The following is a 55638-nucleotide window of genomic DNA, read 5'->3' as shown; positions in this document are numbered from 1 at the left end:
AATTCCACTATGCGCAGATGACCTCTGCCGGCAATGACGAGCCGCTGGCCGACCTTGCCGACGGCCAGGGCAATCCGATCGGCGCCTCGGGCTACCGGCGCGGCCATGTCAGCGGCACCTTCTTCCATGCGATTGCGAGGGGCTAGAGCATGAAGTTCAAGAACCTGGCCCTTTCACCGCGGCAGGTCGTCGACGACATCGCGCTTTGCCTGGTCTTCTTCACCAGGCTGCCGCTACCCGTCTTCGACTTTCGCGGCCGCAGCCTTGCCGCCGCGATCTGGGCCGCCCCTGTCGCCGGGCTCGTCGTCGGCCTGATCGGCGCGATCGTCTTTGCCACGGCGGAACGGTTTGGCCTTGCCATGGGGCCGGCGGCAGCTCTTGCGCTTGTGGCAACCCTCACCACCACCGGCTGCCTGCATGAGGACGGGTTGTCCGACGTCGCCGACGGCTTTGGCGGCGGCAAATCGCGCGGCCGCAAACTCGAGATCATGCGCGACAGCCGCATCGGCGCCTATGGCGCAGCGACGCTGGCTCTGTCGCTGCTGATCCGCTGGAGCGCGCTGTCGGAATTCGTCGACCCCACACAGGCGCTGTTCGCCCTCCTGGCCGCCCACGCGGCCTCGCGCGGCCTGCTCGGCGCTTTCATGCATCTCTTGCCCCCGGCGCGGGTCGACGGCCTCTCGGTCTGTGCCGGCACCGTCTCTGCCGAAACGGCAACAGCCGGCGCCGTGCTCGGCGCGATTCCGCTCCTGCTGCTCGGGCTGGGCGGCGCCGTTTTCGCGCTGATCTTGCTTGGCCTGCTGTTTGCCGCCTTCCGCGCGCTTTGCCTCAACCAGATCGAGGGCCAGACCGGCGACACGATCGGCGCCTTGCAGCAGGCGAGCGAAATAGCGGTGCTGCTCGTCGCTTCCGTAGCCCTTTCCTGATTCCCTTTGGCCTGATTCCCTTTTGGAGATTTTGCCCCCATGCCCTTCAAATCACTCGAAGAACTGCGCGCCGCCTGCCTCGACCTGCCGGCCGGCAGCGATGCCGCGGCCAATGCGGTCGCCCGCCGCCAGGACACATTGACCAAGCCGCAAGGCAGCCTTGGTCGGCTGGAGACGATCGCCGCCTGGCTGGCGCGCTGGCAGGGCCGCGACATGCCAAAACTCGACCGTGTCAAAGTCTTCGTCTTCGCCGGTAACCACGGCGTCACCGCGCAAGGCGTGTCGGCCTATCCTTCTGAGGTCACTGTGCAGATGGTGGCCAATTTCGCCGGCGGCGGTGCCGCCATCAACCAGCTTGCCCGCATGGCCGGCGCCGAACTCGACGTCATCCCGCTCGACCTCGATCATCCCACGGGCGATTTCACGCAAGTGCCAGCAATGGACGACAAGGCGTTTCTCGCCGCAGTATCCACCGGCTATGACGCGGTGACGAAAGACCTCGACCTGATCTGCTTCGGCGAGATGGGCATCGGCAACACCACGCCGGCAGCCGCCATTTCAGCCGCCCTGTTCGGCGGTGGCGCGGAAAAATGGACGGGACGCGGCACCGGTGTCGACGACGCCGGTCTCAAGCGCAAGGTGGTCGCCATCGAAGCCGGCCTGAAGCGCCACGCCGCCGCCCTTGCTGACCCGCTAGGCATCGCCGCAGCACTCGGCGGTCGCGAACTGGCCGCCATCTTAGGCGCCACGCTCGCCGCCCGCCATCTGGGCATGCCAGTGCTGCTCGACGGCTTCGTCTGCACCGCCGCCGCCGCCCCACTGGCAAAGCTGCACCCGACCGGCCTCGCCCACACGATCGCCGCGCACGTTTCGGCCGAATCCGGCCATCGCGGCCTGCTCGAAGCCCTCGGGCTGCCGCCGCTGCTCGATCTCGGCATGCGGCTCGGCGAAGGCTCCGGTGCCTGCCTCGCGGTCAACATCGTCCGTTCGGCGCTGGAGTGCCATGCCCGCATGGCGAGTTTTGCCGAGGCGGGTGTGTCGGAGAAGTAGTTATCCATTCCCCGCATCGACCGTCGTCGTCACGACAAAGGAAGCATCTTCCGGCAACGGCGATTCTCAAATAGCTTTTGCGGATGAAAAAACTTCATCCCGTCGCAGCTGCAGCGTCTATCGCCGTGGCGGTTGCTGTTGTGCTCCGTCACAGCAGCTATTCAAGTCATGGCCCGATCGATACCGGCATCTTCGTTGTCTTCCTGGTATTCTTCTGGTGGCTCATCAGCGATTTCTCCAGAGGAAAAGATGGAATCGGCGCCAGCGATGCTGCAGCCGGGGAAAAGGGCATTGCTTTTCGATTCGGCCGGTTTCTGAGCCCCATTTTCCAACGCGGCTGAATCGCCACGAGATTCGGATAGCGCGACTAAAGAATCACAGTCAGACAGCCTGCCCGAGACGCGCCAAACGCGTCTCGCCTTCAGGGTCTTTCCACCAATTTTTCGAAAAAATGGTGGGTGCGCACAGGATTGAACTGTGGACCCGCTGATTAAGAGTCAGCTGCTCTACCAACTGAGCTACGCACCCACTCGGCCGGCAAAAACCGGCGTTGGCGGGCATATAGCCGCCACCATCGGTCCTGTCCAGCCCTGCCGGAATCATTTCCCGACAAATCGCTTAAGTGCCGCGGATGGTCAGACGAACAGCCTGCCTTCCGCAACCTTGATCGCATTGCCCCCGATGCGCGCCGAGGCCAGTTTTCCGCCTTGCACGGTCAGTTCGAGGCGGATGCGCGATGGCCGGCCCATCTCCAGCCCCTGCTCGATCCACAGCTGCGAAATGCCGTCGGTCGGCGCGTCGAAATGCATGATGGCGCCGGCAAAGGCGGCAGCCGCCGAGCCGGTCGCCGGATCCTCATAGGAAGGCGTGCCGGGCACGATCATGCGCACATGGAAGGCGCTTTCGTGGTTCACCGTCTCGCGGCAATAGACATAGGGGCTGGCGAAGGCCCATTCGCTCTTGCGCGGCGCCAGTTCCGACCAGGCCTGGTTGTCCAGCCGGATGCGGCCCGCCGCCTCGAGATTGGCAACCGGGATGGTCACGTAGGGCACCCCGGCCGACCAGAACGCGACGCGATGATTCTCGAAGCCGATCTCGTGCGGCGTCAACCCAAGGGCGGCGCCGATCGCCTCCGGATCGGCCTCGAGCGTCAGCGGCTCCGGCAGCTTCGCCAGGTCGAACTCGGCAAAGGTGTTGCCGTCGTGCTTGCTGACGGCGCAACGCACCGGGCCGATGTTTTCCTCAAGCACGAAGATGCCCGCGCCGCCCTCTTCCGCCAGTTCCGCCAATGCGATTGCCGAGCCTACGGTTGGGTGGCCGGCGAACGGCATTTCATAGTCGGGCGTGAAGATGCGAATGCGGTTTTTATGCTTTGGATTGTCCGGCGGCAGCACGAAAACCGATTCGGACAGGTTGAATTCGCGCGCGATGGCCTGCATCGCGGCCGTGTCCAATCCCTTGCTGTCCAGCACGATGGCCAAGGGATTGCCGGCCAGTCGCTCGGTCGTAAACACATCGTAAAGCAAGTAATTCCGGGTTTTCATTCCTGCCTCAATCCCAACATGGGCGAAATTTAATTTGATATTTGAACCAGTAATCCTGATCTGTGCACAGATAGGGACATTGCGCATTATAGGGGTCCAGCGTGGACCAGATTGTCAATCTGCCAAAGACGGAATCGGATTCCGCCATCGAGACGGCGCTTGGGCTCGACAAGACGGGTCGGCGCAAGTCGCGCCGGCGTGGCTGGCTCTATGCGCTGCTGGCGTTGATCGTGCTCGCCGCCGGGGTTGGCGCCTATCAATGGTATGCCGGCTCGCCGGCCAAGATTGACTACACCACAGTGCCTGCCGCCAAGGCCGACCTCACCGTCGCGGTGTCGGCGACCGGTACGCTGCAGCCGCTCACCCAGGTCGATATCTCTAGCCAGCTCTCCGGCGTCATCCGTTCGGTGTCGGTGGAGGAGAACCAGCAGGTCAAGAAGGGCGACGTGCTGGCTGCCCTCGACACCACCAAGCTGCAGGTGCAGATCGAACGGGCGGAGGCCTCCGCCAAGGGCGCCGCCGCCAATGTCGAGGACGCCACGGTAACGCTGACCGAGAATGAAAAGGCGCTTGTCCGCGCGGCGGCACTGACCAAGCGCGGCATGGCGACCGACCAGTCGCTCGAGGCGGCGACGGCGACGCGCGATCGCTCCAAGGCGGCGCTCGACAGCGCCACCGCCAATCTCGCCATCGCCAATGCCGATCTAAAATCGCAGCAGACCGACCTTGCCAACAGCACCATCTATGCGCCGATCGACGGCATCGTGCTGACGCGCTCGGTCGATCCCGGGCAGACGGTCGCCTCCTCCTTGCAGGCGCCCGTGCTGTTCATCATCGCCGCCGATCTCAGAAACATGGAACTGGTGGCGGCGGTCGACGAGGCCGATATCGGCGCGGTCAAATCCGGCCAGCATGCCCGCTTCACCGTCGATGCCTTCCCGGAGCGGCCGTTCGACGCCGAGATCCGCGACATCTCCTATGCCTCGGTGACCACCGACGGCGTCGTCACCTATAATGCGCGGCTTGAGGTCGACAACAACGAGCTGTTGCTGCGGCCTGGCATGACCGCCACCGTCTCGGTCGTCACAAAGCAGGCCAAGGGTGTGCTTACCGTGCCGGCCACGGCCTTCCGCTATCGCCCGGCGCAGCAGGCCGCCGCACGCGGCTGGAGCCTGAGCGACCTGTTCACCGGCCGCATGGGGCGCCCCGGCGGCAACCGCCAGCGACAGGCCGCCACAGTGCCCACCGACGGCTCGCGCACGCTCTATGTGCTGGAGAACGGGCGTCCGCATCCGGTCAGCGTCAAGATCGGCTCCACCGATGGCGAACTGACCGAGATCACTTCGGGCCTGGACGAAGGCGCTCAGGTCATCACCGCGTCGCAGCAGCGGAGCTGATGCCGTGGCCGCGGGCGCGACCCTCATCACCTTCGACAAGGTCTGGAAGAGCTACGGCCAGGGCGAGGCCCGGATCCACGCGCTGGCCGGCGTCGACCTTGCCATAAAGCGTGGCGAATTCGTCGCCATCATGGGCCCGTCCGGCGCCGGCAAGTCGACAGCAATGAACATCATCGGCTGCCTCGACACGCCGACGGCCGGAACCTATTCCTTCATGGGCATCGATGCCGGCCGGCTAGACCGCAACCGCCGCGCCATGCTGCGCAACCTCTATGTCGGTTTCGTCTTCCAGGGCTACAATCTGCTGGCCCGCACCACCGCTGCGGAGAATGTCGAGCTGCCGCTGATCTATCGCGGCGTTGCCGCCCGCGAGCGCCGCGACCTCGCCATGCAGGCGCTGGCGGAGGTCGGCCTTGTCGGCCGCGAGCACCACACACCGGCCGAGTTGTCCGGCGGCCAGCAGCAGCGCGTGGCGATCGCACGCGCCATCGTCACAAGGCCGACGCTGCTCGTCGCCGACGAGCCGACCGGGAATCTCGACACCGCCCGGACGCATGAAATCATGGAACTGCTAAGGAAGCTGAACGAGGAGGTTGGCCTGACCATCACCATGGTCACCCACGAGGCAGACGTTGCCGAATATGCCAAGCGCACCATCCGCTTCGTCGACGGCCGCGTCGCCTCGGACACCGCGAAGCTGGAAGTGGCTCAGCCATGATCCCGAAAAGTGGAATCCGGTTTTCGGAGAAGATCATGTTCAAACAAAGAGATGATAGAGCCCCATCCCGGCTCTGTCGGGAGGGATCAGGCTCTATATCATGATCTGGGAAACCGTCCGCCTCTCGCTCCGCTCGATCCGCCGCAACGTGCTGCGCTCGTTCCTGACCTTGCTCGGCATTGTCATCGGCGTCGCCGCCGTCATTGCGATGCTCACCATTGGCTCCGGCACCACGCAAAAGGTCAAAGCCGACATCTCCAAGCTCGGCAGCAACCTGCTGGTCGTCCGTTCCGGACGCCCGGCCGGTCCCGGTGGTCCGGGCGGGCTCGACCAGGTGGTGCGTCCGCTGGCCGAAAAGGACCTGGCGGCGCTGGTCGCGCACCTGACCGGCGCGCGCGCCATTTCGCCGGCATCGCAAAAGCAGGTCCGCGTCATCTTCGGCACCGAGAGCCTGACTTCGGGCGTCACCGGCACCGACAGCGCCTATCTCGATGCGCGCGACTGGAAGCTGGTGTCCGGTCGTCCGTTCAGCGATTCCGAAACCCGCTCGGGCACCGGCGTGTGCCTGATCGGCGAGACGGTGCGCCAGCAGTTCTTCGGCGCCGGCGACCCCGAGGGCGAGATCATCCGCGTCAACCGCACCTCCTGCAAGATCATCGGCCTGCTCGAGCCGAAGGGCTATACCGGCTTCGGCCAGGACCAGGACAATGTCGTCCTGATGCCGCTGCATGCCTATCAGCGCCGCATTGCCGGCAACCGTGACATCGACAGCATCTACATCGCCGCCGACGACCGCACGCCGACCAGCGAACTGCAGCCGCGCGTCGAGGACATCTTGCGCGATATCAGGCGCATCACGCCCGAGCGCGAGAGCGATTTCGCCATCCGCGACATGACCCAGATCGCCGACGCCATGGCCAGCGCCACAACCACCATGACCGGGATGCTGGGCGCGGTCGCCGGCGTGAGCCTGCTGGTCGGGGGCATTGGCATCATGAACATCATGCTGGTGTCGGTCACCGAGCGCACCCGCGAGATCGGCATCAGGCTGGCCATCGGCGCGCATGAAAAGCACATCCTCATCCAGTTCCTGGTCGAGGCAACGGTGCTATCGCTGCTCGGCGGCATCGTCGGCATCCTGATCGGCCTGGCGCTGGCCGGCCTCGCCTCGGTGATGCTGACCATCCCCTTCGCACCGAGCCCGGCGGTCATCCTGCTCGCCGTCGGTTTTTCCGCGCTGATCGGCATGGTGTTCGGCTTCTTCCCGGCGCTGCGCGGCGCCCGGCTCGACCCGATCGACGCGCTCAGGCACGAATAGGGCAACCCGGCCGGAACGCGGCCAGCGCTCCGACCGGTTTTGCACAGCCTTCGACGGTTCCGCTCGGCCACCACTGTCCCCGCACCGTTCGCGATGCTAGGGCAATTGGGTGGAGGAATAGCCAATGAGCAAGAAGGCGCGACTGATCCTGGCGATGGTCATCATCGAGGCCTTCCTTGCAGGCATCTGGTGGTATCTCGCCCGCTATGGCCTCGCCAATCCCGATCGCGTCACATCAGATTTTCAGGCAGTCGTCGGCCGGACCATGGGAATGGCGATGGGCGGCTTGCTGGGCATCGGCCTTATCATGTTTATCGTCGCCGCCAGCAACGACCGCAAGGCGGCGCAGAGCAAGACGCTTCGTTAATCGACGCCCGAAAAATGCCACTCGATCAGCGGCTTCATGTGCGCTGACAGCCCGGCCGGCAGGTCGGCGGCATGGCGGATGATCACCGGCCCTTCGATCTCCGGCTCGGTCTCGGCGGCAACGAAGGCGCTGATGCGACGGGCGATCTCGTCGGCGGACGCTGTCTCGTGGTAGCGGCGGAAGATCACCGTGCCGCTGTTGGTCGACATGGCATAGTAGCGTTTACCGCGCGCCGCACCGGTTAGATCGATGCCTGTTTCCTCACGCACTTCGCGAATCGCGTTGAAATCGACATCGACGAGGCCGTTGCGGAAATCGACCGGCTCGAACGAGCCGGCGGCGAAATAGACGCTGCCGGCGTTGACCGTGTGCGGTCCCATGCGGATCGCCACCAGCGCGTTGTCGCCGGCCACCAGCATGGCATGCGCATAGGCGTGCTCTGCGCCCGAATTCTCGCGCCGTTTTCGCCATAGCATGAACGTCGAATAGGTGACCGCATGACAGCGGCCTACGAGACGGTTGTCGCGGTACGCAAGTTGCGACAGCAGCACCACCGTACCGTCGAACAGCGCCGGATTGGCCGCGATCTCGCGCTGCCAGTTCTCGGCGATCGCCTCCGCATTGTCCAAGGCGAAGGGATGCGGGCCGGGATCGAGCCGGACGTCGACGGCGTCGACCGGCAGGATGACATTGCGCGGCAGGTCGAAACTCATGTTGCTCCAACGCTGCTTAGGTCATGTCCAGGGTAATGGCCACCGGACAATGGTCCGACGCCTTCGGCCGGTCCCAGCCGGCGCGCGGAAAGCGCTCGACTTCCTGCCCAGGCGGAAAAATGGTCCGCCAGGGCTGGCCGTTGCGGATGATGTCGGGAACGGCCGTGGCGTTGCTGGCGGCAAGCCCCTTCGACAGCAGGATATAGTCGAGCTGGCACAGATGCCGCTCTTCCGGTCCGCGCGTGTGGTACAGACTCCAGCGGTTCATCTCGGGGCGCCGCTCGACGACGTTTTCGCAGAAGCCGCCTTCTGTCAGCACATTGATGCAGGACACGGCCTCGTCGACCACCTCGAAGCGGTAGCCGTCGATCGCGTCGCCGGCGATCTTCACGCGCTGGCGGTAATCGTTCATGTCGCCGCAGATCGCCCACCGCTTTTCGGCGGCGTGCTCCCCACCGAAACGCTCCTCGATGATCCGTCGCACGGCTTGCGCCTCCGCGATGCGCACCGGCATCGTCGCCGCGCGCCCGTCGAGCCCGTTGCGTGGCGAGCCCATCGACTTGAAATGCACGAGGTAAAGCGTCAGCGGCACGCCGCCCACTGTAATGTCGACTTCCAGGCAGTCACGCCGGAAGATGCGTTCATTGGCCTGGTTGCCGAGTGCCGCAAGCTCCGGCGTATGCAGCCCGAACTGCTCGTAGGTGACATAGGCGTGGCTGGTCATGCGCACGAATTCGATCGGCTGGCCCTGCGCGGTTTCGTTGCGCATCATCACGGCAACGTCGATGCCGCGCGAATCATTGCCCGAGGTGGTGTATTTCTGCCGGTAGCCTTGCCCCACCATCTTGAATAGATAGCCGTATTCGAAGGCCTTCAGCGCCTCGATGTTGTCGACTTCCTGCATGCAGATGATGTCGGCGCGGGTGGCCGCGATCGCCAGCGCCGTCAGTTGGCGCGTGTCGTCGGACTGGGCGATGGCGCGGGCCTGCTCCAGCATCTTGTATTCGGCTTCGCTCTGGATATCGAACAGCGCCAGCGTGCGATCCTCATTGAGCTGATTGCGATAGCCGGAATAATCGAACCTGTTCATCAGGTTCTCGACATTGAAGGTGGCAAGGCGCAGCGACATGCCATGACCTTTGCCCGCAAGCGCTAGAGAAAACAAGCTCGCAGGACCACCAGCGGGGATCGACTGGTCCTGGGGCATTCGCGCCATGGTTGACGGAACCTTTCCGTTCATCCGCCGTTCAGATGCAAACATCCATTGTTGCCCCATTCCTCGGGTGGGCGTGGGGCCTGTAACTCTTGGAGAGTGCAATGAATTCGCTCTTTTCTTCCACGGTCAAATCCGGGCTGATAGCGCTCGGTATCCTTTCCGGCGTCACGGCGCCGTCCGCAGCCGGACCGATCCTGCAGCCGAACATGTCAATTCCCACCAGCACGGCGGCGCCGACGGTGACGCCAGTGCGCGACGAATGGGCGGGCGGCAACAACCGCCAATTCAACAACGAATGGAGATGGCGCCGTCATGACGGGCGCCGCAATTGGAACGGCAACCACGGAAACTGGAACGGTGGAGACAATTGGCGTTGGCGCCGTCACCACTATCGCGGCGGCCGTTACCACGATGATGGAGCGGCCGCACTCCTGGGCCTTGGGCTGGGGCTTGGCATCGGCAGCATGTACAACAACTACGACTACTACAATGCACCGCCGCCGCGCCGCTACTACCGTGCCGGCCGGCTTTCGAGCGCCCATGTCCAATGGTGCTACAACCGCTACCGGTCGTACCGGGCCTACGACAACACGTTCCAGCCCTACAACGGCCCGCGCCAGCAATGCTGGTCGCCCTATAGCTGAGTTAGCCTCAGAAATTAAAAACGGCGCCACGTGGCGCCGTTTTTTTGATCTTGACGGTTCGAAGCTGCCGTCTTCCGGCGATAGACCTTCGCTCAGTTCTTGGCCTTGTCGACCAGCTTGTTCTTGGAAATCCACGGCATCATCGCGCGCAGCTTGGCGCCGACTTCCTCGATCTGGTGGCTGTCGTTCATGCGACGGATGCCCTTGAAGCGCGACATGCCGGCACGGTATTCCTGCATCCACTCCGAGGTGAACTTGCCGGTCTGGATGTCCTTCAGCACGCGTTTCATCTCGGCCTTGGTCTCGGCGGTGATGATGCGCGGGCCCGAGACATATTCGCCCCACTCAGCGGTGTTCGAGATCGAGTAGTTCATGTTGGCGATGCCGCCTTCATAGATCAGGTCGACGATCAGCTTGACCTCGTGCAGGCACTCGAAATAGGCCATCTCCGGCGCGTAGCCGGCTTCTACCAGCGTCTCGAAGCCGGCACGGATCAACTCGACCAGACCGCCGCACAGCACGACCTGTTCGCCGAACAGATCGGTCTCGCATTCCTCGCGGAAATTGGTCTCGATGATACCCGAACGGCCGCCGCCGACGCCGCAAGCGTAGGACAGCGCCAGGTCGAGCGCGTTGCCCGAAGCGTCCTGATTGACGGCGACCAGGCACGGCACGCCGCCGCCCTTCTGGTATTCGCCGCGCACCGTGTGACCGGGGCCCTTCGGTGCGATCATGACGACGTCCACAGTCGACTTCGGCTCGATCAGGCCGAAATGCACGTTGAGACCGTGCGCGAAGGCGATTGCGGCACCATCGCGGATGTTCGGCGCGATCTCGTTCTTGTAGATGTCGGCCTGCAATTCGTCGGGCGTTGCCATCATCATCAGGTCGGCCCATTTGGCGGCGTCCGCCACGCTCATCACCTTGAGCCCGTCGGCTTCGACCTTCTTGGCGGTCGCCGAGCCGGCCTTGAGGCCAATGGCGATCTCCTTGGCCCCGGAATCCTTGAGGTTGAGCGCGTGCGCCCTGCCCTGGCTGCCGTAGCCGATGATGGCGACCTTCTTGCCCTTGATCAGATTGAGATCGGCATCACGATCGTAATAGACGCGCATTTTGTCTTCCTTCCCGTTTTTACAAATCAGAGGCCTTGCGGCCCGGTTTTTGCTCCATGAAGAGCGAGAAACTGCTGCGTCGCCCGCGCGGCATCGCCGCCGATCGCCGCCTCAGTCAATTCCAGCCGGTCGCCGAGCAGCAGACGGATCTGCACATCGCGGGCGACCAGCCCGAAAAAGGTGCGGAACGCCGTTTCGGCATCCGCAAAGTCGAGTAGCCCGGCCTGCCGGCCGGCCTCAAGCACCGGCTTCAGGCGCCTGGCCAGTGCAAAGCGGCCGTTCTCCAGCACCACGGCGCCGAGATTGTCCTTGCCGGAACCAGCATGGCCGACCGCAACCCGGTTGAGCGCGATCGAGGTATCACTGGAGATCACCTGGAGCCAGTCCGAGGCGAAACGTTCGAGGCTTGCCGTCAGCGAGGCAAGGTCCAGGCCCTTGCCGTCGACCTGCGCCACCCGCACTTTCGAAGCCTGCCATTGCACCGTCGCCGTCAGCAGCCCGTCGCGATCGCCGAACCACTTGTAGAGCGTTTCCTTGGAGCAGCTGGCGCGGCGCGCCACGGCGGTCATGGTCAGTTGGTCGCCCTCCTCGACCAGCAGCCGCAACGCTGCGTCGAGCACGGCCTTCTGCCGCTCCGTCAGCGCTTCGCTGGTGTCGATGTCAGGCACGATGTGCAACACGCTTTTCTCTCGAAAGGCAGGGCCATCGGTCGTTCCGACGCGCCGTACCGTACGTTACGGTTCGGCATATTGCGCAATACGAGGCCGCGCGCAAGAGCACGAGCGCAAAATATCTGCAAGTGGATGGGCGTTGCCGTGCGACAAGCCTCGCTAATCGCTGGCTGGCGGCTGACGCAGCCGGCCAAGCAGTGCCGAGACCATGGTCAACTCATCCGCCGACAGTTTGGCGCCGACCAGTTCGGTGATCGACCGTCCGTAGACAGCCCACATCTGGCGGCGTGTCTCTCGCCCGTTGGCGTTGATGCGGATGGTCTGGCCACGGCCGTCATCGGCCACCGGCAGTTTCTCGACGAGCCCATCGGCCTCGAGCCGGGCCAGCAGGCGCGAAATGTTGTATTGCGCGAACAGGGTGCGCTCGATGAGCTGGAACGGCCGCAGCCCGCCCTCACCCGCCTCGGCAAGCTCATGCAGCACGTCGTACCAGGCAAGCGGCGGCAGGCCTGAGGCCTTCAACGCCTCTTCAGCGCTTTCCATCAGCTGGCGCGAAACCCGCATCAGGCGGGCCCAGGCCTTGATGGCTTCGGGCGAAGGCGTGGCTTTCTCGGTCATGGCCGCATGCTTAGACGATAGATGCAGTTGCATCAAGCTTGACGATCGATGCGCATGCATCTACATAGATGCAATTGCATTAACTTGGAAACCACCATGAAACACAAGCTCATTCTCGTCAGCCATCATCTCTGCCCCTATGTGCAGCGCGCCGCGATTTCACTGGCCGAAAAAGGCGTGCCGTTCGAGCGCGTCGATATCGACCTCGCCAACAAGCCGGGCTGGTTCAAGGCGATCTCGCCGCTCGGCAAGGTGCCGCTGCTGCGCGTGCAGCGAAATGGCGAGGAAACGGTGATCTTTGAATCGGCCGTCATCCTCGAATTCCTCGAAGAGACGCAGGCCAACCCCCTCCACCCTGCCGACCCCTATGCCCGCGCCCGGCATCGCGCCTGGATCGAGTTCGGCTCGGCCACCCTCAACACCATCGGCCGGTTCTATTCAGCATCGACCGAAGCCGGATTCCTGGCCGAATCCAGCGCGCTGTCCGCCATGTTCGATCGTCTCGAAGCCGAGCTAGCGGACGAGACTGGCGGACCCTGGTTTGCCGGCGAGCGCTTTTCACTCGTCGACGCCGTCTACGGTCCGGTCTTCCGCTATCTAGACGCCTTCGACCGGGTCGGCGATTTCGACATTCTGGATGGCAAACCGCTCGTCCAGGGCTGGCGCAAGGCGTTGAGTGAACGCCCGTCGATCAAGCACGCCGTGGCGCCGGACTACCCGCTGGGCCTGCATGCCTTCCTGCGAGCGAAGGGATCGTACCTTTCGGGCCTCATTGGACGAAGCGATCCGGCCACCGCGCTTCAGTCAGCCCGATCCGCTTGAACGGATCGAATACGGTTCCCGCGACCATCGAGGCGAGGAACTGCGGCGCCGGCGGGATCTTCGCCACCGTCGCCACCAGCCTGTCGCGGATGAAGGGCAGCGCTACGGAATCCGACTGGTAAAACGGCGTGAATGCGAGCGACAGCGCCTGGAAGACGCGGACATGCCAGCGCCGCGCCTTCGCATAGGCTTCCAGTGCTGCCTCGACGTTTGGCGTCCGCGCCAGCGCATGGCTGAGGGCGGCGGCGTCGAGCAGCGCCATGTTTGCCCCTTGCCCGAGTTGCGGGCTGGTCGAGTGCGCCGCGTCGCCGATAATGGCCAGCCGCCGCCCAACCGGCCGCTTCATCGTGTGGTGGCGATAGCGGGCCAGCGAGAGCTGGTCGAAACTGTCGATCTGGCTGGTGTACGCCTCGCTCTCGGGCCACAGCCGGACCACCCTCTCCTTCCAGGCGTCCAGACCCCGGGCGCGCACCTCATCGGCATCCGACGGCTTCAGGCTCCAGAAGAATGCCGCCATCTTTTCAGCGCCCGGCTCCGGTCGCCCGATCGGCAGCACGCCGATCATCACGCTCGCTCTGTCGTAGCGCTGCAGCAGCGCGTGCTCGTCAAAACCTTCGCCGCGCCAGCCGAGCGAGGCCCAGAACGCACCATAGGTGAGTGGTTGTGGCTCGCCTGGAGCACTTGCGCTGCGTCGCAGTTTCGAGCGCGAACCGCTGGCGTCGACGACCAGGTCGAACGGCCCCGCCTTTCGTCCGTTGCCACAGATCAACGTCGCTCGTTCGCCGGTCTCCAGAGCCTCGATCTCAACGCCGGTCTCGATGGCGATCGCCTCGCGCTGCGCGGCGCGGAAAAGCACGCCGAACAAGGCCGCCCGGTGCACCGCCAGCCCGAAGCGGCCACCGCGTTGCGCATCATAGCGGACGTCGAGCACGGTACGGCCGCTGTTGGCATCGGCGCCGTGCAGGCGATCAATGCGGCTGCCCAGCGCCAGTATGTCGTCGAGCAGGCCAAGATCGGCCAGGACCGTCAGCCCGGTCGGCTGCAGGATCAATCCGGAACCGACCGGCTTCGGTTCGTCGAAGCGCTCGAAGACGGTGGCCCGATGCCCGGCGCGCTTGAGATAGAGCGCCATGGCCAGTCCCGCCGGCCCGGCGCCTGCAATTGCGATGTCGTAGGAAATGCCAATGCCCCCAAAGCCGTATGGCCGGGACAATCCTTCAGCGGCCGGACGAAATCAAGCCGCCAACGGCCTTGTCCCGCTCACGCCTGGGTGGCATCAAAGCCGGCACGCGCGTTGCGCACGGCGTCATGATTGAGCTCGGCCCACAGGATCAGCTGATGCAAGGCGCTGAACATCGAGTGTCCGAGATCGGTCAGGCTGTATTCGACGCTCGGCGGCTTGGTTGGGAACACTTCGCGATGCACATAGCCGTCGCGCTGCAGATCGTAGAGCGTCTGCGTCAGCATGCGCTGTGAAATGTCGGGCACCAGCCGCCGCAACTCGCCGAAGCGGTACGGATGCTCGGCCAGCGCCATCATCAGCAGCGAACTCCATTTGCCGCTCACCCCCTGGATGACATCGCGGACCGGACAATCGGCAAAATTGCCGCCGCCGGAAATCGCGTTGTAGACCTCCATCTTCGATCTCAGATTGACGATCTTGCTGTCCACCGTTGGTTCCCTGCGCGTGCCTACCTCCCAAAAAACTGCCTTCTTTACGGCAACAGGTCAATTCCTATTTTAGTGCTGGTCTCTTTTTGAGACCGACACTCGAACCGCGCTTCCGGCGCAACGTCAGGATCCTCCATGACCGAAACCCTTCTCGTCACCGGCGCTTCCGGCCAACTCGGCCGCAGCGTCATCAACCACTTGCTGGACTCACTCGAGGTTCCGCCTCGGCGGATCATCGCCACCACCCGCAATCCGGAAAACCTCGCCGACCTGGCGGCGCGCGGCGTCACCGTCAGGGCCGCCGACTTCGACGACACCGCATCACTGGAGGCTGCATTCAAAGGCGCCGACAAGGTGCTCATCATCTCGACCGGCGAGATCGACCTAGCTAACGGCAAGCGCCTGAGGCAGCATGAGAACGCGGTTGCTGCCGCGAAGAAGGCCGGCGTTTCGCACCTGCTCTACACCTCGATGCCGAATCCGGAACCGGTTTCGCCGGTACTGTTTGCCAATGATCACTACGGCACCGAGCAGGCGATCAAGGCCAGCGGCATCGCCTACACCATCTTCCGCAATGGCTGGTACCAGGAGAACATGTTCATGGCACTGCCGCAGGCCATCGCTTCGGGACTCTGGTACACGTCCGCCGGCGACGGCCGCATCGCCCACGGCGCTCGCGATGACATGGCAGCAGCGATCGCCGCCGGCCTCGCTGCCGTTGCAAACGAAAGCAAGACCTACACGTTGACCGGCCCGCAGGCCTACACCACGGCCGAGATTGCCTCGCTGGTAAGCGAGGTCACCGGCAAGCCGCTCCACGTCGTGCCGGTTTCGGATGAAGCTTTGACCGAAGGTGTGAAGGCGGCTGGCGTTCCCGAGGACTTCGCCCGCATCATCGTGTCGTTTGACGCCAACACGCGCGCCGGCCGCATCGCCATGGTGACGGACGCGGTCGAGACGCTTTCCGGCCGCAAGTCGAAAACGCTGAAGCAGTTCCTCGAGGCGAACAAGGCCGCCCTGGCCGGTTGAAGCGGAGTGACATGGACTGTGCCGTGAGGCACAGTCCATTCGCCGATCCGCCAGGACATGCCTAGATCGCCACCTGCGTGCCGATCTCCACCACGCGTCCGGTCGGGATCTGGAAATACTCCGTCGCGTCGGCCGCCGTGCGCGCCAGGCCGATGAACAACCGGTCCTGCCACACCGGCATGCCGGAATTGGGCGAGGCCTTGAGCGAACGCCGCGACAGGAAGAACGAGGTCGTCATGATGTCGAACTTCCAGCCCTGCTTGCGGCAGATCGCCAGCGCGCGCGGGATGTTGGGCTGCTCCATGTAGCCGAAGGTCAGCGTCACCCGCATGAACAGCTCGTTGACCGTCTCCATCTTGACCCGTTCGCTGTCGGGCACCACCGGCTGCGGTGAACACGGCGGTGCCGGACACAAGCTGCGGCTTTTTCTTCAACAGATTGCCTGCGAGGAAATCGAGCGGGATCTCGTTGCGGCGGGTCTTGTCGAACAGGTAGCGGCTGCCGCGCACCCAGGTCCACATGGCCGTCACGATGGTGAAGGCCACGGCCAGCGAGGCCCAACCGCCCTCGAACACCTTGACGATGTTGGACGCAAAGAAACCGACGTCGATGAAACCGAACAGCACCGTCATCGCGACGGCCACCCACAGCCGCCATTTCCAGATCCGCGTCATGACCACAAACAAAAGCACCGTGGTCACCAGCATGTTGCCGGTCACCGAGATACCGTAGGCGGAGGCCAGTTTGCTGGACTCGCCGAAGCCGACGACCAGCATCATCACCACCAGCGCCAGCAGCAGATTGATACGCGGCATGTAGATCTGGCCGGACTGCCTCTCCGACGTGTGCGAGATCTGGAGGCGCGGCAGCATGTTGAGCTGTACCGCCTGCCTGGCCAGCGAGAAGGCCCCCGAGATCACCGCCTGGCTGGCGATGACGGTGGCGGCCGTTGCCAGCACCACCATCGGGATCAGCGTCCAACCCTCGTTCATCTCGAAGAACGGATGACCGACCACGCCATTCTTCGCCAGCACGAAGGCGCCCTGCCCGGCATAGTTGAGCAGCAGGCAGGGAAACACGATCGCCAGCCACGCGAGCACGATCGGCTTGCGGCCGAAATGGCCGAGATCGGCATAGAGTGCTTCGGCCCCGGTGACGGCGAGAAAGATGGCGCCGATGGTAACGAAAGCGACATCGGGCGAATTGATCAGGAAGGCGACGATGTAGTGCGGGCTGATCGCCAACAGGATTTCGGGGTCGGCGATGATGTGATTGAGACCGGACAGGCCGATGGCCAGGAACCACACGGCCGTGATCGGGCCGAAGATCAGCGCCACGCCACCGGTGCCGAAACGCTGCACCGAAAACAGGATCGCCAGGATAACCAGCGTCAGCGGCACGACATAGGGCTGGAAGGTCGGCGTGACGACATTCATGCCCTCGACCGCCGACAGCACCGAAATCGCCGGCGTGATGACCGCGTCGCCGAAGAAAAGCGATGCCCCGACAATGCCGATGCCGAGCATCAGGGCCGAGCGCTTGGGGAAACTACCGCGTGCCAGAGCCATCAGCGACAGCACGCCGCCCTCGCCGCGGTTGTCGGCGCGGAGCACGAACATGATGTATTTGATGGTGACGATGATCGTCAGCGACCATATGATCAGCGACAAAACGCCGAGAATATCGCCGCGCTGGGCGACATTGCCGCCCGATGACGCCACCAGCGCCTCGCGAAAGGCGTAGATCGGGCTGGTGCCGATATCCCCATAGACGACGCCGAGCGCGCCCAGCATCAGAACCTTGGTGCTGTGCTGTTCGACTTCCGAATGGCTCGATTGTTCGACGGGTTCTGCCTCACTACCAGTATTGGTAAGGGCCATGGACGACACTCCGATAAGCGCGCGGTGCTCTACGCTTGCTGCGATGCAATATCAAGTGCCGCTGCGTAATGGCTGCCATGCCTGCCACGCGAGGCTTGTCGGTGGATCTTCGACCATTGGACATTCGCAGGTTCGATCCACGCTACCGGAGGCGCCCCACGACAGTCCGCACGCGCATCGATCAGATCGCCACCTGCGTGCCGATCTCCACCACGCGTCCGGTCGGGATCTGGAAATACTCCGTCGCGTCGGCCGCCGTGCGCGCCAGGCCGATGAACAACNAGATCGCCACCTGCGTGCCGATCTCCACCACGCGTCCGGTCGGGATCTGGAAATACTCCGTCGCGTCGGCCGCCGTGCGCGCCAGGCCGATGAACAACCGRTCCTGCCACACCGGCATGCCGGAATTGGGCGAGGCCTTGAGCGAACGCCGCGACAGGAAGAACGAGGTCGTCATGATGTCGAACTTCCAGCCCTGCTTGCGGCAGATCGCCAGCGCGCGCGGGATATTGGGCTGCTCCATGTAGCCGAAGGTCAGCGTCACCCGCATGAACAGCTCGTTGACCGTCTCCATCTTGACCCGTTCGCTGTCGGGCACCACCGGCTGCGGYGCCGTCACCACCGAAAGGATGACGTTCTGCTCATGCAGCACCTTGTAGTGCTTCAGGCTGTGCATCAGCGCGGTTGGCGCGCTGAGCGGATCGCTGGTCAGGAACACGGCGGTGCCGGACACAAGCTGCGGCTTTTTCTTCAACAGATTGCCTGCGAGGAAATCGAGCGGGATCTCGTTGCGGCGGGTCTTGTCGAACAGNAACACGGCGGTGCCGGACACAAGCTGCGGCTTTTTCTTCAACAGATTGCCTGCGAGGAAATCGAGCGGGATCTCGTTGCGGCGGGTCTTGTCGAACAGATAGCGGCTGCCGCGTATCCACGTCGACATGACTAACCCCATGACGCAGGCAACGGTAATCGACACCCAGCCGCCTTCGAAGATCTTCACGACATTTGCCAGGAAGAAGCCGCTATCGATAATGCCGAACAACAGTGCCAGCGCCAGCGCCAGTGCCAGCTTCCATTTCCATAACTTGCGCATGACCACGAACAGCAGGATCGTCGTCATCAGCATTTCACCAGTCACCGAGATACCATAAGCGGAGGCCAGCGAACTCGAACTGCCGAAACCGACGACCAGCAACATCACCCCCAACGCGATGAGCAGGTTGACGCGCGGCATATAGATTTGCCCGAGTTGCATTTCGGACGTGTGCTGCACCTCGATGCGCGGCAGGAGATTCAGTTGAACTGCTTGGCGAGTCAGCGAAAAAGCGCCAGAAATCACCGCTTGGCTGGCGATGACGGTCGCGGCGGTGGCCAGACCGACCATCGGCATCAGCACCCAGTCCGGCAGCATCTGGAAGAACGGGTTGGTGGGCCTGCCACCATTTGCGAGGACAAAGGCGCCTTGCCCGAAATAGTTGAGCAGCAGGCAGGGAAACACGATCGCCAGCCAGGCGAGCACGATCGGCTTGCGTCCGAAATGGCCGAGATCGACATAAAGCGCCTCCGCCCCGGTCACCGCCAGGAACACCGCGCCAACCGTGACGAAGGCGGCAGTCGGTGTGCCGACCAGATAGGCAGCCGCATAGTAGGGATTGATCGCCAGCAGGACCGACGGGTCGTCCATCAGATGATAGACACCGGCGACGCCGATGGCCAGGAACCACAACGCAGTCACCGGACCGAACACAGCTGCGACCTTTCCGGTGCCGAACCGTTGCACCGAGAACAGGACGGCTAGGATAACCAAGGTGATGGGCACAACATAGGCATCCAATGTCGGAGTCACGACCTCCAGGCCTTCAACCGCCGACAGCACGGAGATGGCCGGCGTGATGATCGCGTCACCGAAAAACAGCGCCGCGCCGCAGAGCCCGATCCCGAGAATGAGTCGCGCGCCTTTTGGATAGGCGCTGCGTGCGAGCGACATCAACGACAGTGTACCGCCCTCGCCCTTGTTGTCGGCGCGCAGCACGAAGGCGACATATTTTATGGTCACGATGATGGTCAACGCCCAGACGATCAGCGACAGAACACCCAAGACGTCACCGCGCGTATCCGTGCCCGGAGAAGCATGAAGCGCCTCGCGGAAGGCGTAGATCGGGCTGGTGCCGATATCCCCATACACGACACCCAATGCGCCCAGCATCAGAACCTTGGTGCTATGCTGCTCGACCTCGGGATGGCCCGATGCGACGGCTTCGGCGTCGCTATCGCTACTGGCAAGTGCCATGAACCACTCTCCGGTAGGCGTGCGGTGCATTACGCACGCTGCGGTACGATATCAATTGCACACGATGGCTGCCATGCTTTGCTGTGCCAAGCTCAACCCCTACCAGCCGCAGGCCTTGAGGAACCGACCCACCGTGCCGGCCATGCCATACTCCAACGCGTCGGCTGTCAACCCATGTCCGATCGACACTTCGGCCAATGCAGGAATGCGCTTGGCAAGTGCCGGCAGGTTGCTGACCACCAGATCGTGCCCGGCATTGACCTGAAGCCCGGCAGCAAGAGCGGCGTCGGCGGTTTTTCCCAGTCTTTCCAGCTCCTTGGCCGCCTTGGCGGAGTCGGAATAGTAGCTGCCGTAGGGACCCGTATAGAGCTCGATACGGTCGGCGCCGGTGTCGCGTGCGGCCGCCACGCAATCGGGGTCCGGATCGGAAAACAGCGACACGCGAAAGCCCCCCTTCTTCAGACGCTTGACGATCGGAGTGAGGAACGCGGCCTGGGTCGCGAAGTTCCAGCCATGGTCCGATGTCGCCTGGGCCGGATCGTCCGGCACCAGGGTCACCTGTTCAGGCTGGTGCTTTTCCACAAGCCCCAGGAAATCCTCGCTCGGATAGCCCTCGATGTTGAATTCCGCGCGCGGAAACTCGTCGTCGATCAGCGACCGGATCTCTGGCAGATCGGAGTGTCTTGTGTGCCGCTCGTCGGGGCGCGGATGCACCGTCAGCCCATGCGCTCCGGCCGCGAGCGCAATGCGGCCGAGACCGATGACGCTAGGCCACGGCAGGTCGCGTCGGTTGCGCAGCATGGCGATGGCATTGAGATTGACGGAGAGCTTTGCGGGCATGTGGGCGGCCTCGTAAAATCATTTGACGCGCCACCTATAATGCCTTTGGCGGGAACAGACAGGGGGTTTCGGGTGTTCCAAGCCTGATGAACGAACCTGGGAAAGGAACCCCCCGTGAATTTTCTCGATACCGTACCGGCGATCCGCCGTCTCGAAACCAGCCGTGACGACCTTTTCGCCATCGACGTCGTCGGGCACGTCTCTGCTGCCGATGGCGAAAACCTTTTTGGGCTGATGGAGGCTGCCTACGCTCTTCACCCACGCATCGATGTGCTGGTGCGCCTCGTCGAGCATGAGGGCGTCGACTGGGCTCATATCGCGGACGAGACCCTGAAGCAGGGCGCCATCCACGCATTGGAACATGTCGGCCGTTGCGCGACGATCGGCGAACCGGACTGGATAGCGGACGCGCAGCGCTTCCTGCCATCCTCACCGCCCATCGAATTCAGACATTTCAAGGCGGACGAGGAAGCCGCGGCGTGGCAATGGCTTGGTGCTCAGCCAACCGAAGAGCGATAGCTACCTGACGATCGTCAGCCGCTCGGCCGCCCGCGTGATGGCGGTGTAGAGCCAGCGCTGGCGGGTTTCCTTGAAGGCCCAGCTCTCATCGAACAACACGATCTCGTTCCATTGCGAGCCCTGTGCCTTGTGCACGGTCAGCGCGTAGCCATAGTCGAAATCGTCGAAGCGCTTCTTCTGCTGCCAGGGGATATCGGCGTCCGGATCCTCGAAGGCCGCCTTGAGCAGCTTGATCTTGGCGACGCCGCGATCCGGATCGTCCTCTTCCGGCGACACCAACAGGTTGATGCCGGGCTTCACCGTTTCGCGCGACGAGGTCATCACCTTCCACAGCGAGCCGTTGAGCAGGCCCTTGGCCGGGTCGTTGCGCAGGCAGACCAGCTTGTCGCCGGCCTGCGGATAGTCGGCATTGAAGCCTTTGAGCTCGCGCAGCCGCTGATTGTAGCGGCGGCGCGTGCGGTTGGTGCCGACCAGCACCTGGTCCGCCCTGAGCACCAGCTCCTGGGTGACGTCTTCCTTGCCGATCACCTGCGCCGTGCCATAGTCGCCACGCATGAACTCGCGGCCCTCGCGCACATCGAGCGCCAGCCGCAGGATCGGGTTGTCGCGCGCCTGCCGATGGATTTCGGTGAGCAGGAAGTCCGGCTCGTGGTCGGTGAAGAAGCCGCCACCCGAGATCGGCGGCAACTGGCCGGGGTCGCCGAGCACCAGAATCGGCGTGCCGAAACTCATCAGGTCGCGGCCGAGCTGCTCGTCGACCATCGAACATTCGTCGATGACGACCAGTTTGGCCCGCGAGATCGGGCTCTGCCGGTTGAGCGAAAAGGTCGGCGACATCGAGGTCTTGCCGGTGACCTCATCCGATACCGATTCCTCGCCCTTCGGGCGATAGATCAGCGAATGGATGGTGCGCGCATTGACCGCGCCCTTAGAGCGCAGCACCTGTGCGGCCTTACCGGTGAAAGCCGCGAACTGCACCTGGCCATCGACATGCTCGGCGAAATAGCGCGCCAGCGTCGTCTTGCCGGTGCCGGCATAGCCGAACAGCCGGAACAGCTGCGGCTTGCCGGTCTTGAGCCAGCGGGCTACCGCTTGCAGCGCCTCGTCCTGTTGGGGAGAGAATTCCATCAGCGCGAGAGACCGGATTCGCAAGGGAAAGACAAGACAGCCGCCATCACGATCGACACGTCGGGACGCCTCAGCGCCACCGAGAGGTCAGGCTATCAGGGGCGAACCGGAACGTAAAGAGAACAAAGTGAGGTAGTGTCTCAGTTTGAATTTGATGGACCCGCTGCCACGAAAGGCGTAAAATATTTCGCTAGCCCGAAAGCCCTCCACGAAAGGAGCGCGCGATGCCAGGCAGATACGATGAGTTCGTGCACCTCGAAAACATCAGGAATTTCGAAAAGAAACTAGAAACGGAATCAGATCCCATAAAGCGCGATCTGCTTGTTAAGTTGTTGGCCGAGGAGAAGGTGGGAAAACTCTCGCCCACTGTTACTGAGCCGGAGGCTCGCTTTTTGTAAGGACCGCGTGCCCGGTCGAATTTCAAACTGAGGCACTACCCACTACCAAGCTTTGAGTTGCCGCGACCTATTCGGTCTGGCCGCTACGACCTGCGGTCGAGCTGGGGATCATTCTCCAGCAGGATCGGCTTGCCGTGCGGGGTGGCGTGCGCGGCGCGCTCCCAGGCCTCAGCCATTGCGTCGACATCGGACTTGGCGGCCAGCCCTTTGGAGGCAAGCAGGCTTTCCAGTGCCGCCAACCAATGTTCGTAATAGTCATGGCCGTCAGACGCGGCGCCGGGCTTCTTCACCTCGCTCGACAGCGCCTGCGCCCATTCACTCCACGAAAACAGGCCCTTGTCGTGCAGCGCCACCGTCATGGCGAAGGCTTCCGCCTGCCATGGCTCCGCAAACATCGGCGCATCGACGCCCGGTGGCAAATCGGCCATATCCGTGTCACGCCGGCTCAAGGTAGCTCTCCCAGGCATCGATCGAGACGCTCAGCGTCGGGTCGGCGCCCCCGCCCCAGATTTCCGCCCCTTTGAACACCACCGTGTAGACCCATTGCGGGTTCTCGCCGTGCCCATGCGCGTTGCTGTCGGGGAACACAAACCCATCGCGCACGGCCTCGACGACGCCATACTTGCCGCGTGCGTAGCGTGGCAGCCGCGTGTGGCCGGTCGGGTTGAAGTTCTTGGTCCGCACGGGGTCGCCGGCCTTGAACCGCGCTGCCGTCGCTACCGGCCGGTCGCAAGGCCCGCCCTTGGCCAGCACTGCCGGCACGTTTTCGGCCTTCAGCACCCTTTTGGGTGTCGCTGCCGGATCGACCGCCCGACCCGCCTCGAGATCGCGCTCCGTGACGAAGCCATGGCGCTTGAGAAGTGTCTCCAGCGCCTTGATCCAGATCTCGTAGTAGCTGGAGGCATAATAATCGGCGGGATGCAGCGATTCCCGCGCGTGCCGGCTCTCGTCGATGTTCCACGCGCCCATGGCGCCGGCAGTCAGCGTCACGCCGAGCGCGCGCCTTTCCCATGCGGCATGAAAATACGGCTCGTCCTTTTCGGGCGCGACCGGGCCGAAGCCCATCTGTCCGCCGAGATCCTGCGGCCCGTTCATGCCGGCTGCCCCTCTATTCCAGGTCTTTGGGCCAGTCCGGTGCCGATCATCGCGTCGCGGCTCACCAACTCCGCCAGCTGTTCCTTGCTCCAGCCCTCAGTGCCCTCGGGTCGCATCGGCACGACGAGATAGCGCAGCTCCGCGGTCGAATCCCAGACGCGGATCTTCTTGTCCGCCGGCAGCGTCAGCCCGAATTCTTCCAGCACCCCGCGCGGATCGATGACGGCGCGTGAGCGATAGGGCGGCGCCTTGTACCAGACCGGCGGCAGACCGAGCACCGACCACGGATAGCAGGAGCACAGCGTGCAGACGACGAGATTGTGCGTGTCCTCGGTGTTGAACACCGCCTGCATGTGCTCACCTTGCCTACCGGTGTAGCCCAGCGATTCGATCGCCGCCGTCGCGTCGCGCTTCAGCCATGCGGCAAAGTCCGCGTCGACCCATGCCTTGGCCACCACCCTGGCGCCATTGCGCGGGCCGATTTTCGTCTCGTAGGTATCGACGATGACGTCGATCGCGGCCGGATCGATCAACCCCTTCTGGGTGAGGATGGTTTCCAGCGCACGCACGCGGGCGGCAAACGGATCGAGTTCGTTGTCGTGATCATGATCGTGTGACATGGCCGCAAATTACGATTCCGCTGACGCCGCCGCAAGCACGACGCCTTGGGCCAGCGGACCATGGCGCTGGCCCTGTCTCTATTCGGCGGCCGCCCGCTGCGGTTCGGACAGCGCTTCTTCCCTGGCCTTGAACAGCGAAGGCTGGTCGACATCTTCGACCGGGCTCGGTTCGCCCTTGCGCTTTGACCAAAGCCCGACCAGCCAGCCCGAGAAATTCTCCATGTAGACATAGATCACCGGCGTCACGAACAGGGTCAGCGCTTGCGAGGCAAGCAGACCGCCGACAACGGCAACGCCGAGCGGCTGGCGAAGCTCGGCGCTGGCGCCGGTGCCGAGCGCGATCGGGAACGTGCCCATCAGTGCCGCCAGCGTCGTCATCATGATCGGCCTGAAACGCATCAGGCAGGCCTTGTGGATAGACTCGGTCGCCGACATGCCTTCTCGTCGCAGTTCGAGCGCGACATCGACCATCATGATGCCGTTCTTCTTGACTATGCCGATCAGCATCAGGATGCCGATCACCGCGATCACCGACAGATCCATGCCGGCAAAGCGCAAGGCAACAACCGCTCCGAGCACAGCCGACGGCAGGCCGGTGAGGATTGTGAGCGGGTGGATGAAGCTCTCGTACAGGATGCCGAGCACGATATAGATGGTCAGGATCGCGCCGCCGACCAGAAGACCCTGGTTGGCCAGCGAATCCTGGAAGGTCTTGGCCGTGCCGGCAAAGGTGGTCGAGATCGCCTTCGGCATGCCGATCTGTTCTTTCAGCGCGTCGATACGGGTCACGCTATCGCCGAGCGCCACACCTTGCGGCAGGTTGTAGGAGATCGTCACCGCCGGAAGCTGGCCGAGCTGATTGACGGTCAGGGCGCCTGCCGTGCGATCGACCCGAGCGAAGGCACCTAGCGGAACCAGGCTGCCGCTCGCCGTCCTCATCTGGATGGCGAGCATCCGCTCGGGCGACCATTCGATCTTGGGATCGAGCTCGGTGATGACTTCGTAACTGTCGGCCGAACCGAAGATTGTCGAAACCTGGTCGGTGCCGAACCCGCCATAGAGGGCGGAGCGCAGCGTATCGGTATCGATGCCGAGTTGCGCGGCCTTGTCGCGATCCACCACCAGCGTCGCCTGCAGTGCATTGTTCTGCAGGTCGCTGGTGACGTCGGTGAAGTTCGTATGGTCGGCCGCCATCGCGTCATTCAGTTTCTGGGCCCAGATGTCGGTCTGGCCTGTATCGAGACCCTGCACGACAAGTTGGTAGGCGCTGGCAGAGGATCGTGACCCGAGTCGGAGGTTCTGCACCGGCTGCATATAGGCTTCGATGCCGGCTACATTGGACAATTGCCGCCGCAGATCGGACTGCACCTTCTCGATGTCGGGGCGCTGGCTCTTGTCCTTCAACTGCACGTAGAGCCGGCCCTGATTAAGGGCGCTTCCCCCACCGCCCACCGACCAGGCGACATGCGTTACATAAGGAGAACGCGAGAAGACATCGGCGACCTGGTGCTGCAGTTTGACCATGGCGTCGAACGAGATGTCCTGGCGTGCGATTGTCGTCACCGATATCTGGCCGATATCCTCCTGCGGGAAGAAGCCTTTAGGCGAGACCTCGATCAGCCACACCGACGCTGCCGCGGTGCCGACGAAGACGAGAAACACCAGGAAAGTGTGCCGCAGGCAGAAACTCAAGACCCGGTCATAGCCGCGCGTGACGAGGTCCTGCTTGTGGCCGGGACCATGCGCGTCGCGGTCGGCCTTGGTCACCGACAGGAGCCGTGAGCACAGCATCGGCGTTAATGTCAGCGACACGAACATCGACGCCAGGATGGCGACCGTCACCACGACCGCGAACTCGTTGAAGATGCGCCCGATGACGCCGCCCATCAAAAGCACCGGGATGAACACGGCCACCAGCGAGATCGAGATCGAGATGATGGTGAAGCCGATTTCGCGCGCGCCCTTCAGCGACGCATCGAAGGCCGAAAGCCCCTCCTCCTCCATATGCCGGAAGATGTTTTCCAGCATGACGATGGCATCGTCGACGACGAGGCCGACGGCGAGCGTCAGGCCCATCAGCGATATGTTGTCGATGGAAAAGCCGAACAGGAACATCGCGCCGAGCGTGGCGATCAGCGAGATCGGCACCGCCACGGCCGGAATGATCGTTGCCGTCACCCGGCGCAGGAACACGAAGATCACCATCACCACCAGCGCGATGGTCAAAAGCAGTGTGAACTGCACGTCGTCGACGGCTTGGCGGATCGAGGACGAACGGTCGTTGAGCAGCTTTATCGAAGCGGCGGCGGGCATCTGGTCCTGGAAGGACGGCAACATCGCCTTGACCTTGTCGACGACGTCGACGGTGTTGGCGTCGGGCTGGCGCTGGACGGCAAGTATGATGGCGCGGGTGCCGTCATACCAGCTTGCAGTCGTCGTCGTCTCGACCGAATCGACCACGCGGGTCACCTCGCCCAGCCGTACCGGGTGACCGTTTTTGGTGGCGATGATGATGTTGGAGAAGCCGGCCGCGTCGGTCAGTTGCGTGTTGGCGGTGATGGTGAGCTGCTGCTTGTCGTTCTGGAGCACGCCGAGCGGCGTGTTGCTGTTGGCCGACGCGATTGCCGTCTGCAGCTGATCGATCGAGATGCCGCGTGCCGCAAGCGCGGTCGGATCGATCTGGATGCGCACCGCGTATTTCTGCTGTCCGAAGATCGAGACCTGCGCCACCCCATCGATGGTCGACAGCGACGGCGAGATGACGTTTTCCGCGAATGCATCGAGATCTGTCAGCGGAACCGTGTCGCTGACCAGCGACATCAAAAGGATCGGCGCATCGGCCGGATTGACCTTGCGGTAGCTCGGCGGCGACGTCATTTCGGGCGGCAGCGATTTCTGCGTACGCGCGATCGCCGCCTGTACGTCCGCGGCCGCGGCGTCGATGTCCCGATTGAGCACGAACTGGATGGCGATCGATGTCTGGCCAAGCGAGTTCGTGGTCGAGATCGAATCGATGCCGGCGATGGTGGCGAACTGCTTGATCAGCGGCGTCGCCACCGATGTCGCCATGGTTTCCGGCGAGGCGCCGGGCAGCGAAGCCGAGACGTTGACCACCGGGAATTCGGCACTGGGCAGTGCGGCCACCGGCAGGAACTTGTAGGCAAACAGCCCGCCCAGCACGAGGGCGAACGACATCAGAAGGGTGGCGACCGGCCTGCGAATGCAGAATTCGGAAATCATTGGGCTGCCTCGCCGGCGTTGGTCGCCTCGGCCACCTTGGGCGCGGCAGCACTCGCCGTTGCCTTACCTTCATGCACCGCGGCTCCATCCTTCAGCCTTGTCTGGCCTTCGGTGACAACCTTCTCACCGCTTTTCAGCCCCTGGCTGATGGCGCTGTTCTCGCCTTCGGTCAGGGCCACCTGCACCGGCCGCATCTCGACGGTGTTGTTCGGCTTGACCACATAGACGAACGGCCCCTTCTGGCTAGGTTGCACCGCGACCGTCGGAACCGATGTCATTTGCGGCATGATGCCGGCGTTGAGCACGACATTCACATACTGGCCCGGCCACAACGAAAGATCGGTGTTCGGCACACTTGCCCGCGTCGCGATCGTACCCGACGCGGTGTCGACGCTGGAGTCGACGAAATCGAGCGTACCCCTGCCGATCGGCGTCGGGTCACCATCCTTGGTCAGTGTCACCGCGCCCGGCTGCGGATTGGCAAGCGCCTTGTGCAGCAGCGCCAGGTTGCTCTCGGGAAGATTGAAGTTGACCTGCAGCGGGTCCATCTGAGTGATGGTCACCAGCGGGGTCGCCGTGCTGCCGTTGCCATTGCTGGTGGTGACGAGGTCGCCGACGGCAACGCTGACCGCACCCAGCCTGCCGGAAATCGGCGCCGTGATCGTGGCGAAGCCAAGCTGGACGTTGTCGGCGTCGATTGTCGCCTTGTCGGCATCGACGGTCGCCGCCGCTGCCTTCGCCGCTGCGACGGCCTGGTCGTAGGTCTGTTGCGTGCCGGCCTGCTTGGCGACCAGATCCTTGGCGCGCTGGAGATCGGACTGCGAGCTGGCCAGCATTGCCTGGTCCTTGGCGAGTGTCGCCTGGTCCTTGGCGAGTTGCGCTTTCAACGCGCGGTCATCGAGCGAAAACAGAACATCGCCGACCTTCACCATCTGCCCGTCCTTGACGTCGATCGAGACGATCTGGCTGGAGATCCGCGCGTTGATGCTGACCACGGCTGGAGAGGAGACGAAGCCGATGGCGTAACGCCGGATCGGGAAATCGGCGGTCGAGGCGACTGTCGAGAGGATGGAGGCCGAGCGCGCCGCGCTGGCGCCTTTCTTGCCCGCAGCCGCCGACGCGGCCACCTGCTTTGCTCCGACGAGCTGTTGAACCTTGCCCAGCGCATCAGGCGAAAGATAAAGCCACCCCGCCGCCGCGCCCAGGCAAGCGACGGCCAGCAAAGAAAGAACGACTTTTCCACGCATGGTCAAAGGCCCTCTCCACCCGACACGTCGTGGTCCGATGGTTCTATCCTAGCGCAAATCACGGTCGGTTGCCGCGATTTCGCCGAATAGATAGGACACGCCTTTGTCGGAAAAGGGCCAAAACACGGCATTACGAAGATTTAATGTGCACTGCACAATGGATGTGCAGCGCCGCCCGACTCCCCAATCCGAACGGCCCGCCGAGAGTCTGGATCTCGTCTCGCGACGATCAGACGGTGCCCCCACGCCCTATTTAAGCATCGGCCAAAGCGTCGCCGCCAGCAGTACGCCCATGGCGATGTTGAACCATTTCAGCCGCACCGGGTCCGACAGGAAACCGCGCAGCGCAGTGCCGAAACCCGCCCACACCGAGACGCTCGGTAAATTGACGACGGTGAAGGCCGCGGCGATCAACACCACCGACAGGAACGGATGCTCCGGATTGGTGTAGACGGCCATGGCGGTGATCGCCATCACCCATGCCTTGGGATTGACCTACTGGAACGCCGCCGCATCGATGAAGCGCATCGGCCGCGCCTTCACCTCGCCCTTGCCGCTGAGCGAACGCGACATGGCGATCTTCCAGGCAAGATAGAGCAGATAGGCGCCGCCGGCGATCTTCAATCCGGTGTGCAGCGCCGGGAACGCCGTCAGCACCGCACCAAGGCCAAGCCCCACGGCCACCAGCAGCACCAGGAAACCGATGCTGATGCCAAGCATGTGCGGAACCGATCTGACGATGCCGAAATTCACTCCCGATGCCAGAAGCATGAGATTGTTCGGCCCCGGCGTGATCGAGGTCACGAGGGCGTAGACGAGCAGGGCAAGGAATGCGTCAAGCGACATGATATCCTCCCTGGTAAGTCAGCATTATTGATTGTCTCTTCTCGGCGACCGTGCAAAGGCCACGGACCGCCTACAGCGGGGCCAGAAGCCCCTTTTTGAAGGCGCCAGGCCGGTTCGGCGCTTGCCTCCGAAGCCCTACATCGCCTGTGGGCCGCGGTTCAACGCCGCCACGCCGGTGCGGCAGATTTCCACCAGGCCGAGCGGCTTCATGATGGCGATGAACTGGTCGATCTTGGAGCCCTTGCCGGTGATCTCGAAGATGAAATGCTCGGTGTTGGCATCGATGACGCTGGCGCGGAACGCGTCGGCCAGCCGCAGCGCCTCGACGCGGGCCTCGCCGGTGCCAGCGACCTTGACCAGCGCCAGTTCGCGCTCCAGCGGCCGCTCCTGGCCGGATTCATGCGAACGCACGGTCAGATCGACGACGCGGTGCACCGGCACGATGCGCTCGAGCTGATGCTTGATCTGCTCCAGCACATGCGGCGTGCCGCGCGTCACGATGGTGATGCGCGACAGGTGCTTCTCATGCTCGGTCTCGGAGACGGTCAGGCTTTCGATGTTATAGCCGCGCCCGGAAAACAGGCCGATGACCCGGGCAAGCACGCCCGGCTCGTTGTCGACCAGCACGGAGAGCGTGTGGTTTTCCGGCTTTTCCGTTTCCTTGGCGATGAAATAGGCGGAACCGGTCGGCTGTAGCTGTGCGTTCATGACATGAATCTCGATTTCAAGCTCTTGAGCTAATTCTCTGTTTGCGCACGGCTTCTCGCGACAGCCCTGCCTCGTATCTGCTGGCTACACCAGTTCCCTGCCCTTGGCGTCGATGGCGTTGGCCACCGCCTCGTCGGTCGCCTCGTCGGGCAACAGCATCTCGTTGTGCGCCTTGCCCGACGGGATCATCGGGAAGCAGTTGGCGAGGGTCGCCACGCGGCAATCGAACAGCACCGGCTTCCTGACAGAGATCATCTCCTTGATCGCGTCGTCCAGTTCGTCCGGCTTTTCGCAGCGAATGCCGTGGCCGCCATAGGCCTCGGCCAGCTTGACGAAGTCCGGCATCGCTTCGGTGTAGGAATGCGACAGCCGGTTGCCGTGCAGCAGTTGCTGCCACTGCCGCACCATGCCCATATACTGGTTGTTGAGGATGAAGATCTTGATCGGCGCGTCGTGCTGCACGGCAGCGCTCATCTCCTGCATCGTCATCTGCACCGAAGCGTCGCCGGCAATGTCGATGACCAGCGCGTCGGGATGCGCGATCTGCACGCCGAGCGCCGCCGGCAGGCCATAGCCCATCGTGCCCAGCCCGCCTGACGTCATCCAGCGGTTCGGCTTCTCGAAATGATAGTGCTGCGCCGCCCACATCTGGTGCTGGCCGACCTCGGTGGTGATGTAGGTGTCCATGTCCTTGGTCAGCGCGTAGAGCCGCTCGATGGCGTATTGCGGCATGATCACGTCGTTGTTCATCTTGTAGGCGAGCGAGTCGCGCGCGCGCCATTTGGCGATCTGCTCCCACCAGGGGTAGAGCGCCTTCTTGTCGGCCTTGGCGCTCGCCCGCCACAGCCGCACCATATCCTCCAGCACCCGGCCGACATCGCCGATGATCGGCACTTCGGTGTGGACGTTCTTATTGATCGACGACGGATCGATGTCGATGTGGATCTTCTTCGAATTCGGCGAGAACGCGGTCAGCCGCCCGGTGATGCGGTCGTCGAAACGCGCGCCGATGCAGATCATCACGTCGCAATCATGCATGGCCATGTTGGCTTCATAGGTGCCGTGCATACCGAGCATGCCCATCCAGTTCTTGCCCGATGCCGGATAGGCACCGAGGCCCATCAGCGTCGAGGTGATCGGGAAACCGGTGAGATCGACCAGCTCGCGCAGCAGATGGCTTGCTTCCGGGCCGGAATTGATGACGCCGCCGCCGCTATAGATGATCGGCTTCCGGGCAGCCGCCATCAGTCCGACCGCCGCCTTGATCTTCTCCAGGTCGCCCTGGACCTTGGGCTGGTAGCTGGTGCGCGGCGCGATTTGCGGCGGGACGTAGAATCCCTTGGCGAACTGCACGTCCTTAGGGATGTCGACCACGACTGGACCGGGGCGGCCGGTGGTCGCCACATGGAAAGCCTCGTGGATGGTCGCGGCGAGCTCGTTGACGTCCTTCACCAGCCAATTGTGTTTGGTGCAGGGGCGCGTGATGCCGACTGTATCGCATTCCTGAAACGCGTCCGAGCCGATCAGCGAGGTCGGCACCTGCCCGGTCAGGCAGACCAACGGGATCGAATCCATCAGCGCGTCCTGCAGCGGCGTCACCGCGTTGGTGGCGCCGGGGCCGGAGGTCACCAGCATGACGCCGGCCTTGCCGGTCGAGCGCGCATAGCCTTCCGCCGCATGGCCGGCGCCCTGCTCGTGACGCACCAGGATGTGCTCGACCTCGTCCTGCTGGAAGATCTCGTCATAGATCGGAAGGACAGCGCCGCCCGGATAGCCGAAGACATGCTTGACGCCATTGTCCTTCAGCGCCTGCACCACCATTTCGGCGCCCGTCATTTCGCGCCGCTCGTTCTGTCCGTTGCTCATCGGTCTGGTCCCGTACTGTCGCCATTTGGGCGTTGCTGGTCGTTTAGTCGTGTTTCAGGCAATAAAAAAGGCCCCCGAGGGAGCCTGTGTTTTGCGCATGGGGGGGGTTTCGCCCGGCGGTTACACCGCCTTGCCCACGCGCTTTCCTACGAGAATGAGTGCCGTTTTCATGGTGGCGGACACTAAGGGCGGGAAAGGCAGCCTGTCAACGGGAAAAATCGCGCCGGCGATGAAGACACTTCATGGCACGGTAAATGGCCATCACGATCGCGCGACGGACGCCGCATCCTTCCCGACATCACGGCGCCGGAGCATCACTTCATCGTCACCACAAGTGCGCCCCCAAACCGGGTCCGGAAGCGTGCTCTTAAGATAAGTCGTTGAAACCGCTGGAAACTATGGTGGGGCGTGACGAGGGCCGCCATCTTTGCCGATACTTGATCGTCCAGCCGGCACGTCCGGCAGAGCCCACCATGACGATCTGGATTTGACGGGAGGAAACCTGATGCTCGACAAGGCCCCTAACAAGAAACTGTCCGACCTGCTCGACCAATTCGGCGCCGCCCTGGCCGCCAATGACATCGAGAAAGCGGTCGATTGCTTTCAGGAGGATTGCTACTGGCGCGACCTCGTCACCTTCACCTGGAACATCAAGACCATGGAAGGCCGCGACCAGGTCCGCGACATGCTGAAAAGCCAGTTGTCGAAGACCAGGCCATCCCATTTTGCCATCGCCAAGGGCGAGGACGCGACCGAGAGCGGCGGGTTGATCGAGGGCTGGATCAGCTTCGAGACGGAGGTGGCACGCGGCTTCGGTCATATCAGGCTCAAGGACGGCAAGATCTGGACGCTGCTGACCACCATGGTCGAACTGAAAGGCCATGAAGAGCCGGCGGGCTTCGCGCGGCCGATGGGCGCCAAACATGGCTCAGGCAAGAACCGCCTGACATGGAAGGAAGAACGCGAGAAGGAAGCCGCCGAGCTCGGCTTCAAGACGCAGCCCTATACGGTCATCATCGGCGGCGGCCAGGGCGGCATCGCGCTTGGGGCGCGGCTGCGGCAACTCGGTGTGCCGACCATCATCATCGAGAGGAACGAGCGGGCCGGCGACAGCTGGCGTAAGCGCTACAAATCGCTCTGCCTGCATGACCCTGTCTGGTACGACCATCTGCCCTATATCGACTTCCCGAAGAACTGGCCGGTCTTCTCGCCCAAGGACAAGATCGGCGACTGGCTGGAAATGTACACCAAGGTGATGGAGCTGAATTACTGGTCCTCGACCGAGGCCAAAAGCGCTTCCTATGACGACGAGAAGAAGGAATGGACCGTCGTCGTCCACCGCGACGGCAAGGACATCACGCTGAGGCCCAAGCAGCTGGTGCTGGCGACCGGACAGTCCGGCAAGGCCAATCTGCCGAAATTCAAGGGCATGGAGAACTTCAAGGGCGACCAGCACCACTCCTCGAAGCATCCGGGTCCCGACGCCTATGCAGGCAAAAAGGCCGTTGTCATCGGATCCAACAACTCCGCCCATGACATCGCCGCGGCACTTTGGGAAGCCGGCGCAGACGTCACCATGGTGCAGCGCTCGAGCACCCACATCTCCAGATCCGACACGTTAATGGAAATCGGACTGGGTTCGCTCTATTCGGAGCAGGCGCTGCAGAATGGCATCACCACGGCCAAGGCCGACCTGATCTTTGCTTCGCTGCCCTACAAGATCCTGCACGAATTCCAGATCCCGGCCTATGCCGAGATGAAGAAACGCGACGCGGCATTCTACAAGGGACTGGAAAAGGCCGGTTTCATGCTCGACTGGGGCGACGACGAGTCCGGCCTGTTCATGAAGTACCTCAGGCGCGGCTCTGGCTATTATATCGACGTTGGCGCCTCGCAATTGGTCATCGATGGTTCGATCAAGTTGAAGAGCGGCGTGGACGTGAAGGAGATCAAGGAGCATTCGGTCCTGCTCAGCGACGGGTCGGAACTGCCTGCGGACCTCATCGTCTACGCCACCGGCTACGGCTCGATGAACGGCTGGGCCGCCGATCTGATATCCCGCGAAACCGCCGACAAGGTTGGCAAATGCTGGGGCCTCGGCTCGGACACCACCAAGGATCCAGGCCCCTGGGAAGGCGAGTTGCGCAACATGTGGAAGCCGACGCAACAGGAAGCGCTGTGGTTCCATGGTGGCAATTTGCACCAGTCGCGCCACTATTCGCAATTCCTGTCGCTGCAATTGAAGGCGCGGCACGAAGGCATCGCGACGCCGGTCTACGGGCTGCAGCAGGTCCACCACAAGGGATAGCCGGACAAAGCACCAAGGGAGGTGCGGCGAATGCCGCGCCTCCAGCATGCATATGAATAGGTGTCGGGCTCATGCCCGCCGTCAGGCGCGATCGCGAAAGTCGCTGACAACGCGCTGCAGCAGCGGCACGTAATCGCGAAACGTTCGCGTCTTCATGTTGGCGATCTTGCCGCTCTCATCCCAGATGCGGACTCGGACCGCTTCCTCATGGAAGGGGTTCTTGCGGAACTCGGCTACCTCCTCGGCGCTCATCGGCCCGCCTTGCAGCGACAACGTGTGGACCGACGCCTGCGAGAGCCTGCCGAAATAGGTCGGGTCGGTGGCGCAGAGATAGCGCTTGGCCGCGACATGCAGCCTGACGCATTCGACGATGACCGGTGGAAAGAACGGCGCCAGCACCTCGCCGCCGGCCTCGTCATGATGCTTGTCCTCGACATCCTCGGGCGAATAGGTGCCGAACTCGCTGGTATAGTGGCCAATGTCGTGCAGCAGCGCTGCCGCGACCAGCTCGTCGGGCGCGCCGTCCTTTTCGGCGAACCAGGCGCCCTGCAGCATGTGCTCCGACATGGTGACGGGTTCGCCGAGATAGGATTCCGCGCCCCGGCGCTCAAAGATGTCGGCGATGAACTCGACGATGGTGTCCGCGTTCAGGTCCTGGCCGCTCATTCCGCCGCCTCCTTGAACCCGTGCTCGATCGCCGCGAGCGTCGACAGCAGTCCGTCCTTGTCGGCGTAGCAACCTTGCAACCAGCGTTTGCCGGTGCCGGAAAACGCCTTGCGCGCATGCATGACGCGTGTGTTGTCGACGATGAAAGCCTGCCCCGCTTCGAGCTTGAACGTCACTTCGAAGGACGGATCCTCGATCAGCTCGGCGAACCGGCGATAGGCGGCGTAGTAAGCCTCCATGTCGGCGAACGGCACATCGACCGTCGGCGCCAGTGAGCGGTTATTGAAGCGGATGCAGATCAGCTCGCCATCGGGTCCGAGCTCAATCATGGGCCGCTTCGCCTGCAGCCGTACACCCGACGAGCCTGCATATTCGAAGCGCGCCGGGCATGAACTCAACAGCCGGAAGCCTTCGGGGTTCTCAGCCTGCAACGCGGCCGCGACGGCAAACCCGTCGACGACACTGGACTCGCCACCCTCAACCGTATTCTCGATGCAGGACAGGATCTGCAACGTCGGCACAGGGTCGCGATAGGGATTGTCGGTGTGCGCCTGGAGGCCGAGATTCGTGTAGGCGAGATTGTTGGGATTGACCTCCGCGCGCACTTCGAACCAGCGCCCGTAATTGGTCTCCCTAATGTAGCCGAACAGATCGGACACCTTGCAAAGCGCCCCGGATTCGGCCGGCAGATCGTCCATCACCGCGAAGCCATAGGCTTTCACCGCCGACAGCCATTGCCGCAACACGGCTTGGTTGCCGCTGGCAGCAGAATAACCGGCGCGCGGCACCGAATTCTGCATGGTGGCCTTGGTCCATCGCACGGTGTCCTCGCCTGTCCAACCGGGCCGGCGCGCCTCGCCGCGATCATAGGTGTTGGCGCTCAGCCATGCCGCCGGGAAACTCACCGTTTTTTGCTCGGGCACGAAGCTGACTTCCAGGGCATCGCCCTTGATCGACGCGGCGCCGATCCTGGTCTCGGCGGGAATGTCGAGGATGGTGATGAGCCGTTGGCCGTTGCCGGCGCTGCGCGTCTTGTCGTCCAGCGCATTGTCGCGCAGCCACATCGCGTGGAAGCGGGTGCGCGTCCCGTCCTTCCAGCCAAGTTCGACTGTTCTGCCTTCGTCGCCGATCAGCGCGTGGGTGAGCATGGAGATCCGTTCCTGTCCATTGCATCCCCGCGGCCCGATCCGCAGGGTTCCGATTGCATGTTGATCGCGCGACAGGCATAACTCAAATTATCATTTTTCGGCCAATGACCATAATGCACTAATGTCTCAAACAACCCGACCCTTGCCGCCTCTGGACTGGCTGCGCAGTTTCGAGGCCGCGGCGCGGCTGTCGAATTTCACCGCGGCGGCAGCCGAGCTTGGCCTCACCCAGGCAGCCGTCAGCCAGCACATCCGGTTTCTCGAGGAGCGGCTGAGGACACGTTTGTTTTCGCGGCTGGCGCGCGGCGTCGCGCTGTCACCGGAGGGTGCGGCCTACCTGCCCCACATCCAGTCGGCCTTCGCCACCATCGGCAGCAGCACCGCGGAATTGTTCGAGCCGCGCGCGGTGCAGACCGTCTCGATCCGCGCACCGATCTCCTTTGCCTTGCTGATGCTGGTTCCGGCGCTGCCCGATCTGGCAAAGGCACTGCCGCGCATCCAGCTTGATCTGGTGACGATCCATCGCCCGACCGACTACGACTTGCCGGGCTCCGTGCTCGACATCCGTTTTGGCAACGGATCCTTCCCCGGACGCGAAGCCGACAGGCTGACCGCCGAGCGGCTCGTGCCGGTGGCGGCGCCGGCGCTCGCCGGCGACGCGGACTGGACCTCCCTGCCGCTGCTTCTGGTCGCCGGTGCACGCGAGATGTGGGCGGAATGGTTCGCCGCCGCCGGGCTGGCTGGCCACCCCAGGCGATCGCATCGCTTCGACAGTTTCGTTGCCGCCATGGAAGCGGCCAAGGCCGGCGCCGGCGTGCTTTTGGGCTCACGGCCGCTGGTCGATGCGGCGCTCGACAGCAAGACGCTGGTCAGGCTTTCCGATTTCGAACTCTCCAGCACATCGGGGCATTTTCTGACCAAGGCGTCGACCGCGCGCCTGACTGGCGCCGAGCAGGATTTCCGCCAGTGGCTGTTGTCGCGCCTCTCCGCGCCGGCATGACCGGTTACGAGATTGGCCCGATCCGCTTCCAGTAGATCAGCGTACCGGTCAGCCCGCCATGCGGCTTCAGGGCATAGTCCGGTATCTCGCCGGCCAGCTTGAAGCCCAACCTCTCATAGAGGCCGGAAGCGCCCTCCTCGGTCGCCGTGTCCAGAACCAGCAGCGTGCGGCCCTTCTCCACCGCAAGGCTTTCGGCGGCTCGCATCAAGCGCGTTCCCACGCCCCTGCCCCGATAATCGACTGATGTCATCAGCTTGGCGATTTCGGCCCGGTGCGGCTGGTTGGGCGGGGAGTCGAGCAGCAAGGTCACGGTGCCGACCAGGACCTCGCCGTCCCAGGCGCCAAGCACCGTCCTCTCCCCTCTTTCCGCTGCGGCCAGCGATTTCTCCCAGAATGCCTTTGCTGCCTGCGGCGCCAACGGATGCATGAAGCTCACCGATCCGCCGGCCGCCACCGTTGCGACCAGCAATTCGGCCAGCATGTCCTGCGTCCCGGCAGCCGGGGTCAGTGTTTCGATCTCGATCGAGTTCATGCGCATGATATCCTGTGATTTGCGATAGATGCAGGCGCATTCCATCAGTCCAGATGGCGCACGCGGCGTCGCTTTCGCGCCGCCTTGATGGCGCTGATGCGTTCGGTGTCTTCTTCCCTGAGATGCCGCCCGCGCTCCAGAATCTCGAGCGTGTACTCCTCATAGGTCAGGCCAAGCCGCTCGGCTCTGTCCATGCGCAGCAGCATGACCTCGCGGCTCGGCGCCTTCCACGCCTTGGCATGGGCGGCCTGCCAGGCAAGGAAGATGTAGGGATCGCCCTTGCCCCAGGGCGGCCCCTTGTACTCATCGAGAGGCGGCCCCCCATTGTGGGAGCGCTTTGGTCTTCTCGCCATGATGTCAGCCCCTGACCAGCGCGACGAGATAGTCGGCGCCGGGCTCCAGGGCATGGAAGGTGCAGTCCGACGGCGCCCCTAGCGCCAGGCAATCCCCTGGTTCGAGCCCGTGCACCACATCGCCCTCGGTGAATTCGAGCCGCCCGGAAATCAGCCATATCTGCTGCTTGATGAAGGCGTAGGTGGTCGCCGGGAAGCTGACCTTGGCGCCCGTCGGCAGTTGCACCCTGATCAACTCGAGCGGCATGTCGGAAGCAGGCGAAAGGTGCCGTCTGACATAGCCGGTATCGGGATCGCGCCACACCGGCTGGTCGGCCTCGCGCAGCAGCCCGCCACCCTGCAACTCCGCGCGCGCTATCAAGGTTGACAGGGTCATGCCGAAGGCCGATGCGATGCGCACCAGCAGAGCCGCCGTCGGGCTGGTCTTGCCGCGCTCGGTCGCGCTGAGCATCGCCTTCGAGACCCCGGAACGCTCCGCCAGTTCGGCCAGAGACCAGTCCCGCATAATCCTTTCGGCGTGTATCCTTCGGCCGATGATCGAGGAAATGTCGTTCATTATATCATCCATACGTCCATTATAGCGAAACATCGACGTGGGAAAAGAGCCGTCTCGCGACAATTTTCTCGGGCTCCTTAATCCTCTCTACACCACACGGCCTCATGCAGCCTTAACCCCATTCCTGTAGGGTCGATACTCCAGGGGAAATGGGGATTGGCCTGTCCATGTATGTCGAACGCGAAGCCTCCGTTGGAGAACCGACATCGCAGGAACGCCGCAACGCCGAGCAGAACGACAGGCGCATTCTGGGCAATGTCGTGCAATGCGATGGTGCGCGCGCTACCATCAGCGCCTATGCGGATGATGTCGACGGCGCGGTGACCGGCCTGTGGACGGTCGGTAAGATGATTTCCATCAATCTTGGATCCACGCGAACCGTCGGCCTGGTCTACGAGATCGGCAAGTCGGATCGCGCCTGGAGTAATGAGGGCCAGAACGCGATCGAGGTCAGCATCGAACTGGTCGGTGAAGTGCGTGACGGTACAGAGCCCGGCGCCAGACCGGTCTTCGATCGCGGCATCACAACCTATCCGCATATCGGCGCCGTTGCGCACCGCATCCGCACCCGCGACCTGCAGGCGGTCTACGATCTCGCCGGACGTCATTCGATCACCATCGGCACACTCGCGCAGGACGAGACGATCGCCGCAAACATCGCCATCGACGATACGCTGGCGCGTCACTTCGCCATTGTCGGCACCACCGGCGTCGGCAAATCCACCGCCGTCTCGCTGCTCTTGCGCAAATCGATCGCGGCGCGGCCCGACCTGCGCATCCTGATCCTCGACCCGCACAACGAGTTCGCGGCGTCGCTGCCCGAATACTGCGTCAGGGTTGATTCCAAAACCTTGGATCTTCCGTTCTGGATGTTCACGCTGGAGGAATTCGCCGAGGTGCTGTTCCGGGGCCGCGAGACCGAGCCCGAAGAAATCGATGCCTTGCGCGACCTGATTCCAGCCGCCAAGAACCTTTACCGCAATCCGAATTCCGGCGCCTATCTGCGGCGCGGCAGCGATGCGCTGACCGCCGATACGCCGGTGCCTTACCGCATCGCCGACCTCCTCAAGCAGATCGACGAGCGCATGGGCATGCTCGAGAGCAAAACCGATCGCCCGACGCTCAGATCGCTGAAGACGCGCATCGAATCGGCGGCCGCCGACCCACGCTACCGCTTCATGTTCAACTCGCGCCTGATCGAGGACACCATTCACGAGACGATCGGCAACATCTTCCGCGTGCCGCATCATGGCCGTCCGGTAACCTGCTTCGAGATGGCCGGCATGCCGTCCGAAGTGGTCAATTCCGTCTGCTCAGTGCTGGCGCGCCTGGCCTTCGACCTCGCTCTGTGGAGCGAAGGCAAGCTGCAGCTGCTGTTTTTGTGCGAAGAAGCGCACCGCTATATGCCGGCCGACCCGCGTCTCGGCTTCGCGCCGACCAGGCATGCGCTGTCGCGCATCGCCAAGGAAGGCCGCAAATATGGCTGCTATCTCGGCGTCGTCACTCAGCGCCCTGGAGAACTCGACCCGACCATTCTGTCGCAATGCTCGACCTTCTTCGCCATGCGGCTCGCCAATGAGCAGGACCAGGCGATCATCCGATCTGCGATTGCCGACTCCTCCGCCTCGTCGCTTGCCTTCCTGTCCTCCATGGGCCAGCGCGAAGCCATCGCCTTCGGCGAAGGCGTGGCGACGACCATGCGGCTGAAGTTCGAGAAACTGCCGAGCCACCTGCTTCCCGGCGCGGCCAAGCGCGAAGAGGCCGCCTCTTCGAAAGCCGGTGACGATGTCGATCTGGTGGCGATCGTGGAACGATTGCGCAACGTGCCGAAACCAACGCAGCAGGCGATGGCCTTCGCGGAAGTCGTCGATTCAGGCCGCCAGGCGGGCGATCCCGACTATCGCAAGCCCCCCGCCGCGCGCGCGCCATCAGACGACGACTTCGACATGCGCTACGGTCTCAAGCCCGCAACCTTCGGCCTGCGCCCGCAAAACGATTGAGTTTGCAGCCTGGTTGTTCTGCCGGCTGATTGAGAAGCCGCGCCAAGCTTGCGCCCTGCCTGGACCGCTTGGGTAAATCCCGTCAGGGAATTCGTCAGGCTGAGTCGCATGGTGTCGTTTTCGAGAGCCGGAGCGGACATTAAGTCCCGTGAGCACCGGAAGCGCAGAAAACGGCGCCAAGCGGCCAGCCTCACGAATTCAGTGATGGGATTTTAGGCGCAGACGCGGTTGCGGCCTTGCCTCTTCGCCTCGTAGAGCTGGCGATCGGCACGGCGATAGAACTCTTCCGCCGTCTCCTTGCGGTCCCAGACGGCAAGCCCGACGCTGGTGGTGATCTTGAGGCGGACATTGCCTGACAGCACCGACATGTTGGCGATCGCCTTGCGGATGCGTTCGGCAAACTTGCCCAGAAGCTCGGCATCCATGTTGGGCGTGACCACGGCGAACTCCTCGCCGCCCAATCGCGCCACCACGTCGTGGTAGCGTGTCATGTCCTTGAGACAGTTGGCGACGGCCTTGAGCACCTCGTCGCCAACGTCATGGCCGTGGGTGTCGTTGACCTGCTTGAAATGGTCGAGGTCGAGGATCATCAGCCCGACGGGCTTTTCGATGCGCCTGAATTCCTCAAGATACTCCTTCAGCGCATCATCGAAATAGCGCCGGTTCTGCATGCCGGTCAGGCCGTCGGTCAGGGCGGCATGCTCCAGCGTTTCCGAGCGGGCGCTGAGCGAAACCGTCATGGCGCGCAGCTTGCCTTCTTCCGTCGCCTGTTTGCGGATCAGCGGATAGATGAAGAAAATGCCGAAGAACAGCGCCGTAGCCAGGAGCACGCCGGTCGCAAACAAAAGCTTGTTGAGATAGATGACCTTGTCCAGGCCCGAAGCCGTATGCAGCTCGTTGGCGAAGGATTGCAGAAGCCCATAGGCATGCAGCGTCACCAGGCCAGCGGCCAGGATCACGAAGATAAAGACGAAAAATGCTGATTCCGCCTTGTGGAAACGCATCTGCTCCCCAATGGAAAAGTGCCCACTGACCTTATGGCATGGGCGGGCTTACGGAGGGTTAACTTGGACAACCGCAACGAGAACCTTTCCTTGCAGGTAAACTTTTCAGGTTGCAATGGAAACAAGCGATCAGATCGTGGTTTCCAGATCATCACCGGGGCGCAATCTCAGCCATTCCGACCCCAGCTGATGCCTGAACCAGGTCGTCTGCCGCTTGGAGTATTGCCTGGTCGCGATCTTGGCGCGTTCGATCGCCTCGGGAAAACCAATCTCTCCGGCCATCGCGGCATGCAGTTCGCGAACGCCGATCGCTTTCATCGCCGGCAATTCGGGATCGAGGCCAAGCGCCGATAGCCGCTTGACCTCGTCCAGGGCGCCCTTGTCCAGCATCTGGTCGAAGCGTTTTTCGATGCGGCCGACCAGCGCCGTCCGGTCCGGCTCGATCACGAAGAAACGCGCGGTCTCCCTGTCGATGAGCGGCTGCCCACGTTCTGCCTGCCATTCCCGGATCGAACGGCCCGACGCGTCGAGCACCTCCAATGCCCGCACGATGCGCTGGCTGTCGGTTGGCTTCAGCGTCATGGCGGTCGCCGAATCCTCACGCAGCAGCAGGCCGTGCAGCTTGACGGCGCCCTGCTCCTTCAACTCGTAACGCCAGCGGTCCCGGACCCGCTGCGGAATGTCTGGCATTTCTGAAATGCCCTCGGCCAACGCGCGAAAGTAGAGCCCGGTGCCGCCGACAAAAATTACGGGCCGGCCGGAGAGCGTGCCGTCGTCGATCAGCTTCATCACGTCGCGCAGCCAGGCGCCGGTGGAATAGGCTGTGGCCGGATGGACATGGCCGTAGAGGAAATGCGGTGCGCGGGCGAGATCGGCCGCCACCGGCCGGGCGGTCAACACGTCGAGCACCGAATAGCCCTGCATGGAATCGGTGTTCACGATCACGCCACCCTTGCGCTCGGCCAGATCGAGCGCCAGCGCCGACTTGCCGCTGGCGGTCGGTCCGGCTATCAGGATCGCGTTCTTCACGCGGCCCTCGCCCGCCTGTTCGCCGGAATGTTCCATGCCGCTTGTCGCCACGCTTGTTTCCCGTCCCACTGAGCGCGCTTTGTCGCTGTCGCTTGCGAATATGGCGTCACGGTCGGTCGGCGCAAGCGCTGTTGTCTGGCTGGCGGAAGGGATTGCCTGCGATCTCGTCCTGCCTGAGGCAGCTGGCGCTGCCGATACGAGTGCCGCCTTGCGCACGGCCCTCGCCACCGAGGCGGTCGACGTGATCGTCCAGCCGGCCGAAACCCGCCGCAAGAAAATCCTGATTGCCGACATGGATTCGACCATGATCGACCAGGAATGCATCGACGAGCTGGCCGACGAGATCGGCGTCAAGGACCGGGTTGCCACGATTACTGCGCGATCGATGAATGGCGAGATCGCCTTCGAACCGGCCTTGCGCGAAAGGGTGGCGTTGCTCAAGGGTCTCGACGCCGCCGTGGTCGATCGCATCGTCGCCAAGCGCCTGACGCTAGCTTCGGGCGGCCGCGCTCTGGTTCAGACCATGCGCGCCAACGGCGCCTGGACGGCACTCGTGTCCGGCGGATTCGAGGTCTTCACGACGCGCATTGCGGCCATGCTCGGCTTCCAGGAGAACCGCGCCAATAGTCTGCTCGAACAGAACGGCCGCTTCACCGGACTGGTCGGCGAGCCAATCCTCGGCCGCGCCGCCAAGGCCAACGCACTGATCGAAATTTCGCGGCGCCTCGGCCTGACGCCCGCCGACGCCATCGCCGTCGGCGACGGCGCCAATGATCTCGACATGATCCGCCTGGCCGGCACAGGTATCGCGCTTCACGCCAAACCGACGGTCGCGGCACAGGCAAAGATCCGCATCGACCATGGCGACCTGACCGCATTGCTTTATGTGCAGGGCTACAGGCAGGAAGAGTTTGTGCAATGAAAACAATGCGTACCGAGCGCCTGATCCTGCGCAACTGGGAGGATCGCGACCGCGACCTGTTCCACCGCATCAACTCCGACGAACAGGTGATGGAGTTCTTTCCGTTCCGCCGCGACCGCGCCGAGGCGGATGCCAAGATGGACGAGTTCCGGGCCTGGATCGCGGAGGACGGATACGGTTTTGCCGCCGCCGAGATCACCGCCACCAGTGAATGCATCGGCTTCATCGGTCTCCTTGACACCGATCATGTGCCATCGCTGCCGGCCGGCACCGTCGAGATCGGCTGGCGGCTGACACCTGAGTTCTGGAGCAAGGGCTATGTCACCGAGGCAGCCGAAGCATGGCTGGCCTACGGCTTCGAGACGCTTGGCCTCGATGAAATCGTGTCATTCGCCGTCGTGGCCAACCGCCGCTCCACCGCCGTCATGCAACGCCTCGGCATGACCGCAGATCCGTCCGGCGATTTCGACCACCCCAGCATTCCCGACAGCCATCCGCATCTCAAACGGCATGTCCTCTACAGGCTGTCGCGTCAGGACTGGCAGGCAAGAAAAAGGGCGGCTCGCTAGAGCAATTCCAGGAAAAGTGTGAAACGGTTTTCCGTCCGGAATTGCGTCAAAACAAAGATTTAGAGCCGCCCTGTTTCTGTCAGTGTCGTGTTGCCGGATCTTCCGGACCTCAGTCCATCCGGATCGTCACGAACCTGAGCTCGCCGGTCTTCGATGCCAGCATCAGCAGCGCATTCTTGCGCCCCTGTTCCTTCAAGGCGCCGATCCGGTCCATGACGTCCTTGGGCGTGGCAACCGATTCCTGTGCGATCTCAGTGATAACCTCGCCCGGCTGAATGCCGCGCTCGGCGGCGGCAGAGTCCTTGGTAACGTCGGTGATGACGACGCCGGAAACATCGGCGGCAATGCTGAACTTCTTGCGCGTCTCGTCGTTCAGTTCGCCCACGGTCATGCCGAGCACCGAAGCCGTCGAAACGGCTGGAGCCTTGTCGCCCTTGTCCTGGTCGGTGTTGCTGCCGTCCTCGCCGCTGGCGAGCTTCTCGCCATCCTCGAGCCGGCCAAGCGTCACTTTCACGGTTTGCTCGACACCTTTGCGCACGATGAGCACATCGACCGCCTTGCCGACCGGGCTTTCGGCGACCACGCGCGGCAGGTCGCGCATTTCATGGATGTCCTTGCCGTCGAACTTGATGATGACGTCGCCGGCCTGGATGGTGCCATTGTCGACCGGACCGCCCTTGATGACGCCGGCAACCAGCGCGCCCTTGGCGGTCGCCATGCCGAGGCTCTCGGCGATGTCGTCGGTCACCGGCTGGATGCGCACGCCGAGCCAGCCGCGCCGCGTCTCGCCGAACTGACGCAACTGGTCGACGACGCCCGAGGCGAGCTGCGAGGGAATGGAGAAGCCGATGCCGATCGAGCCGCCGGACGGCGAGATGATCGCTGTGTTGATACCGATGACCTCGCCCGCACTGTTGAACAGCGGTCCACCGGAATTGCCGCGGTTGATCGCGGCATCGGTCTGGATGAAGTCGTCATAGGGGCCGGAATTGATGTCTCGGTTGCGGGCCGAGACGATGCCGACCGTCACCGTGCCGCCGAGGCCGAACGGATTGCCGATCGCCATCACCCAGTCGCCGACGCGCATCTTGGTGGAATCGCCGAACTTCACGGCTGTCAGCTTGTGGCCCTTCGGATCGACCTTCAGCACGGCGACATCGGTCTTGGTGTCGGTGCCGACCAGCGTCGCCTTCAAGGTGATGCCGTCGGAGAAATTGACCTCGATGTCGTCGGCGTCGGCGATGACATGGTTGTTGGTGACGACGATGCCTTGCTCGGCATCGATGACGAAGCCGGAGCCCAGCGACTGCACCTTCTGCCCGCTATTATCCTTGTCGCCGCCGCGGTTCTTGAAGAAATCGTCGAAGAAATCCTGGAAGGGCGACCCCTCGGGCAATTGCGGCATCGGTACCGCGCCCGGACCTTCAGTGCCCTTGACCGTCTGCGAGGTCGAGATGTTGACCACCGCGCCGAGCAGGCCTTCCGCCAGGTCGGCGACCGAAGCGGGTCCATCCGCGGCAAATGCCGGCGTCACGAAGGACGGGACAGCGACGGCGCTGACAAGAAGTGCCGCCGCGCCGGCGATGAACGTCCGCCGTGCCGCGCGCAAAATAGTATTGGATGTCATCGAGAAGCCTCCCGGTATTCTTGAAAAGAAAAGCGCTTCGACGAAAACGCCGCGTCGCGCCATGTTGGCAAAAAATACGGCACGTTTGCGGCTACGACTATCGGCAGAGGATAAATCATCAATTATCCCGGATCGAAACTCGTATCCCAGGATCGAAGCTCGTATCCCGGGATCGTAGCTCGCCGCCGTCATCCGCCTCGCACCAGCCAGACGATGCCGACACCGATGCCGATCGCCGCCAGCCCGGCAATCCGCAGCGCGTTCTCGGGCAGCGACAGCACTTCGGTGGCAAGCTTCCTGGCAAGGCCGGGAAAGCCGCCATAGACAAGACCTTCTATCACAAGGACAAGACCCATGGCGGCGAGAAAATCCTGCACCGGCAGCTACTGGCCGGTGCTTGGCTGTGTCGCCGGCGCGGCAGGTGCCGGCGCCGGAGCGGTTGGGGCCGGCGAAACCGGCTTCGCCGGCGCCTCGCTGCCGTCGGGATTGCGGAAGAAGCGGAAGAACTCCGAGTTCGGCGACAGCACCATCGTCGTCCCGGTGTTGTCCAGCGCCGTGCCATAGGCATTCATCGACCGGTAGAAGTCGAAGAAGGCCGGATCGCGCTGATACGCTCCCGCGAAGGTGGCACTGCGCTGGGCTTCGCCCTCGCCGCGCAGGATTTCCGACTCTTTCTGCGCCTCGGCGACGATCTCGACCACTTCGCGATCGGCGCGGGCCGTGATGCGCTGTGCCGCTTCATTGCCGCGCGCCCTCAGCCGCGCAGCCTCTGCCAGGCGTTCCGCCTTCATGCGGTCGTAGGTCTGTTGCGAAACCTCGGCAGTGAGATCGGTGCGGCGAATGCGGACATCCTCGATCTGCAGGCCAAGCGACGTGGCGTCGGGCCTGAGCTGATCGCGGACTTCGCGCATCATCACGGCGCGCTGTTCGGAGAGTGCGGCTTCGAAATCGCGCAGACCGTAGACGCGGCGCAAGGCAGCGTCGAGACGCGTCCTGAGCCGGGCTTCGGCCAGCTCGATCTGACCGGACACGGCAGAGCGGAAGACGCGCGGATCCGAGATGCGATAGGCGATGAAGGCGTCTACCTCATAGAACTTGCCGCCCGACACCTGGACGCGAATGTTGTCGAGGTCGAAGCGCAGCACCCGGTTCTCGATCAGCTGCACCGTATCGGCGTCAAAGAACGAGAACGGCGCCTTGAAGTAGATGCCGGGTTTGCTCTTGACGTCGACGATCTCGCCGAACCTGAGCACCAGCGCCTGCTGGCGCGCATTGACCACGAAGACCGAAGAATAGAGCAGGAACAGGATGATCGCTGCTGCGACGACGATGATGGGGAGACGGTTGGCCATCACTGGTTACCTCCCGTAGCGCCAGCAGGAGCGGCTGGTGGCGGCGCTTTCGGCTGCAATGCCGGCAGCGGCAGATAGGGCACAACACCCTGCCCGTTGCCTTGCTCGACGATGACCTTGGTGGAATCCTTCAGAACCTTCTCCATGGTTTCGAGGTAGAGGCGCTTGCGTGTCACGTCGGGCGCCTTGGCATACTCGTTATAGACCGAGATGAAGCGCTGCGCCTCGCCTTCGGCTTCCTGCACGACCCGGTTCTTGTAGGCGGCCGCGTCTTCGCGGATCTGTGCGGCCTCGCCGCGTGCCTGGCCGAGCTTCTGGTTGGAGTACTGATTGGCCTGCTCGACGAACTTGTCTTCGTCCTGCTCGGCGCGCTGCACCTCGTCGAACGCATCGGCCACTTCGCGTGGCGGTGCCGCATCCTCGATCGAGACGGCATTGACGTTGAGACCGGCCTTGTAGCCGTCCAGCGTCGTCTGGATGATTTCACGCACCGAGGCGGCAATGCCCTGGCGGTCGTCGCGGAAGATGTCCTGCGCCGGCCGGCGGCCGACGGCTTCACGCATGGCGCTTTCGGCAACCTGCCGCAGCATGCCGTCGGGATCGGACACGTCGAACAGATACGCGCGCGGGTCGGAGACCTGATAGGCCACCGAGAACTGGACGTTGACGATGTTCTGGTCGCCGGTAAGCATCAGCCCGGACGTGTTGCCACTCGTCGCGCCGCCGCCGCCGATATCGACGAGCTGCTCGGAAATCTTGGCTGTCTCGACGGTTTCGAGCGGCCACCAATGGAAATGCAGGCCGGGCTGCGACAGTTCGGCCTTCGGCTTGCCGAAGCGCAGTTCGACCGCGACCTCGTCGGGCTGCACGGTGTAAACCGCCTTGAACGCCCACAGCACCACGAGTGCCGCCGCGATCAGCGCGAAAATAGCCGGGCTTGCGCCACCGCCACCCGGCAGAGCGCGCCTCAGCCGGTCCTGGCCGCGGCGGATAATGTCTTCGAGATCGGGAGGCGAGCCTTGTGGGCCGCTCGGTCCCTTTGGTCCCTGCCCCCAGGGTCCCTGATTGCCGCCGCCGCCGCCCCATGGGCCGCCGCCACCGCCGCTCTTATCGTTCCAGGGCATGAATGTCCTTTCGCTTGGAATTCCCTCAAGCGCCGGTATTACGGCGCAAAATCCAGTATCGTTCTTCTATAGGGACGCCACGAGGCGCTTTCAACGCGATGCGTTGTCGACTTCGTCCGATTTGGTCCGGTCGCGACCCTTTGTCTTCCTTCAATGCCCCATTTATCATTCAATGTCTCTCGCGGCCGCGCTCGTAAACCGAATAGCGCGTCGCGTGGCTGTCCTTTTCCCCGGCTGGAACCTCCTGCGAGCTGACAACGCGCCAGGAATCCGGATCGATCCGCGGGAAATGCGCATCGCCGTCGACCGCTGCCAGCACATGGGTGACGTGCAGCCGGTCAGCCAGCAACAGCGCCTGGGCATAGATTTCGCCGCCGCCGATGACGCAGACCTCGTCCACACCGACCATGCAGCGCCCGCGCACCGTTGCCAGCTGGATCGCGGCTTCGAGCGAATGCGCCACCTCGACGCCCTCGGCGCGCCAGGCCTTGTCGCGGGTGACGACGATGTTCAGCCTGCCCGGCAGCGGCCGGCCGATGCCCTCATAGGTCTTGCGGCCCATGATGATGGGCTTGCCCATCGTGTCGGCCTTGAAGCGCTTGAGATCGGTGGACAGCCGCCAGGGCAACCCGCCGTCTCGCCCGATCACGCCGTTCTCGGCAATGGCAACGTAGATTGCGACGTGCATCAGTTGTCGTCCGTTGGATCGAGGATCAGGATGTCGATGTCGTGCTCGGGATAGAAATCATCCGCCGTCATCTCGAATGTCGTCGGCCCGACCTTTTTGACATTGTCGCCGCAGAACGAGACCAGGGCTCTCGGATTGCCCTTGTCGACCGTCAGCTTGAACTTGCCGATCGTGCCTGCCGCCCAGTTGCCGCCAGTGGTCAGGATATAGGCAATGCGGCTTTCGTTGTACTGCGGATAGCCGTCTGGACCATCCTTGGCCGCCTTGCGGACCGCGTTCTCGAATGTGTCATCCATGCAGTAGCGCGTCTTGTAGGTGGCGTACTGCCCCTGGAACTTGTCGTCGTAGAAAAAGCTGACCGAAGACGTGCCGCCGACGCTCGGCTTGTAGCGGTGGGACACGTGGACGTCCTTGTTGGCCGGAAAGGTCGAACGCCACCAATAGGTCGAACGCAATTGCCAGAACGGCGTGTAGACCTTGTTCGTCTCGGTGCCGTCGCTGCCGCTGTCCTCGATGATGATGCCGCGATTGACCCAGTCATCGGTAACCGCCTGCGGCAGCTTCGCCAGGGCCGCCTGCGCCGCATCGCCGAATGGATAGAATGGCACATTCTGCGCCTTCAGCTCGGCGCTGACGTCGATGCCGAGCGCCAAAACCTTCTGCTCGAGCTGCGGCTTTGCCGGCGCGCCATCGATCGTCACCTCGAAACCGAGAAAATTGTCGCTCTGATTTTCAGGGATCGCCGGGATCTCTTCGGGATTGCCTGAGATATCGGGCATCGGGAAAGCGACGATGGCGTCGACGTCCTTGTCTGTGTTGTTGTGGAAGACGTAGTCGACCGTCACCTTTTCCGGCGAGATGAAGAGGTCCTCGCTTTGCATCGCCACGGCGTCGCTGCGCGACAGGATCAGGCCGCCGGTGCCAAGTTCGGCAACCGAATCATTGGCGAGGGCGGGCGCGGCCGACAGGGCCAGCACGGCGGTCACAACATTTCGCAACATGGAAGCCCCCTCGGCTAGAATGCCCTGACGACCCTAGCCGTTTCAATGTCGCGTTTCAAAGCCCTTCCGCATTCGCGGGCGCACCAAACGGGTCTGGACCACGCGGTCTGGACTAACAGGTTCCGATCGGGCAGGAGTTCGTCCATGCGCAAGCTTCTCGTCATCGGCATCGGCGCCGGCAATGCCGACCATATGACCGTTCAGGCCATATCAGGCCTGAACCAGGCAGATGTGCTTTTCATTCCCGACAAGGGGGAGAAAAAGAACGACCTTGCCGAGCTGCGCCGTCATATCTGCGACCGCTTCGTCACCAATCCGAAGTCACGCCGTGTCGAATTCGACGTGCCCGTGCGCGACCTGCCAGTAGAAAATGGGCCGGACCCCTCCTATCGCTCGACCGTCGATGATTGGCATGAAGCCATCGCCGCGATCTACGAGAGCCTGATCCGCGACGAGATTGCAGAGGATGGCTGCGGTGCCTTCCTGATCTGGGGCGATCCTTCGCTCTATGATAGCGCGTTGCGCATCCTCGAGCGCGTGCGCTTGCGAGGCAATGTCGCGTTCGAGCTTGAGGTGATACCTGGCATCACCGCTGTCCAGGCACTTGCCGCCAGCCACAAGATGGCGCTGAATCGCATTGGCGATTCCGTCCTCATCACCACCGGCCGCCGCCTGACCGAGGAAGGCATGCCGGACAATGCCGGCAGCGCGGTCGTCCTGCTGGACGGCAAATGCGCCTTCAACACGCTGGCCGACAAGGATCTGATCATCCACTGGGGCGCTTATCTCGGCACCAAGGACGAAATCACCCTCTCCGGCCGCCTAGGCGATGTCGGCGAAGAAATTGAGAAGACGAGGGAAGAAGCCCGCAAAAGAAAGGGCTGGATCATGGACACCTATCTGCTGCGCAAGTCAGGAGAAGACGACTAGTCCCTACTCCCTATCCAGCATCAATCTCCGCCTGCAGTGCCTCCATATGCGTCGCTGCCGCGGCGGCCGCCGCACGCTCGATGGCGCGGAAGCGGCTGACCACTGCCAGCCCCACGGCCGTCAGTTGCGCACCGCCGCCCTTGCGGCCACCGGTCTGCGCCGCCACCAGCGGCTTGCCGAACACCCGGTTCATGTCCTCGACCAGGTCCCAGGCGTGCTTGTAGGACATCTCCATGCCGCGCGCCGCGGCCGAGATCGAGCCGAAGGCGGCAATCTGTTCCAGGAGTTCGACCTTGCCGGGTCCGATGCGTCCGTTGGGGTCGAGATTTATCCGCAAGCTCAGCGACGGCATTTTTGCTCCTCCGCGGTCACACCCGATCCCATTCTAGAAGCTCCCTGGCGAAACCGCTATTCCAAAAAGACATAGCGGTGATCATCCATCCGCCTCGGCGGGCAGCCCGACGCCGGTGTTGGCCCTGTCGAAGCTCACTGTCTTGACCACCGCGAAAACCCTGCCGCCAAGATGGAGCTTCAGCGTCTGCCGCGACTGTTCGGTGATGCGGGCAAGCACGGTTGCGCCGTTGCAGTCGATACCGACCTCGACCGCCGGACCCTCACCGGGGCTTATCGCGGTAATGGTTCCCGGCAGGATGTTGAGCGCGCTGAGGCCTGCCGGATGTTCGGTGGCGATCATCACATCGCGGGCACGGATGCGAACGCGCACCGGCGCCCCCGCCTTCACCGCCAGCCGCGGCACGCGGATCTCGCCTGCCGCCGAGCCGAGCACGGTCATGCCGAAAGTCTCGTCATGACGCAGCACCCTGGTGTCCAGCACAGCGCCGCCTTCGCCGCGCTCTTCCACCGGCAACAGGTCGAGCCTTTGCATCACGGCCTCGGTCGGTCCGCTGGCGATGATATTGCCTTGCGCCAGCATCACCACGTCGCTGGCCAGCCGCGCCACCTCGGCGACGGAATGGCTGACATAGACGATCGGGATTTTCGTCTCATCGCGCAGCCGTTCGATATAGGGCAGGATTTCGGCCTTGCGCGCCTCGTCGAGCGAGGCCAACGGCTCGTCCATGAGGAGCAGTCTGGGGCTGGCCAGAAGTGCCCGGCCGATCGCCACGCGCTGCTTCTCGCCGCCCGAGAGCTTTGCCGGCCGCCGGTCCAGCAGCGGGCCAATGCCGAGCAGCTCGACGACGGCAGCCATATCCGCATAGCGCTGCGCCGGCGGCGTGAACCAGAGGCCGTAACGCAGATTGCTGGCCACGCTCATATGCGGAAACAGACGCGCATCCTGGAACACCATGCCGATACGGCGCTTGTGCTTCGGCACGAAAATGCCGGCATCCGTGTCGACCAGCACGCGGCCGTCGACCTCGATGCGTCCCTCTTCGGGCCGGATTAGCCCGGCGATCATGTTGATCAGCGTGGTCTTGCCCGACCCCGACGGCCCGAACAGCGCCGTCAGCCGCCCGGCACTCTCGAAGCGGGCGTCGATGGCGAAACCGCCCAGCCGGTGGCTGATGTCGACGAGAACGCTCATTCGATGTCCATCCGCCGGCCGACACGCCGCGCCAGCACTTCCGAAGCCACCAGTGCGGCCATCGAAATGACGATGGAAATCAGCGTCAGACGAAGCGCGCCTTCATCGCCACCCGGCACCTGCGTGAAGGTGTAGATCGCCGACGGCAATGTCTGCGTCTCATTGGGAATGTTGGAGACGAAAGTGATGGTCGCGCCGAACTCGCCCATCGCTTTGGCGAAGGCCAGGATGGCGCCGGCGATCAGCCCAGGCAGGATCAGCGGCAGCGTGATGGTGGCGAATACCCAGAGTGGATTGGCGCCGAGCGTTCCCGCCGCCGCTTCCATCTTGCGGTCCACCGCCTCGATCGACAGCCTGATCGCCCGCACCATCAGGGGAAAGCCCATGATGCCGCAAGCGAGTGCCGCACCCGTCCAGCGGAAGGAGAAAACAATACCGAAATGCTCGGCCAGGAAGGCGCCGGCCGGGCCGCGCCGGCCAAAGGTCAGCAGCAGCAAATAGCCGGTCACCACGGGTGGCAGGATCAGCGGCAGATGCACCAGCCCATTGAGCAGCGTCTTGCCCCAGAATTGCCCTCGCGCAAGCAGCAGCGCGATCAATATGCCCGGCGGCAGGCTGGCGAGCATCGCCACCGTCGCCACCTTGATGGACAGCCGGACCGCATTCCATTCGTCGGGAGTGAGGTCCAGCAGCCAGTTCATATGCGAGATGAAGCCCCTTGGAACTCAGTTGCTCGGCGCGAGCACGGTAAAACCCTGATCCTTGAACAGCGCGCCGGCCTCGGCCGACTGCAGGCATTTCAGGAAAGCCGGCGTATCCTTGTCCTTCGAATCGGCGGTCTGGGCAACCGGATAGATGATCGGCGGATGCGAATCCTCCGGGAAGGTGCCGACCACCTTGACGCCCTTTTCGGCATGCGCGTCGGTGGCGTACACGAGGCCAAGGGCTGCTTCGCCCGTCGAAACCAGCTTCAGCGCGGCGCGCACATTCTCGGCCTGCGCCACCTTGCCTTCGACCGAGGACCAGACACCAAGCGATTCGAGTGCGGCCTTGCCGTATCTGCCGGCCGGCACCGCCTTGAAATCGCCCATGGCGAGCTTGCCGTCGCCGATCAGCTTGGCGAGGTCGAAGCCCCTCTCGATCTTGGTCTCAACAGTCGAGTCCTTCGGCGCCACCAGCACGATCTCGTTGCCGAGCAGCTTCACTTCTGTGTCGGGATTGATCAGCTTCTTGTCGGACAGATATTTCATCCAGTCGAGGTCGGCCGAGATGAAGATGTCGGCCGGCGCCCCGCCCTCGATCTGCTTCGCCAGCGCCGAGCTTGCGGCGTAGGAAACGGTCGCGGCCTCGCCGACATCGGCCTCGCAGGCCTTGTTCACCGCGTCGAGCGCGTCCTTGAGGCTGGCCGCGGCAAACACCACCACTTTGTCTTCCGCATGTGCTGCCGGCACGACGGCCATCAAAGTCGCAGCAAAACCGCCCATGGCGATCGCCCTCAACCCGAAACCTTTGCCCGTCATGGAAAACTCTCCCTGCTTTGAAATCCGGTCGGCTCGAAGCCTGCCAACCGATATATCCGGATGAATATAACAAGGGAAGGCCCGACGCCCTACGAAAGCGTCTATGCGACACCGATAGTTCCGGTAAGATCAGCAGAGAGACCCTGGAAAGGGAACCCCGATGAAGATCAGTGCCCGCAACATCCCCAAGGGAACGACTACCGTGATCGTCAAGGGAGCCACCGTGCAAACCCGCTATTGGGGCCTAGGTGTGTTGAGATTCAGGTCAGGCCGAGTCGAAAACGGTGGGTTCCGAGAACCGGAGCGGAGCGTACATTTCGTACGTGAGCACCGGAAGCGCAGGAGACTGCCCTTTGCAGGTCGGCATCACCTGAATATCAACATGCCTTAGACAGCGATCGGCGCTTTGATCGACGCATCGGCGATGTAGTTTTCCAGCCGGAAATCCTCGAAGCGAAAGGCGAACAGGTCCTTCACCTCCGGATTGATCCACATCGTCGGCAGCGCCCTCGGCGTACGCCGCAATTGCTCGCGCGCCTGCTCGAAATGGTTCGAGTAGAGATGCGCGTCACCAAGCGTGTGGACAAAATCGCCCGGTTTCAGCCCGGTGACCTGCGCCACCATCAGCGTCAGCAGTGCGTAGGAAGCGATGTTGAACGGAACGCCGAGGAAGATATCGGCCGAACGCTGGTAGAGTTGGCATGAAAGCCGCCCTTCCGAAACGTAGAACTGGAACAGGCAGTGGCAGGGCGGCAGCGCCATCGCTTCCACCTCGGCCGGATTCCACGCCGAAACGATCAGCCGCCGCGATTGAGGATTTTTGCGTATCCCCTTGAGAAGATTCGCGATCTGGTCGATCGAGCCGCCATGGCCATCCGGCCAGGAACGCCACTGCTTGCCGTAGACCGGGCCGAGATCGCCGTTCTCGTCGGCCCATTCGTCCCAGATCGAAACGCCGTTATCGGTGAGGTATTTGATGTTGGTGTCGCCGGCCAGGAACCACAAAAGCTCATGGATGATCGACTTGAGATGCAGCTTCTTGGTGGTGGTGACCGGAAAGCCGCGCGCCAGGTCGAAACGCATCTGGTAGCCGAAGACGGAGCGCGTTCCCGTGCCGGTGCGGTCGCCGCGATCAGCGCCGTTGTCCAGCACATGCTGCAGGAGGTCGAGATACTGGCGCATCGGTTCCGGCTCGATTCGGTTGTCCAGCAATCATAGCTGACGGGCAGGCAATGGAACACCACAAAGCAGCGTGAGCCCTGCCCGAAGC

The 55638-nt window shown here is 63.2% G+C and carries 54 protein-coding genes, 1 tRNA gene and 3 pseudogenes (1 of these 58 only partly in view); 18 read left to right on the top strand and 40 right to left on the bottom strand.

Features of this window, described 5'->3' with window-relative positions; all coding sequences use genetic code 11:
* The 4 genes from ASD99_RS05225 to ASD99_RS05210 form a co-directional block, all read left to right on the top strand.
* Positions 1-146 carry the end of a cobyrinate a,c-diamide synthase gene (locus tag ASD99_RS05225; RefSeq protein WP_056596800.1) on the top strand. 1168 nt of this gene lie to the left of the window's left edge, so the window shows 146 of its 1314 coding nt (coding positions 1169-1314); its start codon lies off the left edge, out of view; it ends in the stop codon at positions 144-146.
* A 3-nt stretch (positions 147-149) separates the two neighbouring features.
* Positions 150-926 carry an adenosylcobinamide-GDP ribazoletransferase gene (gene cobS, locus ASD99_RS05220; RefSeq protein WP_057142930.1) on the top strand — a complete coding sequence of 259 codons (777 nt, stop codon included), beginning with the start codon at positions 150-152 and terminating at the stop codon, positions 924-926.
* Between the two features lie 39 nt (positions 927-965).
* The gene (cobT, locus tag ASD99_RS05215) at positions 966-1976 is read left to right on the top strand and encodes a nicotinate-nucleotide--dimethylbenzimidazole phosphoribosyltransferase (RefSeq protein ID WP_057142929.1); all 1011 of its coding nucleotides are present in this window, start codon (positions 966-968) and stop codon (positions 1974-1976) included.
* A gap of 83 nt (positions 1977-2059) precedes the next feature.
* Positions 2060-2317: a hypothetical protein gene (locus tag ASD99_RS05210; protein ID WP_057142928.1), complete on the top strand. Its 258-nt coding sequence runs from the start codon at positions 2060-2062 to the stop codon at positions 2315-2317.
* Between the two features lie 111 nt (positions 2318-2428).
* Here ASD99_RS05210 and ASD99_RS05205 read toward each other — a convergent pair.
* Positions 2429-2504: transfer RNA gene (locus tag ASD99_RS05205), tRNA-Lys, on the bottom strand.
* Positions 2505-2611: 107 nt separating this feature from the next.
* Entirely contained in the window at positions 2612-3520 is a 909-nt protein-coding gene (locus ASD99_RS05200) for a PhzF family phenazine biosynthesis protein (RefSeq protein ID WP_056596815.1), read from the bottom strand.
* A 101-nt stretch (positions 3521-3621) separates the two neighbouring features.
* Here ASD99_RS05200 and ASD99_RS05195 point away from each other — a divergent pair, with 101 nt between their 5' ends.
* The 4 genes from ASD99_RS05195 to ASD99_RS05180 all read left to right on the top strand — a co-directional run bounded on the left by ASD99_RS05195 (position 3622) and on the right by ASD99_RS05180 (position 7320).
* Positions 3622-4917 (top strand): efflux RND transporter periplasmic adaptor subunit, encoded by a 1296-nt coding sequence (locus ASD99_RS05195; protein WP_056596816.1) that lies wholly within the window; start codon positions 3622-3624, stop codon positions 4915-4917.
* A gap of 4 nt (positions 4918-4921) precedes the next feature.
* Complete coding sequence (locus ASD99_RS05190) at positions 4922-5635, top strand: ABC transporter ATP-binding protein (RefSeq protein WP_057142927.1); 714 nt, start codon at positions 4922-4924, stop codon at positions 5633-5635.
* 100 nt (positions 5636-5735) lie between these two features.
* Complete coding sequence (locus ASD99_RS05185; protein WP_056596821.1) at positions 5736-6953, top strand: ABC transporter permease; 1218 nt, start codon at positions 5736-5738, stop codon at positions 6951-6953.
* Between the two features lie 124 nt (positions 6954-7077).
* Complete coding sequence (locus tag ASD99_RS05180; protein ID WP_056596822.1) at positions 7078-7320, top strand: hypothetical protein; 243 nt, start codon at positions 7078-7080, stop codon at positions 7318-7320.
* Here ASD99_RS05180 and ASD99_RS05175 read toward each other — a convergent pair.
* On the bottom strand, positions 7317-8033 hold the full coding sequence (locus ASD99_RS05175) for a hypothetical protein (RefSeq protein WP_056596824.1): 717 nt from the start codon (positions 8031-8033) through the stop codon (positions 7317-7319). The two genes, ASD99_RS05180 and ASD99_RS05175, sit on opposite strands and share 4 nt — an antisense overlap.
* Positions 8034-8049: 16 nt before the next feature.
* Positions 8050-9162, bottom strand: a complete 1113-nt coding sequence (locus tag ASD99_RS05170; RefSeq protein WP_056596826.1) for an endonuclease/exonuclease/phosphatase family protein — start codon at positions 9160-9162, stop codon at positions 8050-8052.
* A gap of 188 nt (positions 9163-9350) precedes the next feature.
* Here ASD99_RS05170 and ASD99_RS05165 point away from each other — a divergent pair, with 188 nt between their 5' ends.
* Positions 9351-9893 carry a BA14K family protein gene (locus ASD99_RS05165; protein ID WP_056596831.1) on the top strand — a complete coding sequence of 181 codons (543 nt, stop codon included), beginning with the start codon at positions 9351-9353 and terminating at the stop codon, positions 9891-9893.
* 92 nt (positions 9894-9985) lie between these two features.
* On the opposite strand, the gene ilvC is transcribed toward ASD99_RS05165, so the two are convergent.
* The 3 genes from ilvC to ASD99_RS05150 form a co-directional block, all read right to left on the bottom strand.
* Entirely contained in the window at positions 9986-11005 is a 1020-nt protein-coding gene (gene ilvC / locus ASD99_RS05160; RefSeq protein WP_023757108.1) for a ketol-acid reductoisomerase, read from the bottom strand.
* Positions 11006-11031: 26 nt separating this feature from the next.
* Positions 11032-11685 carry a TetR/AcrR family transcriptional regulator gene (locus ASD99_RS05155; RefSeq protein WP_056596835.1) on the bottom strand — a complete coding sequence of 218 codons (654 nt, stop codon included), beginning with the start codon at positions 11683-11685 and terminating at the stop codon, positions 11032-11034.
* Between the two features lie 150 nt (positions 11686-11835).
* The gene (locus ASD99_RS05150) at positions 11836-12294 is read right to left on the bottom strand and encodes a MarR family winged helix-turn-helix transcriptional regulator (protein WP_056596838.1); all 459 of its coding nucleotides are present in this window, start codon (positions 12292-12294) and stop codon (positions 11836-11838) included.
* 96 nt (positions 12295-12390) lie between these two features.
* Between ASD99_RS05150 and ASD99_RS05145 the strand changes: the two genes are divergently transcribed.
* Entirely contained in the window at positions 12391-13116 is a 726-nt protein-coding gene (locus ASD99_RS05145; RefSeq protein WP_056596844.1) for a glutathione S-transferase family protein, read from the top strand.
* On the opposite strand, the gene ASD99_RS05140 is transcribed toward ASD99_RS05145, so the two are convergent.
* Positions 13064-14329 (bottom strand): FAD-dependent oxidoreductase, encoded by a 1266-nt coding sequence (locus ASD99_RS05140; RefSeq protein ID WP_056596853.1) that lies wholly within the window; start codon positions 14327-14329, stop codon positions 13064-13066. The two genes, ASD99_RS05145 and ASD99_RS05140, sit on opposite strands and share 53 nt — an antisense overlap.
* 47 nt (positions 14330-14376) lie before the next feature.
* Complete coding sequence (locus ASD99_RS05135; RefSeq protein WP_056596856.1) at positions 14377-14787, bottom strand: winged helix-turn-helix transcriptional regulator; 411 nt, start codon at positions 14785-14787, stop codon at positions 14377-14379.
* A 135-nt stretch (positions 14788-14922) separates the two neighbouring features.
* Here ASD99_RS05135 and ASD99_RS05130 point away from each other — a divergent pair, with 135 nt between their 5' ends.
* On the top strand, positions 14923-15816 hold the full coding sequence (locus ASD99_RS05130; RefSeq protein WP_057142926.1) for an SDR family oxidoreductase: 894 nt from the start codon (positions 14923-14925) through the stop codon (positions 15814-15816).
* A gap of 61 nt (positions 15817-15877) precedes the next feature.
* Here ASD99_RS05130 and ASD99_RS05125 read toward each other — a convergent pair.
* From ASD99_RS05125 to ASD99_RS05115, 4 genes and pseudogenes are all read right to left on the bottom strand, one after another.
* A pseudogene (locus ASD99_RS05125) lies at positions 15878-17696 on the bottom strand (potassium transporter Kup).
* Between the two features lie 282 nt (positions 17697-17978).
* Positions 17979-18507: pseudogene (locus ASD99_RS34560) on the bottom strand (KUP/HAK/KT family potassium transporter); the annotation flags it as partial.
* A 1-nt stretch (position 18508) separates the two neighbouring features.
* The coding region (locus tag ASD99_RS05120) for a potassium transporter Kup (RefSeq protein WP_056583070.1) at positions 18509-19986 on the bottom strand (1478 nt) is incomplete at its 3' end.
* Positions 19987-20085: 99 nt separating this feature from the next.
* Positions 20086-20826, bottom strand: a complete 741-nt coding sequence (locus tag ASD99_RS05115) for a pyridoxine 5'-phosphate synthase (RefSeq protein ID WP_056583068.1) — start codon at positions 20824-20826, stop codon at positions 20086-20088.
* A gap of 114 nt (positions 20827-20940) precedes the next feature.
* Here ASD99_RS05115 and ASD99_RS05110 point away from each other — a divergent pair, with 114 nt between their 5' ends.
* Positions 20941-21345 carry an STAS/SEC14 domain-containing protein gene (locus ASD99_RS05110; RefSeq protein ID WP_056583067.1) on the top strand — a complete coding sequence of 135 codons (405 nt, stop codon included), beginning with the start codon at positions 20941-20943 and terminating at the stop codon, positions 21343-21345.
* On the opposite strand, the gene ASD99_RS05105 is transcribed toward ASD99_RS05110, so the two are convergent.
* From ASD99_RS05105 to ASD99_RS05065, 9 genes and pseudogenes are all read right to left on the bottom strand, one after another.
* Positions 21346-22473, bottom strand: coding sequence for an ATP-dependent DNA helicase (locus tag ASD99_RS05105; protein WP_056583064.1), 1128 nt, complete (start codon positions 22471-22473; stop codon positions 21346-21348). It abuts the gene before it with no gap.
* A gap of 481 nt (positions 22474-22954) precedes the next feature.
* Positions 22955-23299 (bottom strand): nitrile hydratase accessory protein, encoded by a 345-nt coding sequence (locus ASD99_RS05100; protein ID WP_162252215.1) that lies wholly within the window; start codon positions 23297-23299, stop codon positions 22955-22957.
* A 7-nt stretch (positions 23300-23306) separates the two neighbouring features.
* Positions 23307-23966 (bottom strand): nitrile hydratase subunit beta, encoded by a 660-nt coding sequence (gene nthB / locus ASD99_RS05095; RefSeq protein ID WP_057142925.1) that lies wholly within the window; start codon positions 23964-23966, stop codon positions 23307-23309.
* Positions 23963-24586 carry a nitrile hydratase subunit alpha gene (gene nthA / locus ASD99_RS05090; protein WP_056583058.1) on the bottom strand — a complete coding sequence of 208 codons (624 nt, stop codon included), beginning with the start codon at positions 24584-24586 and terminating at the stop codon, positions 23963-23965. The genes nthB and nthA overlap by 4 nt, the downstream gene beginning before the upstream one ends.
* Before the next feature lie 78 nt (positions 24587-24664).
* Entirely contained in the window at positions 24665-27826 is a 3162-nt protein-coding gene (locus tag ASD99_RS05085) for an efflux RND transporter permease subunit (RefSeq protein WP_057142924.1), read from the bottom strand.
* Positions 27823-29073: an efflux RND transporter periplasmic adaptor subunit gene (locus ASD99_RS05080; protein ID WP_057142923.1), complete on the bottom strand. Its 1251-nt coding sequence runs from the start codon at positions 29071-29073 to the stop codon at positions 27823-27825. Before ASD99_RS05080 ends, ASD99_RS05085 begins: the two co-directional genes overlap by 4 nt.
* Positions 29074-29322: 249 nt before the next feature.
* Positions 29323-29919: pseudogene (locus ASD99_RS05075) on the bottom strand (LysE family translocator).
* A gap of 135 nt (positions 29920-30054) precedes the next feature.
* The gene (gene ilvN, locus ASD99_RS05070; RefSeq protein WP_023757090.1) at positions 30055-30627 is read right to left on the bottom strand and encodes an acetolactate synthase small subunit; all 573 of its coding nucleotides are present in this window, start codon (positions 30625-30627) and stop codon (positions 30055-30057) included.
* 84 nt (positions 30628-30711) lie between these two features.
* On the bottom strand, positions 30712-32493 hold the full coding sequence (locus ASD99_RS05065; protein ID WP_082583154.1) for an acetolactate synthase 3 large subunit: 1782 nt from the start codon (positions 32491-32493) through the stop codon (positions 30712-30714).
* A 505-nt stretch (positions 32494-32998) separates the two neighbouring features.
* Between ASD99_RS05065 and ASD99_RS05060 the strand changes: the two genes are divergently transcribed.
* On the top strand, positions 32999-34801 hold the full coding sequence (locus ASD99_RS05060; RefSeq protein WP_057142922.1) for an NAD(P)/FAD-dependent oxidoreductase: 1803 nt from the start codon (positions 32999-33001) through the stop codon (positions 34799-34801).
* A gap of 81 nt (positions 34802-34882) precedes the next feature.
* Here the strand turns inward: ASD99_RS05060 and ASD99_RS05055 are convergent, their stop codons facing one another.
* A complete protein-coding gene (locus ASD99_RS05055; RefSeq protein ID WP_056583050.1) occupies positions 34883-35467 on the bottom strand; it encodes an HD domain-containing protein in 585 nt (194 codons plus the stop codon).
* Complete coding sequence (locus ASD99_RS05050) at positions 35464-36615, bottom strand: gamma-butyrobetaine dioxygenase (RefSeq protein ID WP_056583048.1); 1152 nt, start codon at positions 36613-36615, stop codon at positions 35464-35466. The genes ASD99_RS05055 and ASD99_RS05050 overlap by 4 nt, the downstream gene beginning before the upstream one ends.
* 121 nt (positions 36616-36736) lie before the next feature.
* On the opposite strand from ASD99_RS05050, the gene ASD99_RS05045 reads away from it, so the two are divergent.
* The gene (locus tag ASD99_RS05045; RefSeq protein ID WP_056583046.1) at positions 36737-37615 is read left to right on the top strand and encodes a LysR family transcriptional regulator; all 879 of its coding nucleotides are present in this window, start codon (positions 36737-36739) and stop codon (positions 37613-37615) included.
* 4 nt (positions 37616-37619) lie between these two features.
* On the opposite strand, the gene ASD99_RS05040 is transcribed toward ASD99_RS05045, so the two are convergent.
* From ASD99_RS05040 to ASD99_RS05030, 3 genes are read right to left on the bottom strand one after another with little or no spacing between them, the layout of a single operon-like run.
* Positions 37620-38147: a GNAT family N-acetyltransferase gene (locus ASD99_RS05040; protein WP_057142989.1), complete on the bottom strand. Its 528-nt coding sequence runs from the start codon at positions 38145-38147 to the stop codon at positions 37620-37622.
* 44 nt (positions 38148-38191) lie between these two features.
* Positions 38192-38500, bottom strand: coding sequence for a hypothetical protein (locus tag ASD99_RS05035; RefSeq protein ID WP_057142921.1), 309 nt, complete (start codon positions 38498-38500; stop codon positions 38192-38194).
* 4 nt (positions 38501-38504) lie between these two features.
* Positions 38505-39068: an XRE family transcriptional regulator gene (locus ASD99_RS05030; protein WP_057142920.1), complete on the bottom strand. Its 564-nt coding sequence runs from the start codon at positions 39066-39068 to the stop codon at positions 38505-38507.
* A 155-nt stretch (positions 39069-39223) separates the two neighbouring features.
* On the opposite strand from ASD99_RS05030, the gene ASD99_RS05025 reads away from it, so the two are divergent.
* Positions 39224-41056 carry an ATP-binding protein gene (locus ASD99_RS05025; RefSeq protein WP_057142919.1) on the top strand — a complete coding sequence of 611 codons (1833 nt, stop codon included), beginning with the start codon at positions 39224-39226 and terminating at the stop codon, positions 41054-41056.
* A gap of 212 nt (positions 41057-41268) precedes the next feature.
* Here the strand turns inward: ASD99_RS05025 and ASD99_RS05020 are convergent, their stop codons facing one another.
* Both ASD99_RS05020 and miaA read right to left on the bottom strand, forming a co-directional pair.
* Positions 41269-42060, bottom strand: a complete 792-nt coding sequence (locus ASD99_RS05020) for a GGDEF domain-containing protein (protein WP_056583040.1) — start codon at positions 42058-42060, stop codon at positions 41269-41271.
* Between the two features lie 129 nt (positions 42061-42189).
* Positions 42190-43125, bottom strand: coding sequence for a tRNA (adenosine(37)-N6)-dimethylallyltransferase MiaA (gene miaA / locus ASD99_RS05015; protein ID WP_057142918.1), 936 nt, complete (start codon positions 43123-43125; stop codon positions 42190-42192).
* Between miaA and serB the strand changes: the two genes are divergently transcribed.
* Both serB and ASD99_RS05005 read left to right on the top strand, forming a co-directional pair.
* Positions 43124-44011, top strand: a complete 888-nt coding sequence (gene serB / locus ASD99_RS05010) for a phosphoserine phosphatase SerB (protein WP_082525277.1) — start codon at positions 43124-43126, stop codon at positions 44009-44011. The genes miaA and serB overlap by 2 nt on opposite strands.
* A complete protein-coding gene (locus tag ASD99_RS05005; protein ID WP_057142917.1) occupies positions 44008-44580 on the top strand; it encodes a GNAT family N-acetyltransferase in 573 nt (190 codons plus the stop codon). The genes serB and ASD99_RS05005 overlap by 4 nt, the downstream gene beginning before the upstream one ends.
* A 109-nt stretch (positions 44581-44689) precedes the next feature.
* On the opposite strand, the gene ASD99_RS05000 is transcribed toward ASD99_RS05005, so the two are convergent.
* From ASD99_RS05000 to ASD99_RS04975, 6 genes are all read right to left on the bottom strand, one after another.
* Entirely contained in the window at positions 44690-46207 is a 1518-nt protein-coding gene (locus ASD99_RS05000) for a DegQ family serine endoprotease (protein ID WP_056583105.1), read from the bottom strand.
* A 188-nt stretch (positions 46208-46395) separates the two neighbouring features.
* Positions 46396-46584, bottom strand: coding sequence for a DUF2065 domain-containing protein (locus ASD99_RS04995; protein WP_056583032.1), 189 nt, complete (start codon positions 46582-46584; stop codon positions 46396-46398).
* A gap of 6 nt (positions 46585-46590) precedes the next feature.
* Positions 46591-47559: a protease modulator HflC gene (hflC, locus tag ASD99_RS04990; RefSeq protein WP_056583030.1), complete on the bottom strand. Its 969-nt coding sequence runs from the start codon at positions 47557-47559 to the stop codon at positions 46591-46593.
* Positions 47559-48683 carry an FtsH protease activity modulator HflK gene (gene hflK / locus ASD99_RS04985; RefSeq protein ID WP_056583029.1) on the bottom strand — a complete coding sequence of 375 codons (1125 nt, stop codon included), beginning with the start codon at positions 48681-48683 and terminating at the stop codon, positions 47559-47561. The genes hflC and hflK overlap by 1 nt, the downstream gene beginning before the upstream one ends.
* Before the next feature lie 169 nt (positions 48684-48852).
* Positions 48853-49371, bottom strand: coding sequence for a dihydrofolate reductase (locus ASD99_RS04980; protein ID WP_057142916.1), 519 nt, complete (start codon positions 49369-49371; stop codon positions 48853-48855).
* Positions 49371-50372 carry a DUF4424 domain-containing protein gene (locus tag ASD99_RS04975; RefSeq protein WP_057142915.1) on the bottom strand — a complete coding sequence of 334 codons (1002 nt, stop codon included), beginning with the start codon at positions 50370-50372 and terminating at the stop codon, positions 49371-49373. Before ASD99_RS04975 ends, ASD99_RS04980 begins: the two co-directional genes overlap by 1 nt.
* A 144-nt stretch (positions 50373-50516) precedes the next feature.
* On the opposite strand from ASD99_RS04975, the gene cobF reads away from it, so the two are divergent.
* Complete coding sequence (gene cobF, locus ASD99_RS04970) at positions 50517-51302, top strand: precorrin-6A synthase (deacetylating) (protein WP_057142914.1); 786 nt, start codon at positions 50517-50519, stop codon at positions 51300-51302.
* A gap of 10 nt (positions 51303-51312) precedes the next feature.
* On the opposite strand, the gene ASD99_RS04965 is transcribed toward cobF, so the two are convergent.
* The 5 genes from ASD99_RS04965 to ASD99_RS04945 form a co-directional block, all read right to left on the bottom strand.
* On the bottom strand, positions 51313-51654 hold the full coding sequence (locus ASD99_RS04965; RefSeq protein ID WP_056583023.1) for a winged helix-turn-helix domain-containing protein: 342 nt from the start codon (positions 51652-51654) through the stop codon (positions 51313-51315).
* 81 nt (positions 51655-51735) lie between these two features.
* On the bottom strand, positions 51736-52848 hold the full coding sequence (gene modC / locus ASD99_RS04960) for a molybdenum ABC transporter ATP-binding protein (protein ID WP_056583020.1): 1113 nt from the start codon (positions 52846-52848) through the stop codon (positions 51736-51738).
* Positions 52845-53549, bottom strand: coding sequence for a molybdate ABC transporter permease subunit (gene modB, locus ASD99_RS04955; protein ID WP_006335875.1), 705 nt, complete (start codon positions 53547-53549; stop codon positions 52845-52847). The genes modC and modB overlap by 4 nt, the downstream gene beginning before the upstream one ends.
* Positions 53550-53573: 24 nt before the next feature.
* Entirely contained in the window at positions 53574-54368 is a 795-nt protein-coding gene (modA, locus tag ASD99_RS04950) for a molybdate ABC transporter substrate-binding protein (RefSeq protein ID WP_056583018.1), read from the bottom strand.
* Positions 54369-54755: 387 nt separating this feature from the next.
* Positions 54756-55550 (bottom strand): thymidylate synthase, encoded by a 795-nt coding sequence (locus ASD99_RS04945; RefSeq protein ID WP_057142988.1) that lies wholly within the window; start codon positions 55548-55550, stop codon positions 54756-54758.
* Positions 55551-55638: the final 88 nt, after the last annotated feature.

The organism is Mesorhizobium sp. Root695 (assembly GCF_001428185.1).
Lineage (GTDB): Bacteria > Pseudomonadota > Alphaproteobacteria > Rhizobiales > Rhizobiaceae > Mesorhizobium.
Note: the sequence above shows the minus strand (reverse complement) of the source record. Positions and strands in the feature narration are given on the sequence as shown.

What these genes read in the sequence shown, in the direction of transcription:
- cobF (WP_057142914.1), top strand. Translation starts at nt 50,517, where the DNA reads ATGCGCAAGCTTCTCGTCATCGGCATCGGCGCCGGCAATGCCGACCAT.
- ASD99_RS05050 (WP_056583048.1), bottom strand. Translation starts at nt 36,615, where the DNA reads ATGCTCACCCACGCGCTGATCGGCGACGAAGGCAGAACAGTCGAACTT.
- ASD99_RS05105 (WP_056583064.1), bottom strand. Translation starts at nt 22,473, where the DNA reads ATGGAATTCTCTCCCCAACAGGACGAGGCGCTGCAAGCGGTAGCCCGC.
- ASD99_RS05025 (WP_057142919.1), top strand. Translation starts at nt 39,224, where the DNA reads ATGTATGTCGAACGCGAAGCCTCCGTTGGAGAACCGACATCGCAGGAA.
- modC (WP_056583020.1), bottom strand. Translation starts at nt 52,848, where the DNA reads ATGAGCGTTCTCGTCGACATCAGCCACCGGCTGGGCGGTTTCGCCATC.
- ASD99_RS05055 (WP_056583050.1), bottom strand. Translation starts at nt 35,467, where the DNA reads ATGAGCGGCCAGGACCTGAACGCGGACACCATCGTCGAGTTCATCGCC.
- ASD99_RS05185 (WP_056596821.1), top strand. Translation starts at nt 5,736, where the DNA reads ATGATCTGGGAAACCGTCCGCCTCTCGCTCCGCTCGATCCGCCGCAAC.
- ASD99_RS04945 (WP_057142988.1), bottom strand. Translation starts at nt 55,550, where the DNA reads ATGCGCCAGTATCTCGACCTCCTGCAGCATGTGCTGGACAACGGCGCT.
- hflK (WP_056583029.1), bottom strand. Translation starts at nt 48,683, where the DNA reads ATGCCCTGGAACGATAAGAGCGGCGGTGGCGGCGGCCCATGGGGCGGC.
- ASD99_RS05000 (WP_056583105.1), bottom strand. Translation starts at nt 46,207, where the DNA reads ATGACATCCAATACTATTTTGCGCGCGGCACGGCGGACGTTCATCGCC.
- ASD99_RS05145 (WP_056596844.1), top strand. Translation starts at nt 12,391, where the DNA reads ATGAAACACAAGCTCATTCTCGTCAGCCATCATCTCTGCCCCTATGTG.
- nthA (WP_056583058.1), bottom strand. Translation starts at nt 24,586, where the DNA reads ATGTCACACGATCATGATCACGACAACGAACTCGATCCGTTTGCCGCC.
- ASD99_RS04975 (WP_057142915.1), bottom strand. Translation starts at nt 50,372, where the DNA reads ATGTTGCGAAATGTTGTGACCGCCGTGCTGGCCCTGTCGGCCGCGCCC.
- ASD99_RS05180 (WP_056596822.1), top strand. Translation starts at nt 7,078, where the DNA reads ATGAGCAAGAAGGCGCGACTGATCCTGGCGATGGTCATCATCGAGGCC.
- ASD99_RS05100 (WP_162252215.1), bottom strand. Translation starts at nt 23,299, where the DNA reads ATGGCCGATTTGCCACCGGGCGTCGATGCGCCGATGTTTGCGGAGCCA.
- ASD99_RS05065 (WP_082583154.1), bottom strand. Translation starts at nt 32,493, where the DNA reads ATGAGCAACGGACAGAACGAGCGGCGCGAAATGACGGGCGCCGAAATG.
- ASD99_RS05165 (WP_056596831.1), top strand. Translation starts at nt 9,351, where the DNA reads ATGAATTCGCTCTTTTCTTCCACGGTCAAATCCGGGCTGATAGCGCTC.
- ASD99_RS04980 (WP_057142916.1), bottom strand. Translation starts at nt 49,371, where the DNA reads ATGCACGTCGCAATCTACGTTGCCATTGCCGAGAACGGCGTGATCGGG.
- ASD99_RS05005 (WP_057142917.1), top strand. Translation starts at nt 44,008, where the DNA reads ATGAAAACAATGCGTACCGAGCGCCTGATCCTGCGCAACTGGGAGGAT.
- ASD99_RS05040 (WP_057142989.1), bottom strand. Translation starts at nt 38,147, where the DNA reads ATGAACTCGATCGAGATCGAAACACTGACCCCGGCTGCCGGGACGCAG.
- ASD99_RS05030 (WP_057142920.1), bottom strand. Translation starts at nt 39,068, where the DNA reads ATGGATGATATAATGAACGACATTTCCTCGATCATCGGCCGAAGGATA.
- modA (WP_056583018.1), bottom strand. Translation starts at nt 54,368, where the DNA reads ATGACGGGCAAAGGTTTCGGGTTGAGGGCGATCGCCATGGGCGGTTTT.
- ASD99_RS05085 (WP_057142924.1), bottom strand. Translation starts at nt 27,826, where the DNA reads ATGATTTCCGAATTCTGCATTCGCAGGCCGGTCGCCACCCTTCTGATG.
- ASD99_RS05170 (WP_056596826.1), bottom strand. Translation starts at nt 9,162, where the DNA reads ATGTCGCTGCGCCTTGCCACCTTCAATGTCGAGAACCTGATGAACAGG.
- ASD99_RS05035 (WP_057142921.1), bottom strand. Translation starts at nt 38,500, where the DNA reads ATGGCGAGAAGACCAAAGCGCTCCCACAATGGGGGGCCGCCTCTCGAT.
- ASD99_RS05200 (WP_056596815.1), bottom strand. Translation starts at nt 3,520, where the DNA reads ATGAAAACCCGGAATTACTTGCTTTACGATGTGTTTACGACCGAGCGA.
- nthB (WP_057142925.1), bottom strand. Translation starts at nt 23,966, where the DNA reads ATGAACGGGCCGCAGGATCTCGGCGGACAGATGGGCTTCGGCCCGGTC.
- ASD99_RS05175 (WP_056596824.1), bottom strand. Translation starts at nt 8,033, where the DNA reads ATGAGTTTCGACCTGCCGCGCAATGTCATCCTGCCGGTCGACGCCGTC.
- serB (WP_082525277.1), top strand. Translation starts at nt 43,124, where the DNA reads ATGCCGCTTGTCGCCACGCTTGTTTCCCGTCCCACTGAGCGCGCTTTG.
- ASD99_RS05045 (WP_056583046.1), top strand. Translation starts at nt 36,737, where the DNA reads ATGTCTCAAACAACCCGACCCTTGCCGCCTCTGGACTGGCTGCGCAGT.
- ASD99_RS05130 (WP_057142926.1), top strand. Translation starts at nt 14,923, where the DNA reads ATGACCGAAACCCTTCTCGTCACCGGCGCTTCCGGCCAACTCGGCCGC.
- ilvC (WP_023757108.1), bottom strand. Translation starts at nt 11,005, where the DNA reads ATGCGCGTCTATTACGATCGTGATGCCGATCTCAATCTGATCAAGGGC.
- ilvN (WP_023757090.1), bottom strand. Translation starts at nt 30,627, where the DNA reads ATGAACGCACAGCTACAGCCGACCGGTTCCGCCTATTTCATCGCCAAG.
- ASD99_RS05080 (WP_057142923.1), bottom strand. Translation starts at nt 29,073, where the DNA reads ATGCGTGGAAAAGTCGTTCTTTCTTTGCTGGCCGTCGCTTGCCTGGGC.
- hflC (WP_056583030.1), bottom strand. Translation starts at nt 47,559, where the DNA reads ATGGCCAACCGTCTCCCCATCATCGTCGTCGCAGCAGCGATCATCCTG.
- ASD99_RS04965 (WP_056583023.1), bottom strand. Translation starts at nt 51,654, where the DNA reads ATGCCGTCGCTGAGCTTGCGGATAAATCTCGACCCCAACGGACGCATC.
- ASD99_RS05115 (WP_056583068.1), bottom strand. Translation starts at nt 20,826, where the DNA reads ATGCCCGCAAAGCTCTCCGTCAATCTCAATGCCATCGCCATGCTGCGC.
- ASD99_RS05020 (WP_056583040.1), bottom strand. Translation starts at nt 42,060, where the DNA reads ATGCGTTTCCACAAGGCGGAATCAGCATTTTTCGTCTTTATCTTCGTG.
- miaA (WP_057142918.1), bottom strand. Translation starts at nt 43,125, where the DNA reads ATGGAACATTCCGGCGAACAGGCGGGCGAGGGCCGCGTGAAGAACGCG.
- modB (WP_006335875.1), bottom strand. Translation starts at nt 53,549, where the DNA reads ATGAACTGGCTGCTGGACCTCACTCCCGACGAATGGAATGCGGTCCGG.
- ASD99_RS05210 (WP_057142928.1), top strand. Translation starts at nt 2,060, where the DNA reads ATGAAAAAACTTCATCCCGTCGCAGCTGCAGCGTCTATCGCCGTGGCG.
- cobS (WP_057142930.1), top strand. Translation starts at nt 150, where the DNA reads ATGAAGTTCAAGAACCTGGCCCTTTCACCGCGGCAGGTCGTCGACGAC.
- ASD99_RS05060 (WP_057142922.1), top strand. Translation starts at nt 32,999, where the DNA reads ATGCTCGACAAGGCCCCTAACAAGAAACTGTCCGACCTGCTCGACCAA.
- ASD99_RS05150 (WP_056596838.1), bottom strand. Translation starts at nt 12,294, where the DNA reads ATGACCGAGAAAGCCACGCCTTCGCCCGAAGCCATCAAGGCCTGGGCC.
- cobT (WP_057142929.1), top strand. Translation starts at nt 966, where the DNA reads ATGCCCTTCAAATCACTCGAAGAACTGCGCGCCGCCTGCCTCGACCTG.